Origin of the sequence: Providencia sp. PROV119 (genome assembly GCF_028482435.1) — a bacterium.
GTDB lineage: Bacteria > Pseudomonadota > Gammaproteobacteria > Enterobacterales > Enterobacteriaceae > Providencia > Providencia stuartii.
Genome location: NZ_JAMPQL010000012.1, coordinates 57,672 through 115,342, shown reverse-complemented (window position 1 = coordinate 115,342; position 57,671 = coordinate 57,672). Strand labels below are relative to the sequence as shown.

Genomic DNA, 57,671 nt, shown 5'->3' with positions numbered 1-57,671 from the left:
GCCGAACAATTAAGCTATTACCCACAAATAACTGCCCTTTTGGCGGCAGTAGCGCTGGTAATTGATGCGCAATCGCGGCTTCAGAAAAGTGATTGCGTAACTTTGTACTCACATGCCGTTGTGTCTGCTCAGCCAACGAGTAAAGATCTTCACACCAAGCCCCTCTTGGTTGAGCGGGATGAGCATCAAGCCACCCTTTAATTGAGCATGTTAATTTACGTCCGTAGTGATGAGCGGGGTCAAGGCGTTCTGGGATCGTATCAATGATCCAGTATTCTTGTGGATGGCACTGCGCTTGCCATTGAAGTAGGCGTTTTCCTGTTAAGCTCGAGCCGAATTGTACCACCAGTTCAGCTTCATTAAGTCGCGCTTTGGCCTGTGGATGAGCTAACCATAAATCTGCACAAGGATAAGGTTGCCCTGTTTGTGACAACACATCGCTAATTAACGGCCAGCCAAGTTCCTTCGCCCAGTTTGCAACACGCTCACCATCTTGACTATTCATACGACCCGCAATAACAACCCCTTTTTTCTGACGCCAAAAATACCAGTCAGAAATATGGGCAACGGTGTTGGTTAAAGGCTCGCTTAACCAAGGTAAATTAGAATGCCACCAATCACCAAGTTGTTGCTGCCATTCATAATCTCCTTCCGTTTCACCATACAGCGGCTCAGCAAATGGGCAGTTAATATGGAAAGCGCCGTGGTGTAGTTGATTCATCCCATTATCAATGGCACTGACTAACCATTTCGCCGAAATATCACGAGTTGGTCGGGGTAACATCAAACTTTGTGATGGGTGTGACGCAAAGATATGTGTTTGGCGAATAGCCTGATTCGCGCCACAATCGATAAGCTCCGGCGGTCTATCTGCCGTCAAAAAAATGACTTTTTCGCCAGTCAGTCCGGCTTCAATTAGGGCAGGATAGAGGTTAGCCACTGCGGTTCCTGAAGTGACGATCACGCCGACAGGCTCAAGGCTTGCTTTTGCTAAACCTAAAGCTAGATGCCCCAAGCCTCTTTCATCAAAATGAGTATGGCAGTGAAGCTTATTGTTATTCGCTGCTGCTAACGTCAAAGGTGTAGAGCGAGAACCAGGCGCAATACAAATATGTTTCATACCGTGGCGGGTGAGTGCTTCGATAATAATCTCAGCCCAACGCATATTAAAAACAGAATTCGACATAATGAGCTCAATAAGTTGTTTATTATCAGTAAGTGTAATGCGCTTGATATAAATTTCTTGATCTTAGAACAATTTTTAGTGAACTAATTGAAACCAAAAGAAAAATAACCATATTATATTTATGGTTTTTCAGGGGGTTCAAGTAGAGATTTAAGCCCCGCAGCTTTATTTTCAATTTCAATCCATTCTTGCTCCGGATCAGAATCACTGACAATCCCAGCCCCCGAGAACAATGACAACCGTTGATGTTCAATTTGAGCACAGCGTAAGGACACGGCGAACTCACTTTTATTTAAGCTAACGAAACCTCCCGTTCCAGCGTACCAGCGGCGCGAGAAAGGCTCATGTTCCGTTAAAAATTGACGAGCAACCGTTCTCGGCAACCCACATACCGCAGCAGTAGGTTGTAAACGCTGTAAACATTCACTGTCTGAAGGTGACACTAAAGTTGCGGCAATCGAACGATAGAGGTGTTGGATCTTGCGTAGGCGAATCACTTTCGCGGGGGAAACATCAATACCCGTTACAATACCTTGTAACTGCTGGCAAATATCGTCCACGACCACTAAGTTTTCGTGTTGGTTCTTACTGTCTTCCATCAACCATTTTGCTTTTTCAGCAGCAATCGCGTCATCAGGATGATTCGCGACTGTACCTGCAAGTGCCTCCGAATTGAGTTGTGTACCTTGTCGTAGATACAAACGCTCCGGTGTTGAGGACAGAAAACCTGTTTCTTGGCTTAATGCCATCATAAAATGGTAGCATTGAAAATTAACTCGTTGGCTTGCCGCTAAAAATTCCGCCACAGAAACGGGTTGTGACAACGTCAATTTCGTTTCACGCGCCATCACAACTTTTTCCATCTCCCCCGCTCTCATTTTCGTGATAGCTTTATTTAATAGGTGGCACCACTGCGCCTTTTCAGGGAAATGTTCATGACCGATAATTTGTGTATTTAAAGGTGGCAATGTTGCCGCTGGCTTGAGCTGCTTTAAAAATGCGATTGCGGCTAAACGGTCATCTTCACCTTTGATATTAAGATAGACTGATATTGATGAACGAACGCGAAAAATTTCTAAACGCGGTAAAAAGTAAAACGTTGCCTGTTGTTTATCGGCTAATGAAATTCCTTCACCAACCGCGTTCCAGCCATTTAAGCCCCATAAACGCATATCGGGATACTGGGCATGTAAAGACAAAAATTGTTCGGCCTCAGTGATTGCGTTAAATTCATATACGGTTCCCAGAGCGCTACACTCATCCGTTCCCGTGCGCTGATACCAATAGAACTGCGGATAACAGGATTGAGCCGATAGCCAAGCTAACCCAGGAAATGTAGAGTGACCATCCAATTGCCAATGTAGACGTATGAATTCTTGATTGCCCAATGCCAATGTTGACAGTTGATGAAGAATTTCAGTTATTAAATTATCTATTTTTTTATATACCACTTTAGATCCCTACTGCCACACTCAACAAAGACTATCGATAATTATATAGTGCAATATAATTTATTAATACATTGATTATTTCTGACAATAGGTGTTACGCCTCGTAAAATCAAATATGTATTAGTAATTTTTTATTACATCACCAATAAATCACTACGCATCTTATTGTATAGATTAAAAAATTTAACTTTAATTATTTACTTGACTTATATCAATCTTTATCTTCAAGATCACACAAAAACACCATTTTGTTTTTTTACTTGATGGTTATTTGTTAATCATATTTGTACAAAGTAAAATAATCATCATCGGGTAACAATACGGTAAGTATTCAAATACGTCACATCACACTAAAAAAACATTAATTATAATTACGATATTAAAAAATAAAAAAATGATATGACAAAAACAATGCTCGCAGAGTTAATATTTATTATTCACTCTCTTAACGCGTCAAAGAGTGACATAATATTTTTATCTTAGAACATTTAATATAACTTCCTGCACTTTTATGATTAGACATTTCAACATTTAATCATAATGAATTTATTATCGATTATATTAGGTCGTCAATTTATAATATATATTTTCATATTTTAGTATCTACTTTTAGGCGATCCTTAAAGTAATTTATTCTTAACTATACGGGGTAAATGCGAATCTAATGTTTTATCATGGGTGATAAATTGCTTAGAGATAATACTATTTTTAGCTCTATCATTTTTATCGCATCACTCATATTTGTGATTTTCTGTTGTCTACCTTTTATTTCAACCACAATACTTAATTGGAAATGAACCATTATGAGTGAAATAACTTATGACAAAATAATTGAAAAAGAGAATATAGGAGCAGCAACTCTTGCATTATTAACCAACCAAGACCCTCACTCTGCTCGCCCCGCCGGCATTTTTACTCACCAAGATTTAGTGAATATTCATCGATATACCCATTTTGCCCTTTCATTACCAACATCAACATTAGAAATCCATTCATGGCTAAAAATTAATGAATCAACTGATTTACCCATAAAAATTAGCGCACTGACTGAGGTTATTCAATTAATTCACACCCATGCCAGCGGTTGGGATGGTGTCGAACAAGAAGTTAAACAACAATCTATTAATTTATCACTGATTAGTCGAAATATTGTTCAGACTGGAAATCAAATCATTGAATACATTAATGATATGCCTATTATACAGCAAATAGCCAATAGCATTGACGACTTGTCAGCCGAGGCGCTAGATGGGCTTACTTACCAAAATGATGATCAGCAAATTGCCACAGAATTATTAAGCATACTGAATCTCATCCAAGATGATATTAAAATGCAAGCCAATAAAACTTCTAGGATTAAAAATACTATTTCTGACTTTCGAGCACATATTATTGGAGGTGCTTTATCTAATAATCAACATGTTGATTCTTTATTATTTAAAGTTAAGTCAATTTATTTGCAATTAGATTCTATTGATGATATTAATTCTGAATCACATCTTTTTGAGAAAGTCACTTTACTCAAAAAAGAGGTATTAACACTCGAAAAAGAATATGACCATTTTGTTAAGTTAAGCTTTACAGGCCTTGCTGGTGGTTTAATTGGATTACTGATTACAGGAGGGATATTCGGCAGCAAAGCTGAAAAAGTCCGCCATCGAAAAAACGCATTACTTAAAGAAATTGTTGAAATCAATAACAAACTCAATAAAGATCGCTTTATTAAAAAAGTTATTTTTGATATTCAAGTACATTTACAGAAGATTGAAGGCTATTTTAAAGATGCAAGATTAGCAGTTGACCATTTAGACTATATGTGGCTTGTTATTTTGACCGAAATTAAGCAGTCAATAGAAACTTTTGCGCGTATTGATAATGCTGCCAACCTTTTAAAGTTTATTGCTCGTTTCAAAAAAATTATCACCGCATGGGCGTCTGTGCAAACTTACTCAGAACAACTCATTGAACTATTTGATATTAAAATGACACATTACTCTCATGCTTAATAAAGGTAATACTATGCACCAAACCGTAAATTTCCCAGTTTTACCTGCTATTGAGTTTTATCAGGTAAGAATGCTCATTAATAAAATTAATAATTTTAATCATAACATTCTAAGTTACGATCCGAGCATTTTTAATCGAATAAAACGGATTGCTACTCAGGCAGAAAGTCTCAATGAGCAAATCAGAAACTCATTGCCAATAATGAAATTAAAAACTCGTTATATCATTGATAGTACGATTAGTGAGCGATTTTCAAGTCAGGATGTTGATGACTTAAAGGGAGGTCAACAGGATTTAGAGTTAACAGAATTTATCGATGACTTTACTGAGCTTAAAAATGAGCTAGAGAAGCTAACGGCACCTTTACGTACCACAAGCGATTATCTATTGGCATTACAATTAGAAGAAGCAAACCACCTTAAAAGTGAGAGCTATCGTAACCTACAAAATCGCCTTTTATTACTGGCTAACAATAATCAAAAGACATTGGATGAGTTTAACCAAGAGTTAATTGCTATTGTTAAAGCTGAAGAAGTTATCTTAAATTACAAGCTAGCGGATTTATTTGATCATGTTTTTCCTGATATATCGCTCATTGAATCATTAAATATCCCTCCTTCTAAAAAAGATCTGCTAAAAATTGCGATTGCCTGTGCCAAGCGCTTACTCACTATCCTTGACAATGGCTTAGATTTTATAAAATTGGTCAATGTTCGACTCTATTTGGTCGATCAAATCGCTGTTTTAAATGAGAAAGACCAGCAGTTTAAAAAGCGCATTGATAAGCTGACACACCTACTTATGCTCACTAAAGATATTTCAAAAATAGATGAGCAACGACAAGATGTGGCTGCCCATTTTCAGCAGTTACAATCTTATTTAACGCAATGGATTGACTATATGCAGACATGTTTAGACGAGCAGACGTTTAATATCCATAATGCTATCAAATCTTGTGAAGCCTTTATGGACTTTATTAATGAAGCCGAATATCAATATCAGCGCCAATTAGCTGATTAAAAAAAACGGCTACTGAAAAGTAGCCGTTTATTTTTACTGTGATGGCGGTGAAGATTAAAGCGGACTCACAGCCAATACCATATAGGAGAGATTGATAAGCGGTTGCGGCCATACCCCTAGCAGGATCACGATAATTGCACAGATAGCAGCAACAACTGTCCCGAAAGTAGCTTTTTCTGGCCCAGTATAACGATCTGCATGTTCTGCATCACGGCTATACAAGCTTGCCATAAAGCGTAGATAGTAGAATAGACCAATCGCACTACCTAAGACCACGGCACCAGTTAACCACCATAGCTCTGCCTTCACTGCGGAAATAATCACATAGAATTTACCAATAAACCCTAATGTAATTGGTATACCAGCCAGAGAAAGCATCATCACGGTAAGCACTGTCGCAAGTACAGGCTTATGCCAGAACAGCCCGCGAAATGCACTCAAGTCATCTTGGTCATCGCCACGATATGGGCTAGAAATAATGCTGATCACACCAAAGGCGCCCAAACTTGCAAACAGATAGCCGACTAAATAGATAGCGACAGTGACTTGGGAATCTGTTGGGGCGGCGCGTAATGCAACTAAGGCAACCAGCAGGTATCCCATGTGAGAAATGGACGAATAACCAAGTAGGCGTTTGGCACTTTTCTGAGTGATAGCCATCAGGTTACCAAACAGAATCGAAGCAATAGCGATGACGCTAACAACAATCGCCAATGTATTACTTTGAGCAGCTGGCGCTTCCATAAAGATACGCATTAATACTGCAAAGATACCAATTTTACTTCCCGTTGCTAAGAACGCGGATACCGGAGCTGGAGCACCTTGATAAACATCTGGAGTCCATAATTGGAATGGGAACAGTGATAATTTAAAACCGAAGCCTACAATCAACATCCCCAAGCCAATCAACACCAATGGCGCATGGATTTGGCTATCAGAAAGACTCTGGCCCACAGCCGCAAAGCTTAAGCTGCCTGATTCTGCATACAGTAAGGCGATACCAAAGAGCAAGAAAGAAGAGGCAGCGGCAGATAACAGCATGTATTTGATACCTGCTTCCAGCGAACGTTTACGTTCAAAGGTGTAAGCCACAAGACCGAACAAGGGTAAAGAGATCAATTCAATACCAATGAACATGGATGCCATGTGGTTAGCCATTGAAAGTAAGACGCCCCCTGTTACCGCAATCGCCAGTAACAGATGGAATTCTTCTTTATTATCATTAAAGCCTTCCAACCAATGGAAAGCAAAAATGCTGGTTGCCATACCCGCAATCAGGACCAATGCGCTGTAGAACATCGCATAGCCGTCAACACGAATAAGCGGAGTGACTTCTATTGGCAGCCCCTCTGCAATAAAGAACAGAGATAGCAGCGCAACGGCGAAGCCGAATACTGTCAGTGTGGCACTTGTTAGGTGATCGCGTCGCCACGCAATGGACAGCATCACAACCACCGCCGTCAATCCGACGATCAATAGCGGGAGTATTGCGATCAATTGTTGAAGTGTTATTGTCATGGCGAATTACGGCCTTAATGTTGTAAGTGAAGCAGTGTACAAGTTATGTAATGTTTCCATCGCACCCTCTGAAGTATCCAGAATTGGTTGTGGATAGAAGCCAATAATAACCAGTAAAACAGCCAGAGCCAGCAGCACACCAAATTCACGTGCTGTTAACCCTTTCATTTCGCTCTCGGATTTTGGTGTACCGTAGTAGGTTTGTTGCATCATCCACAATGAGTAGACAGATGCGAACACCACACCAAAGACCATGATGCAAGTCACCAGCGTAAATTGGCTGAATGTACCAAACAGGATCATGAATTCACCGATAAAGTTACCTGTGCCCGGCATACCTAAAGTTGCAGCGGCAAAGAACAGTGATAAACCCGGTAACCATTTAATACGTTTCCATAATCCACCCATCATGCGCATATCACGGGTTTGTGTACGCTCATACAACTGCCCGCTGATGATAATTAATGCTGCACCTGACAAGCCATTTGTGATCATTTGGATCACTGCACCTTGGTATGCAAGAACAGAGCTAGCGTAGATTGCCACCGTCACAAATCCCATGTGAGACAAGCTACTGTATGCAGCAAGACGCTTAATGTCTGTTTGTTTAAATGCAAGCCATGCACCGTAGAAAATGCTGATCACACCAAGTGTCATCGCAATAGGTGTAAACTCGATCGATGCTTCAGGGAACAGAGGTAGTGTAAAACGCAACAGGCCGTAAGCCGCTGTTTTCAACATGATACCTGAGATATCCACAGAGCCTGCTGTTGGCGATTGCTCTTGGGTATCCGCCATCCAACCGTGGAATGGCACTAATGGCATCTTAACCGCAAAGGCAATAAAGAAGCCTAACATTAGCATAAAGCCAACGGTGCTAGACATCTGAGTACCAAGCAACTCATTGTAGTTAAATGTCCACACAGAGGTGTCGCCGAAGTGGACTAATGCTAATCCAACAATCGACACCAACATAATCAAGCCACTCGCTTGTGTGTAGATAAAGAACTTAGTGGCAGCGTTAATATGCTGTCTGTTTTCTGCTCCTTTGTGCCCCCAGTTAGCAATCAGGAAGTACATTGGGATTAACATCATTTCCCAGAAGAAGAAGAACAAGAACAGGTCAACCGCCGTAAAAATCCCCATCACACCTGCAATAATCCACAGCAGGTTAAAGTGATAAGCACCTTGGTTGGCTTGGTTTTCACTCCACGAACTGAGGACTGAGAAAGCCCCCATGATCGCGGTTAGTACCACCATTAACAGTGATAAGCCATCAATCGCCAGATGGAAATTAATACCCAGCATTGGGATCCACGGCATTGAGTATTCCACTTGCCATTGTGGAACACCTTGTGGATTTACCAGAGAGTAATCTCCCTGTAGCCATAACAAGATTGATAATATTAATGTTATTCCCATTGAAGCCAGCGCAACCCAACGTGGTGCGCGGTGGCTAAACCGGTCAGCCTGCCAGCTTAGCAGGCCACCGATGAAGGGAATGAGTATTAGCCAGGGTAATAGCATGGCGCAATGTGTCCCTTAATTAAACCAAAAGCAGCAGAGCAAGAATCAGCACTGCACCCAGCCCCAATGAGGCAACATACCAACGGACCTGACCGTTCTCACTAATTGCCAACCCTTTGTTTGCCCAACGAGACAAGCAGGCAGGTAGGTTCATCAATGAGTTCACAGGATCGCTTTCCAGTAGCCATGCAACACCCTTGAAAGGTTTTACAAAGACAACGTCATACAGCCAGTCGAATCCCCACGCATGATACCACCATGTTGAGAAGAAACGGCCTGGTGCACTTTTCGCGATAACTGTGGCGATAGAGCGTCTGTACAGATAAATGAATGCCACAATCAACAGTCCGATAACAGCAAGGCTACCTGAAAGCATCTCCAACTGTAGCTTACCAGCTTCATGCTCCAGTGGATTAACAGGGAATACGCCTTCTAACGGCTGGTGAATCTGCGCACCAATAAATGTCGCTAAAATTGCCAAAATGCCCAATGGTATGGAGTGAGTAAATCCTTTGACCTTGTGCGCTTTAATTTTCGCTTCGCCATGGAAGGCGATGAAAATCATACGGAAAGTATACATTGCTGTCAGTAGTGCACCGATGAGGCCAGCCCATAAGAGAACCGTTTGGCCATCCACTTCTGCACCCCACAAAATAGCGTCTTTACTGTAGAAACCGGCCGTGAATAGAGGTAGTGCAGCCAGTGCACTTCCGCCGATTAACATCACCGTATAGACGTATGGAATTTGCTTACGCAATCCACCCATTTTGAAAATATTTTGTTCGTGATGACAAGCAATGATCACCGAACCTGCTGACAAGAACAACAGCGCTTTAAAGAAGGCGTGCGTCATCAGGTGGAAAATAGCTGCATCCCACGCCTGAACACCTAGAGCCAAGAACATATAACCAATTTGGCTCATGGTTGAGTAGGCCAATACACGTTTGATATCGGTTTGAACCAATGCTGCACAGCCAGCTAACAACAGGGTGACACCGCCCACAATGCCGACCAGATGTAAGATTTCTGGTGCCATCAAGAACAATGCATGGGTACGAGCAACAAGATAAACACCCGCGGTTACCATGGTTGCTGCGTGGATCAGAGCAGAGACCGGAGTTGGACCCGCCATCGCATCGGCTAGCCATGTCTGGAGTGGTAATTGAGCAGATTTACCTACCGCACCACCTAAGATCATTAAGGTTGCCCATGTGATTGCACTGCCACCTTCTGCCATTTTTTGTGGTGCCATTACAGCCATTTCGCTGAAGTTCAAAGTACCGAGTTCATTCCACAGAATAAACATACCGATAGCTAAGAACACGTCACCAACACGCGTAATGAAGAAGGCTTTCATTGCCGCTTTGCCGTTATCTGGATTGGTGTAGTAGAAACCGATCAACAGGTAACTGCACAGCCCTACCCCTTCCCAACCGAGATACATCAGCATCATGTTATCGGCGAGTACTAAAACCACCATGCTCGCGATGAACAAGTTAGTGTAAGTAAAGAAGCGTGAATACCCTTCCTCACCACGCATATACCAAGAAGCATAAACGTGGATCAGGAAGCCAACGCCCGTTACAACACCTAACATCGTCAGTGAGAGGCCATCAAGGCGAATCGAAAACGGGATATTGAAATCTCCCACTGACATCCAAGTCCAAAGCAGATCGGTGTACGGAGGATATGCACCATTTGCAAGTACAGGTTGTTCTAAAAACTCAATACCCGCATACAATGCAACAACCGCTGCAAGGCCGACGACTCCAGCCCCAATAATAGCTGAAACATTTTCTGACCAACGACCGCGGGAAAATGCTAATAGCACTGACCCCAGAAGCGGAAACAGAATTGTTAAATAGAGTAAATTCATCCGCGCATCTCACTGACTTTATCAATATTCAGGTTCTGACGATGACGATGGAGTTGCAGTAACAACGCCAATCCAATACTCGCCTCCGCTGCAGCCAGTGCAATTGCCAGAATGTACATTATCTGGCCGTCTGGTTGCCCCCAAAAACTCCCAGCGACCACAAAAGCGAGCGCTGTTGAGTTAATCATGATTTCCAGTCCGATCAGCATGAAAAGCAAGTTGCGGCGGATAACAAGGCAGCTTAGCCCCATCACAAACAAAATAGCCGCTAAAATCAGACCATGTTGAAGAGGTATCATTATTGTTCCTCCGCTTTCGCTTTCGCATTGCTAACAAGATCAGCACTGTTTTCAGTACGGTCACGACCTACGTGGAACGCAACTACTAAGCCTGCTAGCAGTAACAATGATGCCAATTCAACCGCTAGGATATAAGGTCCAAACAAGCTAATTGCCACCTCTTTCGCACTAATCACCGTGCCAGTAATACCGTCTTGGTATGACAGGCTGGTAATGCCGTAAACCAGAAGTGCCAGCAATACCGCAGATAACAGTGCCGGCCCAATCCAGTTTTTCGGTGCTAGCCATTCACGCTCTTGCTCTTGAACAGAGCGCCCAAGGTTAAGCATCATCACCACGAAAACGAACAGTACCATGATGGCACCCGCGTATACGATGATCTCCAAAGCCCCCGCAAAGTATGCGCCGAGCGAGAAGAACACCATAGACAGTGCCAGCAGAGAAACAACCAGATACAACAACGCATGTACCGGGTTAGTATTGGTTATCACCCTCAAAGTCGCTAAAACAGCAACCAGACCGGCGATATAAAATGTAAATTCCATGAATATCGCTCCTTATGGCAACAGGTCTTTGACGTTAATTGGTTTGGCTTCGTTATCCGCTTCACCTTTGTCTTTACCTGCAATCGCCATACCCGATTTACGGTAAAAGTTATAATCAGGATATTTACCCGGACCTGAAATTAATAAGTGATCTTTTTCATAAACAAGATCTTGACGACGCCATTCACCCATTTCAAAGTCAGGTGTTAATTGGATTGCCGTTGTTGGGCAAGCCTCTTCACACAACCCACAGAAAATGCAGCGTGAGAAGTTAATGCGGAAAAATTCAGGATACCAACGCCCATCCTCATGCTCCGCTTTTTGCAGTGAGATACAGCCCACTGGGCAAGCAACCGCACATAAGTTACAGGCAACACAACGCTCTTCACCGTCTGGGTCACGGGTTAATACGATACGACCACGGTAACGGGGCGGCAGGTAAACTGGCTCTTCGGGATACATTTGCGTTTCACGTTTTTGGAACGCATGCAAACCGACCAACCAAATACTGCGTACTTGAGTGCCGAAACCGACCAATAAATCTTTCAATGTCATGGTTCAATCACCCCTTACTGAGCGTTGTATAAAATAACTGCTGCGGTACCCAGCAGGTTAAGCAGAGTCAGCGGCAGGCAGATTTTCCAACCGAAAGACATCACTTGGTCATAACGTGGGCGTGGTAAAGATGCACGGATCAGGATAAACATCATCATGAAGAAGGCAGTCTTAATCGCAAACCACAGGAATGACGGCAAGAAAGGTCCATGCCAGCCACCAAAGAACAGCGTTACAATCAAGGCAGAGACTGTAACAATACCGATATACTCACCAACGAAGAACAGGCCGAATTTCATACCTGAATATTCAACGTGGTAACCATCCGCAATCTCTTGTTCAGCTTCTGGTTGGTCAAACGGGTGACGGTGACATACCGCAACACCTGCAATCGCAAACGTCACAAAGCCAAAGAATTGAGGAATGATGTTCCACATACCTTTCTGAGCGTCCACAATATCAATCAAATTGAAAGAGCCTGCTTGAGCCACAACCCCCATCAATGAAAGACCTAAGAACACTTCGTAGCTCACCGTTTGTGCAGAGGCACGCATCGCACCTAGCAGTGAGTATTTGTTGTTACTTGACCAACCAGCAAACAGCACGGCATAAACCGCAAGACCTGCCATCATCAGGAAAAATAAGATCCCGATATTCAGGTCAGCGACATACCATGTTGGGCTGACAGGTACGATAGCAAAAGCGAGGAACAGCGAACAAAACGCAATCACAGGTGCTAACGTAAAGATTTTTTTGTCTGCAAACTGTGGGATCCAGTCTTCTTTGAACAACATTTTGAACATGTCGGCCATTAACTGCCCCATGCCGAATGGTCCAACGCGGTTAGGGCCATAACGATTTTGGAATAAACCGAGAATACGGCGTTCACCCAAACTCATGTATGCCCCACAGATCACAACAACCAATAGGATGACAATCGATTTAAGGACGGAAACCAAAATTTCCATCACTTCTGGGGATATCCAATCCATCATGCCCCCCTCCGCAGATTATTGACTGATACACCCGCCATGGCTGGTGCAATACCTGGCATACCCAATGGCAGACCGATTTGACCACTCGACAGATTTTTACTCACACGCACCGTCAGATTAAAGGTTTGTCCTTCATAACTGAACTCCGCTTGAGTACCTGCTGCAAGGCCAATCGCCGCGGCATCTTTTTCATTCAACATGATATAAGGTTCAGGCATGCGCTGCTGGATCACCTCAGAGCGTTGTGACATCTCATCACTGCCGAACAAGTGATAGTAAGGCGCAACCACCCACTGAGCTTCAGTCGCCTGATAAGCCGCTGGGATCTCCGTGAAATAACCCAGTTTACCTTCTGTTGAATTAAACAAACGAATGCCCGGATCACCAAAACGCAGATGTCCACCCACTTCACTTTGGAATTTGTTCCAAGCTTGTGGTGAGTTCCAACCTGGTGCCCATGCAAATGGAATTTGCTGACGTGGTGCCGTTGGGCTGTTGTTCCCTTCCATAGAGAACGCAAACGCCGTGTCTTTATCTTGCGGTTGGCGCTGTTCATGAACCGATTGATTCGCTAGCATCGCCGTACGCCCACTATAACGGTGTGGCTCACGAGCAAGTTTCTGACCACGAATACGGAAAGATGCTTTTGGTGCCGCATCGACAATACCTTCAAACTGAGGTAACGCAGCCACACAATCCGCAATAACATGATCAAGCTGAGACCAATCTGCATCACGTGCTTGCGCTTCTGTTTGCAGTGAATGCAACCAGCGCCAGCTTTCGTTCATGACGATAGATTTATCGTAGAAAGATGGGTCAAAGACTTGGAAGAAGCGTTGAGCGCGACCTTCTTGGTTGATCAAGGTTCCATCTGCTTCCGCAAAACTTGCCGCAGGTAATACCAAGGTGGCTTTATCCATAATGGCAGTATGTTGATGATCCGCCACAATGAGGTGCTTCAGTTTCGCCAATGCACTATCGACAGCGTTAACACTGCTATGACGGTAAAGGTCATTTTCCATCACAATAGCGACATCGACTTCATTTGCATTAATGCGCTCAAATGCACTATCCAACGGCTGTGCTTTCATCATTGCGAGACCAAAACTATTCGCGTGGGAAGCAAGGTAAGATAGCCCCACTTGAGCACCTTTTGCTTTGAGTGCAAACGCAACGTTAGCAGCCGCTTGGATCATCGCATCGCTTGCTGAGTGGCTACCACTGATAATCAATGGTTTTTTCGCACTGGCCAGCGCTTGAGCAATGGTTTCAACTTTAGCTCGTAAATCAGCAGGTAAATCTGTTACAGCCGGTGCATCACCATTAATCATGTTCGCAATAGCGAAACCAAAACGCGCTTGGTCTGCAACAGGAGCACGGTAGTTAAATGCCGCGATATCATCTAAACGCGTATCGTCAACGTTAGTGATAAACAGAGGGTATTTCGCGTGTTGGCCGATATTCATGATCGCCGCTATTTGCCAGTCTGCCACTTTTTGGGCCGCTGCCATTTCACGAGCTTTACCTTTAACGGCTTGGCGAACCGAGAGTGCCATACGAGCACCCGTCTGAGTTAAATCTTCACCCAGAACCAGTACTGCATCGTAATCTTCCACTTCGCGTAAGCTTGGTGTATAGATCCCCCCGTTTTGCAGAATGTTGTGCATCAATTCAAGGCGACGCTGTTCATCTGCCGAAACACCTGAGTAGAAGTTTTCCGCGCCAACTAATGCACGGAGTGCATAGTTACTTTCGACACTGGCACGTGGAGAGCCGATACCAATCACTTTTTTCGCTTGATTGATGATCTGTGCACCACTTTGCATCGCTTCAATGGCTGAAATCACTTGTTTCACGCCATCTTTATTTAGCAGTGGCTGGCGAGGTCTATCTTTACGGTTAACATAACCATAGCCAAAGCGCCCACGGTCACACAGGAAATAGTGGTTTACTGAGCCGTTGTAGCGGTTTTCAATACGGCGTAATTCACCATAACGTTCACCTGGGCTAGTGTTACAACCGATGCTGCACTGTTGGCAGATCCCCGGTGCAAACTGCATATCCCATTTACGGTTATAGCGTTCTGAATGTGTTTTATCGGTAAATACCCCCGTTGGACACACTTCAACTAAGTTACCGGAGAATTCACTCTCCAGTGTGCCATCTTCAGTACGACCGAAGTAGACATAGTTGTGTGCGCCATACACGCCTAAATCCGTACCATCTGCGTAATCTTTGTAATAACGTACACAACGATAGCAGGCAATACAGCGGTTCATTTCATGGTTAATGAAAGGCCCCAGATCCTGATTGATGTGAGTACGCTTGGTAAAACGGTATTTACGCATATTATGACCGGTCATTACCGTCATATCTTGTAAATGACAGTTGCCCCCTTCCTCACAGACTGGACAGTCGTGTGGGTGGTTGGTCATTAGCCATTCCACAACACTTTCACGGAATTGTTTGGCCTCTTCATCATCGATAGAGATGTAAGTCCCTTCCGTTGCCGGTGTCATACAAGACATCACGAGACGACCACGAGTGTCATCCGCGTTTTGATATTGCTTAACCGCACACTGGCGGCAAGCGCCAACGCTTCCCAGCGCCGGATGCCAGCAAAAATAAGGAATATCTAGCCCCAGAGAAAGGCAGGCTTGTAACAGGTTTTCAGACCCGTTTACATCATATTCTTTGCCGTCTACATATATTGTAGCCATAGTCAGCATGCTTCCCAAAGGCCCGCTCAACAGCAGGCGTTAATCAAAAATACGTTCTTCGTGAAAATCGATTTTTGCGGTTGCTCATTCGCAAAAATATTACCAACGCTGTTTTAATAGGTTGGGCTGGATACCGGCTATCTGAGCAATATTGCGCAGATCTTTTTGCGAGATACCCGCTTCGAATTCTTCACGGAAATATTTGATGGCGCTCTGTAATGGCTCTACCGCACCCGGTGCGTGAGCGCAGAAAGTTTTACCCGGACCTAAGAAACGGCAAAGTTGCTCTAATGTTTCAATATCGCCCGGCTGCCCTTCCCCTTTTTCTAACGCCTGCAAAATTTTCACGCTCCATGGCAAACCATCACGGCAAGGCGTACACCAGCCACAGGATTCACGAGCAAAGAAAGTTTCAAGGTTACGAACCAGAGACACCATGTTGATTTCATTATCCACGGCCATCGCTAACGCAGTACCTAAACGGCTCCCTGCTTTACCGATAGATTCAAAATCCATTGGTAAATCAAGATGATCGCCAGTTAAAAAGTCAGTACCCGCGCCGCCGGGTTGCCATGCTTTTAATGTCAGTCCATCACGCATCCCACCAGCATAATCTTCCAACACTTCGCGTGCTGTTGTGCCAAATGGCAATTCCCATAAGCCTGGATTTTTCACTCTGCCTGAAAAGCCCATCAGCTTGGTGCCCGCATCTTTACTCTTGCCAGCACTGAGGTTGATATACCATTGCTCACCATGCTCTAAGATGGCAGGAACGTTACAGATAGTTTCAACGTTGTTTACGCAAGTAGGTTTACCCCATGCACCTGACGTTGCAGGGAATGGTGGTTTTGAACGTGGGTTCGCGCGACGCCCTTCAAGGGAGTTAATTAATGCCGTTTCTTCACCACAGATATAACGACCAGCACCGGTATGCACGAACAGTTCAAAGTCAAAGCCTGAACCTAAAATATTTTTACCGAGTAACCCAGCCGCTTTCGCTTCTTCGATGGCACGACGTAGGTGTTTGGCCGCCTCAACATATTCACCGCGTAGGAAGATATAACCACGATAAGCTTTTAGCGCATAAGCCCCGATGATCATGCCTTCAACTAAAAGGTGAGGCAGTTGCTCCATCAAAAGACGGTCTTTATAGGTGCCTGGCTCCATTTCATCCGCATTACATAAAAAGTAACGCAGTTTCATGTTTTCGTCTTTTGGCATCAGGCTCCATTTCAGACCAGTGGAGAAACCTGCACCGCCGCGGCCTTTTAGCCCAGCGTCTTTGACAAGGCTAACCACCTCGTCGGGTGCCATGCCTTTAAGTGCACGTTCAACACCTTTATATCCATTCTTACTACGATACTCATCCAGCCAAACAGGTTGTTTGTCATCACGCAAACGCCATGTCAACGGATGTGTTTCCGCAGTACGGATCACTTGTTTAAAGGAGTTTGTCATGGATACTGCTCCAGTAACTTTTTAATATCTTCAGGCTGTACGTAGCTGTGAGTGTCCTCATCAATCATCATAGTAGGACCCTTATCACAGTTACCCAAACAACAGGTTGGTAGCAGCGTAAAGCGGCCATCTGCCGTTGTTTGCCCTGGACGAATATTTAACTGATTGATAATTTCAGCTTCTAATCCTTGGTATCCCGTAATATGGCAAACCACACTATCGCAATAACGAATAATGTGGCGTCCTACAGGTTGACGGAAGATTTGGCTATAGAATGTCGCCACACCTTCTACATCACTCGCGGGGATACCTAGTACTTCGGCAATCGCGTAAATAGCACCGTCTTCAACCCAGCCACGGTTTTTTTGCACAATTTTTAGTGCTTCAATTGAGGCAGCACGCGGGTCTTCATAGTGGTGTTTTTCACCTTCGATTTCAGCACGCTCGGCTTCCGTTAAAACGAAACCGTGCTGTGTTTCTTGCGGTTCAAAAACATTTACGCCATCAAGACTGGTCTGCTTATTATGTTCATTATGCATGGTTAGCGATCCACATCCGACATTACAAAATCGATACTACCCAGATAGACAATCAAGTCGGAAACCAGACTACCTTTGATCACCGCTGGAATTTGCTGCAAATGCGCATAGCTCGGTGTACGAATACGAGTACGGTAGCTCATTGTGCTGCCATCACTCGTTAGGTAGTAACTGTTAATCCCTTTAGTTGCTTCGATCATCTGGAATGATTCATTCGCAGGCATAACTGGACCCCAAGACACTTGTAAGAAGTGGTTGATCAGGGTTTCAATATGCTGCAACGTCCGCTCTTTCGGTGGCGGCGTCGTCAATGGGTGATCGGCTTTGAAAGGCCCTTCTGGCATATTCTTCAAACATTGTTCAAGAATACGCATACTTTGGCGGATCTCTTCCACTTTGATCATCACACGGTCATAACAGTCACCGTTGTGAGCAATAGGAATATCAAACTCAAAGTTTTCGTAGCCTGAATACGGACGCCATTTACGCACGTCAAAATCAAGACCTGTCGCACGTAAACCAGCACCAGTAACCCCCCAAGCCAAGGCTTCTTCTTTTGTATAAGCAGCAACCCCGATTGAACGGCCTTTCAAAATGGTGTTTTTCAGTGCTGTCGTGACATAAGAGTCGAGGCGTTTTGGCAGCCAATCTAATAATTCACGTAGTAATTTATCCCAACCGCGTGGTAGGTCATGCGCAACACCACCGATACGGAACCAAGCTGGGTGCATACGGAAACCGGTAATGGCTTCAACGACGTTGTAAACTTTTTGGCGGTCTGTAAACGCAAAAAACACAGGGGTCATTGCGCCGGAGTCTTGAATATAGGTACTGATATAGAGTAAATGGCTGTTAATGCGGAACAGCTCAGATAGCATCACTCGGATCGTTTTCACGCGATCAGGAACTTCAATGCCCGCCAGCTTTTCAACGGCTAACACATAAGGCATTTCATTCACACAACCGCCAAGGTATTCAATACGGTCAGTATAAGGAATGTAGCTATGCCAAGACTGACGCTCACCCATTTTTTCAGCACCACGATGGTGGTAACCGATATCTGGTACGCAGTTTACGATTTCTTCACCATCTAGCTGCAACACAATACGGAAGGCACCGTGTGAAGAGGGATGGTTAGGTCCTAAGTTAAGGAACATGAAGTCTTCGTTTTCATTACCACGCGCCATGCCCCACTCTTCTGGTTTGAAAGTTAGTGCTTCCATTTCCAGATCTTGTTTTTGCTTAGTTAGCTCAAATGGGTCAAATTCTGTAGCGCGCGCTGGGTAGTCTTTACGTAATGGGTGACCTTCCCAGCTTGGTGACATTAGCAGGCGGCGTAAGTTTGGGTGACCTTGGAAGGTAATACCAAACATATCCCACACTTCTCGCTCGTACCAGTTAGCATTTGGGAACAGTGACACGATAGAAGGTACATTCAGGTCTTTCTCATTTAATGCGACCTTCAACATGATATCGCGGTTGCGATCAATCGAGATGAGGTGATAGAAAACACTAAAGTCTGCCTCTGGCAAACCTTGTCTATGTATTCTCTGACGCTCATCCACCCCATGCAAGTCAAATAACATGACATAAGGTTTTGGCAATTTTTTCAAAAAGTCTACGACTTCCAGTAACTGCTCACGTCTTACCCAAATAACTGGCATTCCAGTACGGGTAGCTTGAACAGAAAAGGCATCCGGGCCAAATTGGTTGCGCAGTTCCAGAAGCACAGGATCATTTAAATGTTCCTGTGTCTGCCATCCTGGCAGGGTACTCTCTTGCGCTATCTGATCTGTCATCATTCTTCACCATAACGCTTGATCAGGTTTATCATTTCGCAACACATTGCTCTGTTACGCTGTATGGCTTTAAGCCTTAAATTTCGTCTGGGGTTCGCAAGTTAGTCACTGCGATACGTTCACCGTGCTTTCTTTCTCTTTCTGATTGCATATTGGCACGATAAACCCCCTGATCACCAACAACCCACGATAGCGGACGACGCTCTTTACCGATGGATTCCTGTAACAGAAGCAGAGCTTGCATATAAGCTTCAGGACGTGGTGGGCAACCGGGAATATAAACATCCACAGGAATAAATTTATCTACACCTTGGACGACAGAATAAATGTCATACATACCGCCAGAGTTAGCACATGAACCCATGGAGATGACCCATTTTGGTTCAAGCATCTGGTCATAGAGACGTTGAATGACGGGAGCCATTTTCGTAAAGCAGGTTCCTGCAACGACCATAAAGTCGGCTTGACGAGGTGAAGCACGGAGAACCTCTGCCCCAAAGCGGGCTACGTCATGAACTGCTGTGAACGACGTCACCATTTCAACATAGCAACATGAGAGACCAAAGTTATATGGCCAAAGAGAATTTTTGCGTCCCCAGTTAACGACATCGTGTAAGGCATGAGAAAGTTTTCCCATGTAAACACTGTTTTTAACTTGCTGCTCAAGTGGATCGGTAACGATTTCTTGAGTTTGCAGGGGATAACGGTCGTTCTCACCGTTCGGATCTATGCGGGTGAGCGTATAATCCATTGTATAATGCCTCGCTTGTTACTGCGGATGACGATTGCTGATTTTAATAACTTCACTAGGACCTTTAACTGCGCGACGTGAACGGACAGGAGTCCAATCCAATGCACCAACGCGAACCAGATAAAACAGTCCAGCCAACAATACCAAAATGAAAATTGCTGCTTCGATAAAGCCTAACCAACCGACTTCACGGACGGCTACAGCCCATGCAAACAGGAACATGGCTTCCACATCGAAGACAACGAAGAACATGGCAACCAAGTAGAATTTCGCCGACATCCGAAGACGGGCACTCCCTACTGAATCAATACCTGATTCATAAGGTACGTGTTTTGTTCTGGCTTTGGCACGGCTGCCGAGGAAATGACCAGCGACCAACATAAACGAACAAAGGGCGATGGCGCCGACAAAGAATATCGCAAAGGCCCAGTTATGGGCTAACGCTAGGATAGATTCAGACATACTCGTTGCTTACTCATTACACATGGTGCGTGAATCTGCTCTTAACGGCAGTATTACACCATAATTGCCCAGTTAACCGAGAAGAAAGACCAAAAATCATCACCAAACATAAAAAAGCAGTCTGAAGACCGTGTTTGGTTTGTCCTCTCTCCGACTATTTATTTTGCTCAACTTAAGCAAAATAACCCGTACTTGCTACAATTCGTTGACCTACCAAAAACAAGATTGCAACAAAAAGTACTCAAAATCAGCTAAAACGTGTCAGTGTGTAAATACACACAATAAACGCAATGACTAGTCTAACTGATTATTCGCTTTTACTACACTATTATCTCAGGAAAAACCTGTCTTACCAGATGAAAACTTGCTCTTTTTATTTGATCTAGCGCACAGTTTTATTGAAAATTTGCTCATACTGTTTACAGAATATTCAAATTTAGTCTAAGTCACATTAACTGTTTTTTATTCACTAAATCAAGTAACTGTCTGACTAAGCAGTCCTATTTTATCAATTCAGCAAAATATGATTGTTAACAAGATAACAATTTTGTAACTAAAAAATGAAATTCATGTTCTGCCATCTACATCACAATTATTTCACGTAATATTATTTTAAACCATACTTATTAAGTGGTTACTTTGTCCTTTTTTGCCCCGTTTTGCTCAAAAAAAAACCGCGAAGTTATCGCGGTTTTTTCCATTGAGTTTGTACTAATCAATTAATAATCATCAAATAATTATTGATGCTTAAAATGACCCTTCACTTTCGTTAACAATGACATCGTCACTGGTAGGTGCAACAGCATAAGGGATCTTTTTGTTTTCAATTGCACTAAATACTGTTAACACTGAATCCTTTTGTTCATCAGCATTTTTATACAGCCAATATTGGATATCAGGCAAACGAGGCAGACCATCCGTTTCATTTAAAATGCGCAGATCCGCATTTTGCATTTCCATCGGTCGCGCTGTCACGCCGACTTCTGCATTTACAGCCGCTCTGACAGCAGGAAGTGATGCTGCTTCATACGCAATATGCCATGCAAGCCCCGCATTATCTAAAGCATCAGTACTCAGTTTGCGGTATGGGTTTGTTTCATCCATAACTACTAATGGAATCGGCTCATTAGCGCGCAACTGGAAATCAGGGGCACTGTGCCATAACACCGGTACTGTTCTTAATGCTGTTTTTGGATGATGGCTAATACGCGCCGTCGTCAAAGCTAAATCAATCTCATGATTATCTAGCATCGACTCAATAAATTGTGCGCGTTTGATCCTGACTTCAACAGCAAGACGCGGGAAAATAGACGCAATACGGTTGAGTAAAAATGGGAGTAAGATATCAACCGTATCATCGGATGCACCTATTCTCAATTCACCTTCAGCGTCGTTATACGTCAATGATGCTGTTGCGTCATCATTTGCACGCAAAATTTGTCTTGCGTAGCCGAGTAATTGTAAACCATGTGCGGTGAGTAATTTATTCCTCCCGTGGCGAGCAAATAACTCACGACCGACTAATTGTTCTAAGCGTTGCATTTGCTGACTGACAGCAGACTGGGTTCGACATACTGCAGCAGCAGCGGCAGCAAATGTATTTAGATCGGCAACTGCGACAAATGTCCTCAGTAGGTCCAGATCAAGGTTCATTATTGGACGATTGGAATTTATCATCTTTAATTCTCTTATATAATTTTATGTTACCTGGTGTTCCTGCTCTCCTCCTTGAGATCAGCTTGTTTAATTACTGAAATAACTTGCTTGATGTTTATCTAATCCTTAGACTCACATTTATTACACTTTATCCGAGTGGGACAATCTTAAAATGAACGTTCCACCGAACGACAAAGAAGCATGTTAACCAATCGATTTAATTTAAATCGTAAAAACAACCTTCTTATTTGCCGTCCTCTAAATACTAACATATTTAATGTAATTGCAATTATTTTAATGTAAATGCCTTTAAACATGTACTCACGCCCTAACTCAAACGTTTATTTTTCAGTTAGTTATAGTTTTATCATTCATTTTTATTCATTATTTTCTCACTAGAACAATCAATATTACTAACAAAAAGAGCTAATTTCTGTTGAAATTCCACGGAAATTTATGAATTTTTATTTCTATACATCCAATTTCGTCATCAATCTTACAATTTGATACAATCTTTTTGTTTCTAGCCATTATTTGCCCATAATTTCTATTTTTTCCTCCAAAACAGCCAGAATTGACAACAGATAACTTCAAATTAATTAATATTATTGGCATCTACATTCAACTTAAGTGGCATGTTTAGTTATCAACAGTCACATCACAGCATAAACCAACCTTTTTCACCAAAAATTATCTCCTATCTTCAAAAGCTTCCGTGGTAAGAGTAGAGTAGTAACAGATAAGCCGGAATCCCCCTACTTAAGTCTTCCCAAATAGGGTAATGAGAGAACGAATGAATAACATTAAAAAATCTAACAAGCTTGATAATGTCTGTTACGACATTCGCGGGCCTGTATTAAAAGAAGCAAAGCGCTTAGAAGAAGAAGGTAACAAAGTCCTCAAGCTAAATATCGGTAATCCGGCACCGTTTGGCTTCGAAGCCCCAGATGAAATTCTGGTCGATGTATTGCGTAATCTACCGAGCTCGCAAGGTTATTGTGATTCAAAAGGATTATATTCCGCACGTAAAGCCATTGTTCAGCACTATCAGGCTCGCAATATTCGTGAAATGACGGTTGAAGACGTTTATATTGGTAATGGTGTTTCTGAACTGATTGTGCAAGCAATGCAAGCGCTGCTCAATAATGGTGATGAGATGCTAGTACCTGCCCCTGATTACCCGTTGTGGACTGCGGCAGTTTCTTTATCCGGTGGTAATGCAGTTCATTATATGTGTGATGAACAGCAAGGTTGGATGCCTGATATTGATGATATTCGTAAAAAAGTTACGCCTCGCACTCGCGGAATTGTCATCATTAACCCAAATAACCCAACCGGCGCGGTTTACAGTAAAGAGTTATTGTTAGAAATCGTTGAGCTTGCACGCCAACACAACCTTATTATTTTTGCCGATGAGATTTACGATAAAATCCTGTATGACGGTGCCGTGCATCACTCAATTGCGGCATTAGCGCCAGATTTACTGACCGTCACTTTTAACGGATTGTCAAAAACCTATCGTGTGGCAGGTTTCCGCCAAGGTTGGATGGTATTAAACGGGCCGAAACAACAAGCTAAGAGCTATATTGAAGGTCTCGAAATGTTAGCATCAATGCGCCTGTGTGCTAACGTTCCTATGCAGCATGCTATCCAAACAGCGCTCGGCGGCTATCAAAGCATCAGCGAATTTATTCAACCCGGTGGTAGGTTATATGAGCAACGTGAACGTGCTTGGCAACTAATTAACCAAATCCCAGGGGTTTCTTGTGTAAAACCACAAGGCGCGCTGTATATGTTCCCTAAAATCGATATTAAGCGTTTCAATATCCATGATGACCAGAAAATGATCCTTGATTTATTACTACAAGAAAAAGTGCTTCTTGTACAAGGTACTGCATTTAACTGGCCAGAGCCGGATCACTTCCGCATCGTGACCCTGCCTTATGCAGATGATCTTGAAATGGCAATTAATAAATTTGGTCGTTTTATCGAAAATTATCGCCAATAATGCTTCATTAATCGTTAAGACAGAAACACTCCCTCAAAAAAGGGAGTGTTTTTTATGAATCGTCTGTTACGGCTTAACATTTATTACTTTTCCAATTTAAGCTAGAAAATAAAAAAGCCCTGCTGTCTTATTGAGACAATAGAGCTAAGCATTCAGCAAACACAATAGACGGCCTATCACCTCTTTATTGAACAACGTTTTGTTAATACTCTTAAAAAGATGATTCAGACTTATTTATTATCGTTTATCAATAATCATATAATAGAAATAAAATAAACTGCTGCTAAAAAGAATAGCAATAATATAATTGGAAAGTATTTCATATTATCCCCTACCATTATTTATTAAGAATGTTATTCCTGATTATAGATTTTTATCACCGCAGATCAAACAATAATTAAAAACAAATAAAGCAACAATAAAAGAGCATCATAAACAGACGTTCTATAAAAGTGTATTGGCCTAATGAAATTAAAGTTACTATCTTATTATGATAGCATTATCACGTCTCTTTTAAATTAGCTTTACTAGGCTCTTAGTAGTTTAGTTTTGCAACCACTTGAGTGAGAAAATGCAATATACATGGTTCTTGCATCACCATTAACACCAACAATAACTGTTGGGTCATCATCTTCAGTAATAGAACAGTAAAAATTATTTTTTGTAATAAATCTTTCTCCTCGCTCTGTTATTATTTCTAGTCGCCAATAATCTTCATAGCCAGAATACTCAAATGAACCTGCTTTTTTTATAATCTTCCCATGCTCAATATTATAAAGTGTCATATCTGTTGGCTTACCATGAGCGGCCGTATGATGTAATCTGACATATTTTAATTTTTCATGCCAAAAATTTTCAAATGTAATAAACCCCAAATTCCAAGGCATAAACCCTCCATATAGTTTCTCATGCTATCAATAGAAATAAATTTAATTAATGCTGTTTTACAGTAGATATAAAATAAATGAATGATTAGCGATATAAAACCGCTTAAATTATTAATTTACTTCTATTTTAATTTCCTTAACCTTTGACAAACCAATATCTATTTTAAATAGACTATAATATAATCATTTCTTTGCCCATTTAATGAGGTTTTATGAGCTACTTTTTTGCCCACCTTGCACGAATGAAACTCATCTATCGCTGGCCGCTAATGCGTAATGTCCGTACTGAGAATGTCTCAGAGCATAGCTTACAAGTTGCCATGGTCGCTCACGCGCTGGCGATTATCAAAAACCGCAAATTCGGTGGTCACGTTAACGCTGAACGCATTGCTTTATTAGCAATGTACCATGATGCCAGTGAAGTGATTACGGGTGACCTTCCCACCCCGATTAAGTATCACAATTCACAGATTGCGCATGAATATAAAAAGATAGAACAATTTGCCCAGCAAAAATTGCTAGATATGCTTCCAGAAGAGCTACAAGAGGATTTCAAGCCACTTCTCATTGAAGAGTTGCAATCGGATGAAGAGCACAGCATTGTTAAACAGGCTGACTCACTGTGCGCTTATTTAAAATGTTTAGAAGAGTTATCTGCCGGAAATAGTGAATTTAAATTAGCCAAAAAACGCCTTGAAAAAATCCTTGCTGAGCGACAAAGCCCCGAGATGGATTATTTTATCGAGATTTTTGTACCTGGTTTTAAACTATCTCTTGATGAAATTAGCCATTAATCTTCAAAACTGGAATGGTACTTTTCATTCCAGTTTAATCAATAACACTCACTCTCATTCTTTTAATATGTCGGGAAATCGGTATTCAGTCGTCTTGAATCACCATTAATACCTAATATAACTTTTCCATGATCACTCTCTATGAGAACAATAGAAATTGTTTTTTGTTTGCTATTTTTTTGCCACTTTTAATCATGTATTTTACAGGCCAATTATCATAAGCGTTAATCTGAAGTCGGCTTAAGCCGATCTCAAGTTATTTAAGCTATTAACGGTTACGTTTTTTAATGAATACAAAAAGAAGTAGAAGCCCTCTGATAAAGGGCTTCATTCTCATTAGAAAGGAAAAAGAATAGGTACTAATAATACGCTTATAATCATCACGATGATGGTAAATGGCACACCAATTTTGACAAAATCACCAAACTTATAGCCCCCAGGGCCTAGCACTAATGTGTTCACTGGTGACGAGACTGGCGTCATAAATGCCGCAGAAGCTGCAATCCCAACAATCATCGCAAACGGTAATGGTGAAACCTCCATCTGACGTGCCGCAGCAATCGCGATAGGCGCCATTAAAACGGCCGTAGCGGTATTAGAAATAAATAAACCTATTGTGGCACAAAGTATAAATAGACATAGCAGCATGACATGTGGCCCCAAATTACCCGCAACCTCCATGAGGGCATCAACCGCCAATGAGATCCCGCCCGTTTTTTGAAGCGCCAATGCAAACGGCATCATCCCAACAATTAAAATGATACTGGGCCAGTGAATAGACTTATAGGCGCTCTCCATATCAATGCAACGGAATTTCCCCATTAATAAACACGCAATCAACGCTGCAACAAAGTTAGGAATTTCATTTGTTACCATCATAGCGACCATCAATGCCAGACAAAACAGCGCATGAGGAGCTTGTGAGGCGGCTGGAGCGACTGCCTCTACTTCAGCAGCAAGGTTTAACACAATAAAATTGCGCGGTTTTGTCGACAAAATGCGGATCAGTTTCCAATCCCCAATGACCAAGAGAATATCACCGAGCCTCAATGGTTCATCAACTAATTTATCATCCATGGCCTTACCATCTCTGCGGATCCCCACAACATTCAGGCCATAACGAGTACGAAACTTAATATCGCGAAGACTTTTACCCAATAATTCAGAATCTGGGTTCATAGACACTTCCGCCATACCAACATCTCGAGATTGATCAGAAAAATAGTCACCGCGTAAAATCATCGGTTCCAGTTTCTGTTCAAAACAGAATTGGCGTAACTCATCATCACTGACAGAAATATCTACCAGCAATACATCTTGCTCTCTAAGTTCTGTTCCCCCTGTTGCACTGACCATAACACGGCGAAATTTCCGCCAGCGCTCAATGCCTACCACGTTAGCTTCATAGCGAGAGCGTAAATGCAATTCATCAAGGGAATGACCAATTAATGGCGAGCCTTTACGGATGGCAAGACGGCGCGCTCTACCGGTTAATTTATAGTCACGAATGAGGTCACGAAAAGTACGTTGATAACGTTCGGGGAGCTTATCGGGTTCACTACTTCCTAACCAGCGGCGGGCAACCCACATATAGGCGATACCCGCCAATAAAATCACAATACCAATTGGTGTAATGGAGAAGAATTGAAACCCTTTGATGCCTTCCCTGACCAATTCACTATTGACTACCATGTTCGGTGGTGTCGCAACTAATGTCATCATGCCACTAATTAAGCCCGCAAAGCCTAATGGCATCATCATGCGACCTGGAGAGATTTTCATGCGGGCGGCAACACTCAGTACAACAGGGATGAAAATAGCAACCACCCCTGTAGAACTCATAAAAGCGCCTAGCCCAGCAACCGTTAGCATTAAAAATACTAACATCTTGCTTTCACTACTACCTGCAACACGAACCAGCCAATCGCCCATTTGATAGGCGATCCCTGTTCGAACCAAGCCATCACCAATCACAAATAACGCCGCTATCAATAATACGTTAGGATCGGCGAAACCCGCAGTGGCTTGCTCTAAAGTTAAAGTATCACTTAGAACAAATGCAACGATAACCAATAACGCGACCACATCCATCCGAATTTTGTTTGTGGTAAACAGTACGATAGCTATCAGTAGCAGGGTTAACACCCACAGCAATTCTCCGTTCAAAGCATCCCCTTTCGACGAAAAAAACAGTGCTAATCAATTCCTTTAGTTAACCATGTTTAGCGGAGAATTTCTTTGATTAATTCGGTATTAAACATTTTTTGATACAGATAGTGTGAAAACACCATTTTTGTCTGGGCCAGATACCGAAATTTGCGTTAATGAACTGATTATTGCATGAATTTGTTCTCTTCTTGGCATACTCTCTGGGGCATGAACAGCGACCACTTGGCAGCCTGCATCAAGGGCTGAGTGAATGCCTGCTTGTGCATCTTCAAATGCAATACACGCTTGTGGATCTAAATTTAGGCATTTTGCCCCTAATAGGAAAGGTTCAGGATCAGGCTTACCTTTTGTCACTTTTTCAAATGTGACCCAATGTTTGGGTTCGGGTAATCCTGCTGCTTGTTGACGACCATGCGCTATCGGTACGGTTCCTGAGGTTACGATAGCCCAAGGCACCCCTAACTCCTCTAAACGGGTGAGCAGTGCTACGGCGCCTGATAACGCAATAACACCTTCAGTGTCGGAAGCTTCCATTTCTTCTAACCAGCGAAAACGAGCATTAATTTCGTCTTCACTGGCATCAGGCATAAAGTGGCGTAAACTGGTTAGCGCAGGTTTCCCATGGATAAAACGAATGATTTCTTCTGGCGCTACCCCTATCTCTTTACCAAATAAGCACCAGCAGCGCTCAACAACAGCTAATGAATCGACAAGTGTACCATCAAGATCAAATAGAAAACCTTTTGCTTTTAACTCCACTTTTACCCCTTACAAACGCATTATGCGTTAATAATTTGACTAATCTCTACCGCAGATAGGTGGTATTGGCGAGGACATGCACGCCAGATCCCCAGCATCCGCACATATTTATCCCACATTGGTGTTTGTGAGTTGAAACCATGAGTTCCGCTATCGAAATGCGTATAGCGACCTTCCGTATTAACCATAAAGCGAACATAACTCAAATAACGCGCCTCTGTTGCTGCATCAAAACCTAAAAATTGTACTCGACGCGCGTCAATGCCTTGTGGGTCACTCATATTGCCATATGAGACCTGTAAAGCATGATACATTTCCATAATATCAATGACGGTACGGCAAGTGCTTTCACTTAATTCACCAAAATCTCTATCAAGCTCACGCATTTGCAAACCAAAACCCCGCTCTACAATCGTTTGTAGACGGCGATAACGATCCGCATTTTCAGGATCGAGCATAGTCATCATTTTATATTGGTTAGATAAAATTAGGCGTTGTGCGTTGGTCATTTCCATCATGCTTCTCCTCGGAAAATTTTTAGCTCATCTTCGCATTCAAATTTCATGATGGACAGTGAAAACATCACTTTTATTGATCTAGACAGGCTTTTTGCGTTACTTGTTGTTAAATCGGACTTTTAATTTAAATATCGTCCATAAATGACTTATCTAATTGCTTAAATGCTCGTTGTAACAATTGTGCTAATGCCAAGTAATCAGGCTGCCCTTCTACAGGTGCCATCGCAATCCCTGCTTGTACAAATTTTTCTCGAATTTCGTAGAACCAACTCAACAAACTGGCGGGAAGTGGAGTCGATGCTCTTTTACCAAGCCACCACAAACCCTGCATCGGTAAACTGCAAGCAAATAGTGCTGTTGCAACCGCAGGACCGAGGTCTCCCCCTAGTGCGATTTGCCAAGTCAGTGTAAAGATAGCAATAGGCGGCATATAGCGAATACCAAACCGAGTCGCCTTGATCATGCGCAATTCAGGGAAGATTGGGGTTAACTTTTTCTCCATAGGAAACGTTTTTAGGTACAGGTTCCCCAACCTAAATCGTTTAAAAAAACCCGATGGTGAGTTTTGTAATGTACTCATACATTCCTTCCTATGACTCGCAAACCTATATAAAGAAATAACACATTTAATACTTACCTTACGCCATTTTAACAGCAATGCCTATGAATAAGCACAAATAGATAATTTTCAATTATTGCCGCACTAATCTGATCATTTTTGGCGAAATCAGCTATCCTGATTGATAGGTAAATTTGCATAAAATGCGTATTTTTTACGGTGCTTATGATTTTAATCAATCAAACCGGCCATTTCTAAAAAAAACATACAAAATATAAAATAATTTTAGTAGAATTGGCCGCATTTAGCATCGCTGTAGAAGTCTGTTAATTTATGCTTGGTTTCAATTGTTCTACAGCTTTGATATATATTGGGGTTTTTGCGTGTTATTTCAACGCCAGTCATTAAGTTCACTCATCATGCGCTTAATGCAATTAAAAACACGGCTTTTTTAACCCTTTATTAGGCACCGATACATGTAGTTTTGACATTATCATTGATATCAATCATGAAATATCAGGTGTCAAATGCGCTAGTCTCTAGCGATACCATACTTTTTACAAAGTCTTTTTATGCTTTTGCAACTTAAAGGCTTCACAACAACAATTAACGATAGGTATTTCCATGTCAAGTAAGCTGGTACTGGTACTAAACTGCGGTAGCTCCTCACTGAAATTCGCCATCATCGATCCAACCAATGGCGATGAATATTTATCTGGATTAGCTGAATGCTTTAATCTGCCTGAAGCTCGTATTAAGTGGAAAATGGACGGCGCTAAGCATGAAGCTGAATTAGGTGCAGGCGCGGCACACAGTGAAGCACTGAACTTCATTGTTAACACTATTCTTGCAGCAAAACCTGAGTTGTCTGCTCAAATTTCTTCTATTGGTCACCGTATTGTTCATGGTGGCGAGAAATTCACCTCATCTGTTTTGATCAATGACGACGTCGTTGAAGGCATTAAAGCAGCAGTGCCATTTGCACCTTTGCATAATCCAGCTCACTTGATTGGTATCGAGGAAGCGAGAAAGGCATTCCCTCATTTAGTACACAAAAACGTAGCGGTTTTCGACACTGCGTTCCATCAAACTATGCCTGAAGAAGCTTACCTATATGCACTACCATATGAATTATATGAAGAGCATGGTATCCGTCGTTATGGCGCTCACGGAACTAGCCACTACTATGTCTCCCGTGAAGCGGCGAAAAAATTGAATAAACCGGTTGAAGAGCTTAACGTTATTACCTGCCATTTAGGTAATGGTGGCTCGGTGACGGCGGTTGTTAACGGTCAATGTGTTGACACCTCTATGGGTCTGACACCATTAGAAGGCTTAGTCATGGGAACGCGTAGTGGTGATATCGACCCTGCGATCATTTTCCATCTACATGACTCACTGGGCATGAGCGTTGAGCAGATCAACAAGTTGCTAACAAAAGAGTCTGGCCTTCTCGGCTTAACCGGTGTGACTAGTGACTGCCGTTATGTTGAAGATAACTATGCAACCAAAGCCGACGCTAAACGCGCTATGGACGTTTTCTGCCATCGCTTAGCGAAATATGTCGGTGCATACTGTGCATTGATGGAAGGCCGTCTTGATGCCATTATCTTTACTGGCGGTATCGGCGAAAACTCTGCGCAAGTACGTGAGTTAACGCTGAAGAAACTGGCTCTACTTGGCTTCGAGTGCGACCATGAGCGCAACTTAGCTGCACGTTTCGGTAAAGAAGGCTTAATCACCACAGATAACAGCCGCCCAGCGCTGGTTATCCCAACTAACGAAGAGTTAGTGATTGCTCAAGATTCAGCACGCTTAACCGCTTAAGATTCTCTACCGCCAGCCTAACCCGCTGGCGGTACTACTTTATGATACTGTTTTATTAGAGTAACCGATTAAAGAGGTTCCCGTGTCTCGTACAATTATGTTAATTCCTACCGGCACTAGCGTTGGTTTGACCAGCGTCAGCTTAGGTGTCGTTCGTTCAATGGAACAAAAAGGTGTCCAGTTGAGCGTATTTAAACCTATCGCTCAGCCACGTATTTCCGGTAGTAAAGATCAAACCACTGAAGTTTTACGCTCTCATTCAAGTCTCACCACTATCGTCGAACCATTAAAAATGGAATATGTAGAGTCACTACTGACTTCTTCAAAAAAAGACGTGCTTATGGAAGAGATTGTTGCCCGTTATCATGAGCAAACTAAAAATGCTGAAGTGGTATTAATCGAAGGTTTAGTGCCAACGCGTAAGCACTCTTTTGCACAGTCTCTGAACTATGACATCGCAAAAACCTTAGGTGCAGAAATTGTGTTTGTCACCGCACCGGGTAACAGCAATATAACTCAAATGAAAGAGCGCCTTGAGTTAGTACGTAACGAATTCGGCGGCCAACGCAATAAAAATATTATCGGGGTTATCGTCAATAAAGTGAATGCCCCTGTTGATGAGCAAGGTCGTACTCGCCCTGACCTCTCTGAAATCTTTGATGATTCGACCAAAGCAACCATTGCGAATATCACAGCAAAAGATTTAGAGTGCCTAAGTCTACCGGTTCTAGCATCAATCCCTTGGAACTTTGACCTGATTGCAACGCGTGCCATCGACATGGCAAGACACTTGAATGCCGACGTTGTTAATGAAGGTGAAATCAATACTCGCCGCGTGAAATCAGTGACTTTTTGTGCTCGTAGTATTCCTCATATGCTTGAGCATTTCCGCCCGGGTTCACTCTTAGTGACTTCGGCAGACCGCCCAGATGTATTAGTTTCTGCGTCTCTTGCGGCAATGAATGGCGTTGAAATTGGTGCAATCCTGCTAACTGGCGGCTACCAAATCGACGAGCCTATTCGCCAACTCTGTGAACAAGCTTTTGAAACAGGTCTACCTGTATTTATGGTGAAAAGCAATACATGGCAAACTTCACTGAATCTACAAAGTTTCAGCTTAGAAGTGCCTGCGGATGACCATGAACGTATTGAAAAAATTCAAAACTACGTTGCTCGTCATATTAGCAGTGAATGGATTGAATCACTCGTGGCTGATTCTGAGCGTCCTAACCGCCTATCACCACCTGCTTTCCGTTATCAATTAACTGAACTAGCACGTAAAGCCGGTAAGCGTATTGTTTTACCAGAAGGTGATGAGCCACGTACGGTTAAGGCTGCCTCTATCTGTGCGGAGCGTGGTATTGCAACTTGCGTACTATTAGGTAATCCAGAAGATATTCGCCGTGTCGCTGCTGCGCAAGGTATTGAGCTTGGTACAGGCATCGAAATCGTTGATCCTGTGAAGGTACGCGAAGATTATGTTGCTCGCCTAGTTGAGCTACGCAAAAACAAAGGCATGACCGAAGTTGTTGCTCGTGAGCAACTTGAAGACAATGTTGTTTTGGGTACATTAATGCTCGAAAAAGGTGAAGTTGATGGTCTCGTATCCGGTGCCGTCCACACCACAGCAAATACTATCCGTCCACCTCTGCAATTGATCAAAACAGCGCCGGGTAGCTCATTAGTCTCTTCTGTCTTCTTTATGCTACTCCCTGAGCAAGTCTTCGTTTATGGTGACTGTGCGATCAACCCAGACCCAACCGCAGAGCAACTGTCAGAGATTGCTATCCAATCAGCAGATTCCGCGAAAGCCTTTGGTATCGAACCTCGTGTTGCAATGATTTCCTACTCTACTGGTAATTCAGGTGCAGGAAGTGACGTTGAAAAAGTGCGTGAAGCGACTCGTTTAGCACAAGAAAAACGTCCAGACTTAATGATTGATGGTCCATTGCAGTATGATGCGGCTGTGATGGCAGATGTCGCGAAATCAAAAGCACCAAACTCACCTGTTGCAGGTAAAGCTACCGTGTTTATTTTCCCTGACTTGAACACGGGTAACACGACTTATAAAGCGGTTCAGCGTTCAGCCGACCTCGTTTCTATTGGTCCAATGCTGCAAGGTATGCGTAAACCGGTTAACGACCTATCACGTGGTGCATTGGTCGATGATATTGTTTACACCGTTGCTCTGACAGCGATCCAAGCCGTACAAAATGAAAATGCCTAATATAAATTATTAGCATTTTATCTTAATTAAAAAGCCAACTGAACAAAAACGGTTGGCTTTGTTTTATCTAACAAAAATACGCGAGACGCTTTTCCTCATCTCCTCTTAACTGCTGAAAATTGCAAGATTAATTACCATTAATAGTAATAATAAAGGAACATTTAAAATATAATTAAGCGCGGAGATGAGCATGCTAGATGCTTTTAAATATTCAGTAAAATTTGAGCAAGTTGATATTATCAACCATTTTAAAAACACCTCAAAAAATAATTTTTCTAAAAAAATAATTGGGGTAGATAATATGAAAAGTTTACAAGATGGGATCTGTTATGGGCTAACTAACTCTTTTTTATATTATGCTCATGCAAACCAAGAAGAGATCTATGTCACTGAGACATATAACGCTTATAAAAACATAAAAAAATAAAGTTGGTTGATTTTTTAAAAGACACCTATCATTATAAAGCCTTTAAAAAACATAGTGAAGCCTTGTTAAATCAGAATTTCAATAAAGCTAGGAACATTCAAAATCATCATCACATGATTTATTTTTTAAGAGATATACTGAATAAATTCAATAAAATAAAAAAAGAATATAATGAAGATGACTGTGATTACATAAATAGGTTATTTCAAAAAAACACGTTATCAATTAAAGAGGATGAAAAACATTTATATCTAGAGCTACACGAGTTTATCAATAAAGTTTACCATGATGCACTTAATCCTCCTCTTAAATTAGAAAAAAACCGTTATAATAACTTAGTTAGTGATGTCTCTTCAAAATGTTTTCAGAATGAAAGCGAAATAGGCTCACTGCGCTTTCCACTATTTTTCTCTTTAGTGAAAGATTATTATTTAGAGCTTACAAAAGAAAGATTAACACAGCTTGAAATTATACAAAATATACATTATGACTCAATTACATCTATTGATTTCGATATCACCTTTACATCCAAAGAATTAAAAGCACACATTGAAGATTGCTTAATAAAGAAAAAGGATATTATTGGTAACCTGTGCAGTCAAACGCACTCAATGGGAATTGTCGTTAAATATAGAAATGGTAAACCTATTTTTGAATTTTTCGAACCGAATAAAGGACTATTTAAAACAACCGATAAAAGTCATTTTTTTAACTTCTTAGATGCTCTGTTTAATGATAAGTCATATAAGTTTGAAATGAGAGCCAAAACTGAAGAAAAAACTGTCAGTTTGTCTAGCTCACTGGCTGCAAATCAAACATTCAATTATATCCAAGCACCAAGAATAGATGAGCGCTTGGTAAACCAAGATGCAAAAGCATTAAGAATGAAAAGTAGCAAATTAAAACATCACAGAAAAACAATTTAACTTATGGGGTTATAAAACTAAAATATTAAAAACCATACCAGCAAATAACCGCTACACCACCTATTAGAAATAACTAACTGATTGATAGGGCAAAAACACTGCCCTATCAACAATAGCATCTAAATCGCTTTTTGCTTTCTACCCATCAATAACGATACGACCGTTGCAACAATAATATTTAACACAAATGCAGCGATACCGATATTCATAAATTCAAGCCCTTTGCCTAACCAAGGGAACAGTTGCGATAACGAAATGTGCTCAATATAAGTCACTGCAAGGAAAATGACCCCTGCGATAATACCAGCCATTGCCCCCGTCGCCGTCATAGGGTTATGTTTTCTAAAGCTCATCAATAACGCGGGAAAAAATTGTGCGACAATATTAACACCTAATAACATGATAGCCACTAATGTGTCGTTGCTGTGAAAAATAAAGTACAAACTCACTAACGCAACCAAAGGCACCATAAAACGCGCATAAATCCCTGATTGACGTTTCTCTTCACTCACATTTAATGCTTTTTGCACCACTCCCGCCAACATATTAGACGTCGTCAATAATAACATTGAACCAGGTACTAATGCCGTCAGCATACCCGCGGCACCAATAAGACCAACAATAAGCGGTGAAAATGTGGTTTTAGCGATCTCAAATAACGATAAATCCACCATTGAGCCATCAAGATGCGGTATTTGTAATATTGCAGCATAACCAACAAAGAACGCGAACAGCATAATCAAGCTGTATGCAGGAATGAGAATACTATTACGCTTTAATGACTTTTCATCTTTAGCTGTAAATACGGCGGCCATATAGTGCGGCCAGCAAAAATAAGCCACTACAGATAAAAAGATAGTTGAGATATACCACGGAATATTCAATCCCTGCTCAGAAAATGTCAGAAAGCCTGGGCTAGCCGTATCGATAGCACGGAACATATCGCCAAAACTACCGTAGTAATGCAAGGGAATATAAACACCGATAAAGACAACAACAATTAAGATCATCAAATCTTTTAATGCCGATGTCCATGCTGAACCATGAATACCTGAAATCATCACAAACAAGGTCACTGCAATGATGCCTATCCAAATCGCCATATCTGCGGGAATAGCACCATAAGAGGCTTGAGAAACAATAATACCAAGCCCTTTAAGCTGCAATACGAAAAGGGGTACCATCGCCACAATGGAAATTAGGCTAATCAATAGTGCTAAGCCTTGGCTTTGATATTTTGCCCCAAAAAAGTCAGAGATGGTTCTAATATCATTCTGCTTAGCAAATCGCCATACACGAGGATGCACCCAATATAGAAATATCCCCATAAAAGCGTTAACCGCCAATGTGTATAATATGGCAGGCCCTTTCCCATATGCCCAGCCACTCCCCCCTAAAAAAGTAAAGGTAGTATAAATTTCACCTGCACTGAGTAAAAAGACTAATAAAGCGCCATAACTACGTCCACCAACAGACCACCCTTCGTGATCCATGGTTTTACCTTTTTTCGACCTCAATGCAAGGTAGATACTCAATAGGAAAAACAGTGTAATGACAACTAAAGCGTAGCTCATTGTTTTTCCTTATTCTTTTTAGAGTCTAAAATATTAATTAGCAGCATAATTAAAGCGCTGATCACCACCCAAGCCACAATCCAAAACATTAAAAAAGGCAATCCCATAACAAAAGGCTCTACGCGATTGGCATAGTAAATACCCACAGTTAGAGCCAGTAGCGGGAAGATCACCAAAAAGTGATACCATTTCATACATTAATTCCTTCTTACTTAACCACCAGAAACCAAATGACGTGGCAAATGGCTGAGCATCTCAACTCCCTCTTCAGTGACTAGCAGCATGTCTTCAATCATAATGCTGCCAATGCCGATACCGTAATAAGGTGTTTCTAGGCTCATCACCATTCCCGGCTGAAACACATCAGTCGTCGCTGCACTCACAAAAGGGGCTTCTTCTAACCCGACAAATACGCCATCTCCATGCCCTAAGTGACCACGGTTATAGTGTGGTAAGCCAGAACAGCGAATTAATGCCATAGTTTCATTGAACACATCACTTAAACGTACCCCGGGAGCGACACGGTTGAGCATGTATTCATGGCCTTTATGTATGGTTTGATAAATCTCTTTAACTTTATCGTTAGCATTGCCAACGACAAAGGTTCTTGCAATATCAGCCCCATATCCCGCAACATCAACACCACAATCGAATTTAATAAGATCCCCTTCTTTCGCAGGCACATTTTCCGGTAGCATTTTTGGGGAGAAATCACTGCCGACTGAAATTAAATTGAAACGACTGTAGTTAGTTTCTGGAAACTCCATCACTTTAGCTTTAAAAGCTGCGGTTAATTCAGCGGAAGTACAACCCACTTTGATTAATTCGCTAGCAGCTTGAATACCCGCTTCTGTAATTTGAGCACTTTTTCTTAAGTGAGCGATTTCCCATTCACTCTTGATAACGCGCAATTCATTGAAGAGCGGAGCGGAATCCACTAGATTTAATTCTGGGATCACCTTGTCTAGCCACACTTTCCCCATATGGCTGATTTGACCCAATTCAATGGCGACAGGTTTACCATATACATCGGCTTCGGTCAGCGCATCTTTTAATAGCGTAAAGATAGTCTCAATCGGGCTATGAATAGGCCTTTGCTTAACAACTTTGCCATTATCAGGGTGATAAGGATCATCCACATCAACCCATATTGGGAATGTACGCACTTGTGCATTAGGCATTTCCAATTGCAAATTTGCAGCCTCAAATTCATTCATAATCACCAGCGATTTCACTGATGGGTCACGAAAAATTACCGCGATCGCCGAGCCTGTTTGCCTAAAGGTATACATGAAGAAACTAGCAAAACCGGTTAAGTGATAAAAATTATCTCCCACGGTAGCTACGAGGGCTTCAATCCCCTCTCGCTCCATAATCGCACGGGCTTTATTCGTGACATTTTGTAGGTGTTGTTGTTTTAAAGAAGATACATCTTTATGAATTGTCATTATTTATTCTCTCGGATGGTGCAACATGGTGACCAAGAATTAATTAGCAGGAAGGCATAATTCAGTGGGCATATAAATATATCAAATAGCCCACTTATTAATTATAACTAATAGTTATAATATAGTATCAGTAACACTATAGAATAGAAGACAGTATGAATTAAAGGGCTAAAGCATAGCCCTTATCAATTTAAGTCGTTAAGTTACGAATTATTTGCACACGAAATAGCTTTCTCAAACTCATTATTCCGTGTTAACCATAAAGAGAGCGCTTTTAAGGAGTCAGGGGTAAATTCATCACAACGAGCACTAATTTCGGCTGGCGTTAACCAATTCACCTCAACCACCTCAGACTCTTGCAATGCAAAAGGGCCATGGCTCACACAACTAAACAGACCGCCCCATATACGGCAGTTTTCGCCTTCATAATAAAATAAGCCATGTTCAGCAAACGGCACGCCTGCAATGCCTAATTCTTCTTCTGCTTCACGCTTAGCAGAATCTAAAATATTTTCACCTTGAGTCACCACTCCGCCAGCAGTCGCATCTAAGTAGCCCGGATAGAAATCTTTACTATCCGTTCGCCTTTGTACCAGTATTTTGCCCATTCCATCATGGACAACAATGTAAGTAGCACGATGGCGTAAGTTCTCTGCTCGCATCTGGCTACGTGTGGCCTGAGCGATAACCTCATTGTTCTCATCAACAATGTCAACCCATTCAACCACTTCGGTTTGTTCTTCCATCCTTAAAACCTTTTTTTAACCTGTTAACACAGTTTTTATGCCATAGAACTATTGCCGAAATCGGTCAAGCAAACAGTCTGTAACAAGGTATGCTTTTCACGTTCCCCTTGCAAGTGATAGCACACAAATTTGAGTATTGATTTCATGTTGCAGGAGCTTTAATAATAGGCTATTTACAGCAACAACAAGCGAATTTTTAGGAAATGCAATGCAGTCTCAGCAAATTTTCTGAGTAGCTGCTATAGTTAGCTCAGATAAGCTTTACACTGATTAGTCCAATTTTTCACAGGAGGCGATTATGCGGATACTTATTACCGGTGGTACCGGTTTAATTGGTACACCTCTCGTACAACGGCTTGTTGCTCGCTCTGATAAGGTAACAGTACTAAGCCGTTCCCCGCAGAAAGTCTACAGCCGCTTTTGTAAGGCTATCGAATGTTGGACTTCACTACAGGATAAGCAAGATCTCAATGATTTTGATGCTGTGATTAACCTTGCTGGGGAGCCTATCGCTGAAAAGCGCTGGAGTGATGAACAAAAAAAATTGTTGTGTGATAGCCGATGGAAAATCACTCAACGCTTAACTGAATTAATCGCTGCAAGTAAAACACCACCGCATACTTTTTTATCTGGCTCTGCGGTTGGTTATTATGGCGATCAAGGCCAAGCCGTTGTCACAGAATCAGAGCAGCCACACGATGAATTTACTCATCAACTCTGCCAACATTGGGAAGCCCTTGCTCAAAATGCGCAATCACCATCGACCCGCGTTTGTTTATTACGTACAGGCATTGTGATGTCATTAAACGGAGGTGCGCTCGCAAAAGTCCTTCCTATCTTTAAAATGGGGGCTGGTGGCCCAATTGGTCATGGCAAACAATTTATGCCATGGATACATATTAACGATATGGTCAATGCTATCTGTTTTTTGCTTGATAACCCAACTTTATCAGGCCCCTTTAATATGACAGCGCCTTATCCTGTCCATAATGACCAATTTGCCGCTATTTTAGGCGAGGTCATTAACCGCCCCGCTTTTGTTCGAACTCCCGCCTTTATGATTAAGGCCATTTTGGGTGAAGCAGCGACGTTAGTGCTTGGTGGGCAGCAAGCTATCCCAAAACGCTTGGAAGAGGCGGGTTTTCAATTTGAATATATTGAGTTAAAAATCGCCTTAGAAGATTTATTTAAAACACGTGATAGTTCAACGAGCTAGTTTGAGCAGGCTACTGACCATTCAATGCGTCATGGTCAGTAGATTAACTAAACGGCGACAATTTATAACTGGCAATCGAATAAAACTATTTCCCACCCTGCCAGCGGGTAAATAAATCTTGGTCTAATTCAATATCAAATTGATCGAGGATTCGGTTCACTGTTTGGTCAACAATATCTTGAATGGATTTAGGCTGATGATAAAAGGCTGGCATTGGCGGCATAATGACCGCTCCCATTTCAGCCGCTTGCACCAGTAACTTTAAATGCCCTAAATGCAGCGGTGTTTCACGTACCCCTAGAACGAGTTTTTTACCTTCTTTCAAGACCACATCGGCAGCACGAGTGACTAATGTATCGGTATAGCTGTGTACAATGCCAGAAAGTGTTTTCATGGTGCATGGCATAATCACCATACCCGTTGTACGAAAGGAGCCGGAAGAAATAGCCGCGGCGATATCGCGGCTATCATAATGATGATCAGCTAATTGCTGAACCTCTTTGACACTATAATGTGTTTCTAATGATAAGGTTTGACGGGCCGCTGCGCTCATCACTAAATGGGTTTCCACATTCTTAACAGGTTTTAGCACCTCTAATAACCTAACGCCATAGATTGCGCCACTTGCTCCTGTTAACCCAATGATTAGCTTCTTCATTCTGCTCCCCGCACGATTCGATATCACCAACAACCATAGTAGCAATTATCGCAATGAAAAGCCCTTAAATCTATCAACCACAATCCCAGTTATAGACCACTTTGCTAAAATCTTTATTTTTTAAATCTTCAGGATGAATAAAAAAGTTACCGACGCCAATATCGCCCCATAAAATGCCAGTTTCATAATCACTGTCGATTTGCAGTAACAATACATAGTCCTGAATTTCTTTACGATACTCTCTAGGGTCGGTTTGAGTAAAGAAAGGATAGCCGCCAATACGATGACCGTTCGACGCAAAGTGTTCATTGTAGGGTTCTAGCCATTCATCGTAAAAATCCTCGCCTTCAAACTGATCTTCGTAATCATACAGATCATCAACATCTAAAATTTTGCGGCCAAACTGAAAGTCGTTCGAGCTGATATATTGTGTCGCGGGTGTGAATTCGAGACTAAACTGCCCTTCTATTGGTGAGTAATACTCATCTTCATAAGCGGCTTCAATGGTGGAGAAGTCTTGTTGGAGTTTTGCATTATCTTCAATAACACTCTCCCAATAGATGACGCGAAAACCGTTTTGGGTTTGTAGATCATCAAAATCCGCACCATACAAATCATCACCGCCGATAAAAAACTGCAATAATCCAGTTGTTGGATAGTTTCCAAGTGGCGGCATTTGTGCGAAATTAATTTGTGCCAATAGTTTTAAAGGAATGCCATCACTATCGACAGGAAAATCTGAGCCTAAAGGCAAATAAGGCATGCCACCAATACGACTTTCCCACAAAATCGGCTGTTCAACAGGCGTGAGTTGCATCTCTATGGTTGGTTTAGCTGTAGCCGTGATTTTATCAACAAAAGGCTTTAAGTTATCGGGTAAGGCTGTTAGGTCAATCATGAGAACTCCAGATGCATGAGGATATTCACAACAAGATACTCAATTAAAAACAGCAATATATCAGATATAACTGGAAATTTTTATTTTAATAACGTGCTTTTAATTCCTAACTTAAATATTGATTTCACAACGATTAATTACCTATTTTATCTCAAATAAGAGCCTAATATCTTTATTGTCTTTTGGTATCTGGTAATCAAATAAAAATCGCTTATGGTGATTAAATAAGAGCAAGAAACCGATTTCAGGTTAGCAACTGTTTTCATCACTGACTAATTTAAAGATTAAAATATATGCAGTTTTTTTGAATGTTTTTATTGAAAAGTATTTGTAGAATCAATCGCGGTGAATAAAAAAATGCCAGTAATCATCTCGCTGGCATTCTTAATATGTATAAAGAAATGATTAACCTTCGTTATAAATTTCTAGGTTCTCAATTTCATTTTGATCTTTAATTTTTAATTCATCGTCTTTACGGAGATTTTCTAAATAATCTAAGTAAGTTTGGTCAATATCTTTTGTGACATAGATACCATCAAATACAGAGCACTCGAACTCATTAATTTCTGGATTCTCTTCACGAACGGCATCAACCAAGTCATTCAGATCTTGGAAAATTAATCCATCTGCCCCAATCAGTTTACGAATTTCATCGACTTCACGCCCATGGGCGATCAATTCATTCGCGTTCGGCATATCAATGCCATACACATTTGGGAAGCGCACTTCTGGTGCAGCGGAAGCAAAATAGACGTTTTTCGCGCCAGCTTCACGAGCGAGTTCGACAATCTGCTCTGAGGTCGTGCCACGCACGATAGAGTCATCCACTAACAATACGTTTTTATCACGAAACTCTGCACGATTTGCATTGAGCTTACGACGCACCGACTTACGACGCTCCTGCTGGCCTGGCATGATAAAGGTGCGCCCCACATAGCGATTTTTGACAAATCCTTGGCGATATGGTTTATCTAATATGTGGGCAATTTCTAGGGCGATATCGCAAGAGGTTTCTGGAATTGGAATAACCACATCAATTTGCAGATCTTCCCATTCACGGGCAATTTTAGCACCTAATTTCTGCCCCATACGTAGTCTCGCATTGTAAACCGAGATCTTATCAATAAAAGAGTCTGGACGAGCAAAATAGACGTATTCGAATAAACAAGGCGTTAATTGTGGGTTTTCTGCACATTGGCGAGTATACAACTGCCCCTGCTCTGTCACATAAACCGCTTCACCGGGTGCGACATCACGTAAGAATTCAAAGCCTAACGTATCCAACGCAACACTTTCTGAAGCGACCATGTACTCTTGTGCACCGTTTTCTAATATGCGGCGCCCCAAGACCAATGGCCGGATACCATAAGGGTCACGAAACGCCAACATACCGTGCCCAATAATCAATGCAACACATGCGTATGCGCCACGCAACCTTTTATGCATTGCCGCAACCGCCGTAAACACATTGTCTGGCTCTAACGGAAAGTGGTCAAAACGGTCTAATTCATAAGCCAAGATGTTCAACAAAATCTCAGAGTCGGAGGTTGTGTTGACATGGCGGCGGGCGGTTTCAAATAAACGGCGCGTTAATTCATGCGCATTTGTCAGATTACCATTATGAGCAAGGGTGATACCAAAAGGTGAATTCACATAGAAGGGCTGCGCTTCTGATGCACTCGAACTACCTGCGGTTGGGTAACGGACATGACCGATCCCCATATTACCTTGTAGTCGGAGCATGTGCCGCGTTTCAAAGACATCTTTGACGAGGCCATTCGCTTTACGTAAGCGAATATTATTTTTGCCATCAATGGTAGCAATCCCTGCTGCATCTTGCCCACGGTGCTGAAGCACCGTCAAAGCATCATAAATTGATTGGTTAACCGGCGTAACACCGGCGATACCGACAATACCGCACATTTAGTCTTTCCTCATCAGCCAGACGGAGAAATATTCTCCGGTAGGAAACTTGACGCATTTTGCAGGTAGTCAAAGAACCACCTGATTATATGACTGAACTGCGGAATAAGTTCCGAACGTTGCCAATCCTCACTTTGAGGTAGGGGCGTAAAAGTATCGAGAAAAAAGAGTAATGCCGATACAATCAATACCCCACGCAACGCTCCGAAGCAGATCCCCAGAACACGATCTGTACCCGATAAGCCAGTCTTTTGAACCAGAGAACTAATGACATAGTTCACAACAGCACCGACAATTAATGTCGCAATAAATAATGCTGCAATGGCGATACCATTTCGTACCAGTATATCCTCAAAGCGCGTAAAGTATTCCGCCAAGTAAGGATAAAATGTACTAGCAACAAAAAAAGCACAACCCCATGTGATTAGTGACAACGCCTCTCGAACAAACCCACGGATCAGGCTTACCAATGCCGAGAAGCCAATGATGGCAATAATTGCGTAATCTAACCAGACCATATCTTATTCCAAAATTCGCACCCACGGCAGTGGCTGGAGTGCATTCTAACAGAAAACGAAAACGTTTGCGTAACCAATTTACATACAATTTAAAAAAACCAGCGGCGAAAAGAAAAATTCATCTTCGCCGCTGTAATTGATTAAAAGCTCAGGCTTTTTGTGATATTCCTATTTTAATATCATGGCTTAAAAGCCCTAATCTCTCCCTGTAGCCCCGTGATTGAACGTAGCTCAGGTAGTGCGCCTTCTAACAATTGCCTTGAAGCTTCTGGTCCGACAAAAATTCGCGTCAGTTGCCCATTGACTGGCCGTGAAGGTACGGTATAAACCTGATACCCTGACAACCTCAATTTTGCGACAATTTCCTCAACTTTTGCTGCATTTTTCAACGCCCCAAGCTGTACCACAAAAGCTTTACCTTGTGGGGCCTGTACTTCTGGCTTAGGCTCAGGTTTTGGCTTCGGCTCTACTTTAACCTCAGGTTTTGGCGTTGGTTTAGGTTCAGGCTTTGGCTCCACCTGTTTAGGTGCCTCAGCAGGGATATTCGGCACCTCTTGAGGTTGAGAGGCAGAATTTGCAGCGGCTTGTTGCTCACGCTGTCGCTGTTGCTCCTCCTGCTTCTGCTCGGAAATCGCTTCTGACAGCATAGCCTCAGAAGCTTGGCCTGACGCCGGATTTTGTGCCAGCGGTGCAATAGCTTCGATATCCTGTTCATCACCAGGTTTAGGAATAATAGGAATGGCCGCAAATTCATTTTCATTATATTTCTTATCGCCATCAAGTAGCGCAGGCAATACAATGACCCCCGCCGCGATTAAAACAATGGCACCGACAAGACGATTCTGAAATTTACTCGCCACCGATTTTATCCTTTTGAATTTTCTAACAACATCATTACGTGAGCGACCGTATGGAATGAGCCACAAACAACAATGATGTCGTTATCTGTTGCATCAAGGCACGCTTTTTGCCACGCGTCATCGACTGAATCAAATACTTGTGGTGAATCAAGATATTGACTCAACTGCGAGGCAGGCGCCCCACGAAACTCAGTAAGAGGAGCCACATACCAATCCGTCACTTGCTCTGATAAACAGGTGAGTGTACCTTGAATATCTTTATCTCCAAGCATTCCCACCACGGCTCTGACACGACGCCCTTCCACAGCAGGCAGTTGTGCTAAGCGGTTTATCAAATATCCAGCAGCGTGCGGGTTATGCGCGACATCCAAAATCATTAATGGCTTTTCACCAATAATTTGGAAGCGCCCCGGTAACTGAGCCGATCGCAAGCCGTCATGAATTGCCTGATCAGTGATTTTAGTCGCAAGTTGGCTATCAATCTCTTTAAGGCAACATATCACCCCCAATGCGGTCGCTGCATTTGCTAACGGCACATTAGGTAGTGGTAAATTCAGCCATTGGCATTGACGACTCTGCCATGCCCAACAATCTTGCTGTTGTTCAAATGACCAATCTTTATCCCGACGAAACAGCAACGCACCGATATTTTCGGCATGTTGACCAATTGACTGAGGCATATCAGGTTCACCGACAACCGCATAGCGACCACCGCGGAATATACCGGCTTTCTCAAAACCGATATGTTCCCTATCTGACCCTAACCAATCGGTATGGTCGAGTGCAATACTGGTCACCGCCGCGACATCTGCATCGACGATATTCGTCGCATCCAAGCGACCACCTAAACCCACTTCAAGGATCACGACATCCAATGAGGCTTGCTTAAATAACGTTAATGCCGCCAGCGTGCCATATTCAAAATAGGTTAAAGAAATATCGCCTCGCTCTTGTTCAATCTCAGCAAAGGCACGGCAAAAGTCGGACTCGGCCAATTCCGAACCTTGGATACGAACACGTTCCGTATAACGAACAAGGTGTGGTGAGCTGTAAACACCTACTTTCAGACCGGCAGCCATCAAAATAGATTCAATCGTATGGCAGGTTGTACCTTTACCATTAGTACCACCGACGGTAATGACGCGAGGTGCGGGTTGTGTTAAACCCATTTTGCGGGCGACTAAGCCAACTCGCTCTAGCCCCATATCAATATTTTGGCTGTGCAAGTTTGTCTGATAAGAGAGCCAAGCCTCCAGCGGAGACTCGGCATTAGGGATTGTAAACTGATTATTCATCATCTTTTTTATGCTTAGCAGAGTCCTTTACTTGCTCAGGAGCATCGATGACAGCATCGTCACTGGCGATATCGATTTTCACATCCTCTTCTTCGACGACTAATGTATCTTCAGTGGTATTAAAACTTGGCTTGTTAGTCAACATTGCCAATACATCTGCCAAGGTATCACGCATTTCAGGGCGACGAACAATCATATCAATCGCCCCTTTTTCCAGTAAGAACTCACTACGCTGGAAGCCTTGAGGTAGCTTTTCACGCACAGTTTGCTCAATAACGCGAGGACCTGCAAAACCGATCAGCGCTTTTGGTTCAGCCACGTTGATATCACCTAGCATCGCCAAACTTGCAGAAACCCCCCCCATGGTTGGGTCAGTTAACACAGAAATGTAAGGTAACCCACGCTCTTGCATTTTGGCCAATGCCGCGCTGGTTTTTGCCATTTGCATCAGTGATAACAGCGCTTCTTGCATACGCGCACCGCCACTAGCAGAGAAACAAACCAATGGGCAGTTATCTTCTAGAGCTTGTTCAACCGCACGCACAAAACGTGCACCTACCACGGAAGCCATAGAGCCTCCCATGAAAGAGAACTCAAAAGCCGCCACGACAACTGGCATCCCTTTTAACGTTCCTTTCATTACGACGATAGCATCTTTTTCACCGGTCTCTTTTTGAGCCGCTGAGAGTCTATCTTTATATTTTTTGGAATCACGGAACTTCAGCGCATCTTTTGGCTCAAGCTCACTGCCTAATTCTGTTGTCGAGTTTTCATCGAGGAAAGCTTCAAGACGCTGGCGTGCATGAATACGCATGTGATGATCACATTTAGGGCATACTTGTAAGTTACGCTCTAATTCAGCCCCATAGAGGACTTGCCCACAGCTATCACATTTTGTCCAAACACCCTCTGGGATGTTGACTTTGTTTGATTGGGTCAAGTTACCTTTTTTTAATATTTTTTCAATCCAGCTCATTAATGGACCTTTTCGTCTGATTGATCTCTGACTTTCCTTAGCGAATTCAAGCAACAAAAATAATTGCCACATCAACTCACTCAGGTAAAACGCCAGTATGTAATTTTGTGCCATTAAACCACAATGGTACACCACTGTGGATAAAAACTTTTAAATCCGTTATGGATTATCACTTTTTTCAACCGCAACACGTTTTTCTTTCGCGGCGGCACGACGATGACGAATCACTTCGATCACCCCCGGAAGAATTGAAATAAAGATAATTGCCACTATCAATAATTTCAAATTCTGTTGTATAACGGGTAGATCACCAAACAGATAACCTGCATAAGTGAATGACAGTACCCATAATAACGCCCCTGTCACATTATAAAAGGCGAAATGACGATAAGACATTTTGCCCATTCCCGCAACAAATGGCGCAAATGTTCTAACAATCGGCACAAAACGAGCCAAAATAATTGCTTTACCACCATGCTTCTCATAGAAAGCATGGGTTTTTTCCAGATAAACACGACGGAATATTTTTGAATCCGGATTTTTAAACAGTTTATCGCCGAAAATACGCCCGATCGCATAATTAACAGCATCACCAAGAATAGCGGCTGTAATCATCAATGCGACCATTAAATGTACGTTTAAATCATTGCTATCTAACGCGGAAATAGCCCCTGCGACAAACAGCAGCGAATCTCCCGGCAAAAATGGGGTAACGACCAGCCCAGTTTCGCAAAACAAGATCAGAAATAAAATACCGTACACCCATACACCATACTCAGCAACTAACTCTGCTAGATGGACATCGATATGCAAAATAAAGTCGATAATAAAACTGATAAACTCCATACAAACCTCATTATCAATAGCATCCATGCTATACTCATGATACCTTCAATGACGGCACTGTTGACTCTGGACACCCACACAAGTCACCTAGCTGCTTCTGAAATTATTTAGAGTATATAAAATTAGATTCACATCAGTTCGTCCGCTAAGAACAACGGCCCCATCACATTCGACGGTAAAGCGAATTTTTCAGGATAATCAACGGATACTAAATACAAGCCATCAGCTTTGGCAGTTGCCGCAGCTTTCGTTCTGTCTTTTAGTTCGAGCAATTGTGCCATCCAATTAATATCCTGATTACCGCAGCCAATTTCTAGCAAACTTCCCACTATATTTCTGACCATATGGTGAACAAAAGCATTGGCTTTAATATCCACCACGACATAATTACCGTGACGTGTGACTTGCACATGCATCACATTACGCCAAGGTGTCCGCGACTGACACTGGACTGCTCTGAATGAGGTAAAATCATTTTCCCCCAACAGAGCTTGCGCCGCTTCATGCATCTTTTTTTCATCTAGTGGATAGTGAAAATGTGTCACTCCACTGGACAAAATCGCTGGCCGATAACGGTGATTAAAGATGACATAACGGTAACGGCGTGCTGTTGCACTAAACCTCGCATGAAACTCTTCATCGACAGGTTTACACCAACGTACCGCAATATCCTCTGGCAAATGGGTATTGACTCCCATTGTCCATGCGGCTTCTTTGCGGATCACAGGGGTATCAAAATGCACCACCTGCCCCGTTGCGTGAACCCCTGCATCCGTGCGACCTGCACAAAATACATTAATCGGATGATTCGCCACTTTTGACAAAGCGTCTTCAAGACAGCCTTGCACACTTTTCACTTCCTGTTGGCGCTGCCATCCATAATAACGACTCCCATTGTATTCGATGCCTAACGCAATGCGAGACAACTTTGTTGACTCTGACATCAGTAAAACAACTCCTGAGCCAGTTTTTCAGCCGTTTCCACTGCCATTAAAGCGCCACCGAAACGCACATTATCGGCCACCGACCAAAATTGCAAAATTTCAGGGATACCATAATCATTACGAATACAGCCAATACTTAAGCGATCATTACCCGATGCTTCAGTGACCTGAGTTGGATAATCACCTTCTTCTGAGACCTGAATATCATCAAAACGTTCCAGTTCATCTCGAGCTTCTTCTACTCCAACAGGACGCAATGTTTCGAGATACACCACTTGAGCATTGCCATAAAACACAGGCGATTGAATAAAACTCACCGCAACAGGTAGTCCATCGTCTTGTAAAACTTTTCTGACTTGTTCAACTAAACGGCGTTCTTGCTGTACGCTGCCTTCCATATCTGCCAGCATAGGCAACATATTAAACGCCAATTGTTTACTAAAACGCCCTTCTTCCGCAGGAATACCGTTTAATAAGCGAGCACTCTGCCCCGCTAACTCATCAACAGCCGCTTTGCCATAGGAGGAAACAGACAACATGTTCGTTAAGGTGATACGGCCGATACCCGCCGCTTCAATCAATGGCTTCGTCGCACTAAGTAACTGACTTACATAACTATCCGCTAGTGCAATAATATTGCGGTTACGGTAATCAGCAAGCACATGAGGGTTCACGCTGGGAACAACTAAAGGCACGTCAGGTTCAAGCGCAAATACACCACTCGTATCAATCACGATGCACCCTTCTTGGGCGGCACGCTCTGCATAATATAAACTGGCTTCTTCCCCAGCGGCGAAAAACGCGATTTGAGCTTGTGACCAATCAAAATCGGTAGCGTCTTGAACTTGATAACTTTTATTATTAAAACGCAGGCTTTCTCCAGCGCTTCGTTCACTCGCCAATAGATGCAATTCGCCAACAGGGAACTCGCGTTCTTGTAATAATGCTAAAATAGCTTCACCGACAGCCCCGGTAGCTCCCAATAACGCAATATTCCAACCTTCAGTCATTGCTGTTTCTCCAAAAATATAACCATTAAATGAAATCATCTACGCGTCTTAATAAAAGGTTGATGTTACATTCACCAACCTTTATCGAGACACGCTGTGATCACTTAATTAAATGTGCATTAAAACCCAGTGCAGCAAGTTGAGATACCGTTTGTTCATCATCACAGTGCACTTCAAGAGAGGACCACTCACGGCGTTCTTGGTAGTGTTTACGTAATTTGTCAAATTCACCAGGGATTGCCGCTACTTCACGTAGTGCGGCATCATCGCGACGCACATCATACACCAGATGAACTAACCTTTTGAGTTGACTTTGCGTTAATTTACCGAGAAAAGTGATGGCGCTGATCTCCGGTTTCGGTAATAACGATGATAGCGCGATACGGTCCGGTTGACCTAAAAATTGGCAGTACGCTTCATAAACTTGAGTCGTACCGCGCGCTTTCCCTTCTAAGGTATAACCTGCGATATGCGGTGTGCCAATATCTACCCATTCTAATAATTCAGTGTCTAAATTAGGCTCTGGCTCCCAAACATCTAACACAATGCTCATGTTTTTGCCTTGCTTTAACAAAGACAATAGTGCTTGATTATCAACAACCTCGCCACGGCTCGCATTAATTAAAATCGTACCATCACGTAAGTTAGATAAGCGTTCAGCATCCATTAAATGATAGGTTTTATCTGCGCCATCCATATTCAATGGGGTATGGAACGTTAGGATATCCGCATCAGCTAACAAGGTTTCCAGCGGTAAAAACGCCCCTTGTTCCCCCTTTGCTTTACGAGGCGGGTCACATAAAAGCGTTTTCACTCCCCAAGCGGATAATCGGTTAGCGAGGCGTCCACCCACATTCCCGACACCAACAATACCGACCGTTTTATCACGCAAATCGAAATGGTCACGTTCAGCAAGCATCAATAAGGCCGAAAAAACATACTCAACCACCGCAATGGCATTACACCCCGGAGCCGAAGAAAAGGCGATATTGGCTTCCTTCAACCATGCCGTATCTACATGATCAAAACCTGCCGTGGCAGTACCAACAAATTTGACAGGCGTTTCACTTAATAGTGCTCGGTTAACTTTTGTTATCGAACGTACCATTAACGCATCTGCATCCAGAAGCTCAACTTCAGGTACTGGACGCCCAGGTACGGCTTTAACCTCACCCAGTTTGCTAAACAACTGCTGAGCATACGGCATATTTTCATCAACCAAAATTTTCACTTTATTCGCCCCAATCATGTCATTGTATGCTCAATGATCAACATACAAACTACTGTATGGTTGTTTCATTTTATGAGTGCTTATTTTGCCACGTTCCACGCACATTGCCTATGTGCGATTACTGTGATTTCACTATTCTTTCGCACGGAAACGGTCGGGTGTTACCCCTGAGATCTGTTGGAACATCGCAATAAATGCAGACGCTGAGCTATAGCCAACATCCAGTGCGACTTCATGTACGCTTTTCCCTCGTTCCAGTGCAGAAACGGCGTGCAAATAGCGTAAACGCTGACGCCATTCGCTAAACGACATTCCCAGCTCTTGCTGGCAACGACGCGACAATGTACGCTCTGAGGTGTAACTCCGTTTTGCCCAATCCGCAAGTGTGGTGTTATCGGAAGGGTCTTTTTGCAAAGACGCTAGGATTGGCGATAAGAATTTATCTTTGGTGATAGGCAGATACGTTTTTTGGCAAGGTGACACTGCAAATTGGTCAATCAGTACACTGGCTAATCGTATGTCCTCCTCCGTTTGTGGCTCGACGACCCCCCTTTGATAAAGATCGGCCATAATTGTTTGAAAAATAGGACTGAGCTTAATCACACCAGCACGGGATGATAATTTATCGCTAAAACGTTGCGCGAAATCGATAATACGAAATTTCACACTCTGCTTATTAAAGCTTGCATGCTGTGTATTTGCGGGGATCCAAACACAAAATTCCGGTGGTGCAAGGTAGTGTTTGCCTTCGACTTCCATTTCCATAATGCCACACACCACATATAACAATTGACCAAATGGATGGGAATGCGATTTGTACTCGCTTTGAGTATCAATTTGTTCATGGCGCAATGCAATGAATGCAGGTTCGATAATATTGCATTCATTAATCAGCCATGTTGGTGATTTTTGATCTTGTTGCATAAATGTTGTCTGAAAACCGTTATCGAATGTCTGGATATCAGTATATATAAAAAATCTGACAACGGTATACTAACGCCACTCATTAGGGAGAAACTTTTAATGAAAAATTTATTATTTCCGCTAATAGCGGTTTTACTTTGGTCAATGAATGCGATAGTGAATAAAGCCGCGGCAACCGCTATCGATCCCGCCGCAATATCCTTTTACCGTTGGGCATTAGCTCTGCTTGTCATGACTCCATTTGTGCTACGCTCTGTCTTGCGTCACTGGTCGATAGTCAGAAAACATTGGTGGCAACTCGCCATTTTAGGGGCGCTGGGTATGATGCTTTACCAAAGCTTAGCCTATTATGCCGCTCATTCTGTCAGTGCAACCTTTATGGGAATTATGAACTCCTTAATCCCATTATTAACCGTTGTCATCAGTATTTTTGTCCTGCGAGTGATCCCAACCGTTGGTATTTTTATCGGTACTCTGTTATCGCTGGCGGGTTTAACTTGGTTAGTCAGCCAAGGTAACCCTGCAACGCTCTTTTCCCAAGGATTAGGCACCGGTGAACTGTTGATGTTGATTGCCTCTGCCGCTTATGCCTTATATGGCGTCTTAACTAAGCGTTGGGCTATTCAATTATCAAGTTGGGATTCACTGTATGTACAAGTTTTCTTTGGCGTTATTTTATTAATTCCCAATTTCTTATTGGCAGATGACGTGTCGCTTAACCGTCACAACATTGGTCTTGTGGCCTTCGCGGGTATTGCAGCCTCTATCCTCGCACCTGCATTGTGGATCCAAGGGGTTATGCGCCTAGGCGCCAATACGACCTCGATTTTTATGAATTTAGCGCCAGTATTTACAGCAATCATCGCTATCTTTGCGCTCGGTGAAGAGCTGCAAAGCTACCATTTAATTGGTGGTGGCGTGGTATTATTAGGTGTTATGTTAGCACAGCAATTACGTACCCCTCTGACTCATCTTTTTAAGAGCAAGAAAAAAATTGAGCAGAAAAAAGATTGCTTAAACGACTCCTAGCAGTAAAATTAAGCTTCAAGCAATGCAATGTCGTAATCCATATGCCCCACACTTGTGGGGCTATGTTTTTTATTATGACCTATTAATTAGAATAGTTTGAACTAAATATAAATAAGCAAAACATTCCGTTTTGGACAAGTTATTCGCTAAGCAATTAATATTATCAGGAAAAGGAAATTTTTTATTCCACTACCGTTAGATATCGTGCAAATCACGGCATGCTGGCTAAAACAACCTGACGCAATTTTTGCTTCAGGTTTTCCTGAAAAAGATCAGTTTATTCTTTAATACCCCAAGCGTTAACAACTGTAAACTAGCATTGGTAATATATAAGTAATCGCGTTTAAAATAATAGTACAACTTGATTTATGATGAATATGAAAAAGGATAACCATGCTCCCTAATATTAAGCCACTGATAACACCGACTGTGCTTTTAACTGCATTGATAAGCCTAAGTTTTATTCCATCAATAAGTCAGATATCACCACTATCACCTAGTTATGCATTTTCTCAATCCGATGCCCCCCAAAAGGATTTAATATCACTGACCGAAAGTGCCAATAATGACTTATCATCAACGGTTAATCTCCCTACTATTTTTTCAATGATTGTTGACGATCATTATGCAAAAAAAGCTTATTTACTGTATCAAATCTATAATGGTGACAAATATGGAAAAAGTTTAAAACCCGATCAATTGCAGGCTCAAAAATACCTTCAGCTAGCTGCCGAACTTGGGCATCAAGATGCATTAATCGAAATGATTGACCAATCAACCAACCTTTATAATGCACCAGGGAAGTATCTTGATAGTCAAGCCAAAAAATATATCAATATGCTGCTAGAAAAATATCCGAATTCTCCAAAAACACTGATCACTGTAGGAAACCTCTATGCAGACTATAGAAAGCATTTTTATAATCCTGAAAAATCATTTGAACTAATTCAAAAAGCTAGTGAAATCTCACCATCAGCAGAAATCAACTATGATCTCGCAAAAAAGTACGCTCTAGCGCTAGGTACAGAGCAAAATTTAAAAAAGGCGATCAGTCTTTTACAAGAAAATATTACGAATGATAAATTAGTACAAGATAGTCAATATGCATTAGTACGACTCTATTTTCAATTTGATGTATCCGATGAAATTGGAAAAGATTTCGTTATAGATATACTCAGAGAAAGTGTTGAAAGAAATAAGTCCGCCTTGTTTCCAGATTATAGCTTAGCGCATTACTATGCAGACTACCTTTTAGAACAAGATCCGATTAATAATAGAGAATATGCTTTTTCCTTATACAATAGAGCAAGTCATTATTTTACTGATGCGAATATACATCATGCATTAGCGCTAATAAAATATGAAAAACACGAAAAAGAACAAGCCGCCTACCTTATTTTATCAACTTTAAAAGCGGATCAAAAATATCATTATCTCACCACAATAGAGCGTCAAAACGCTTATAACTTGCTCTTTAAACACTTTCTTGACTATCCTGGAACAATTCAATTTCTTGTTGAACAGTCACTTAATAATGAGCAAGTAAAATCAGCTATTCAACCTCTATTAAAGCAAAACCCTGACGCAAAGTTTAAATATGCCATAGCGAATGTTAACCGTATGAGCATCAAGAATACAATTGATGACAAGGCGTTAGCATTACATTATCAAGACATAATTACAGCCGCAGAACTGGGTTCCATTGATGCAATGCTGTTTATTATTCATGGTAAAGTCGATGATGACCGTCTACCCGGAACTCTTTTTGATGATAATAGATTTGACCAACTCACGGGGATAACGAATGATGATCGTTGGATGTGGCACAATAAATGCGCTGACCAAGGAAGTAACCGCTGTTTAGCCGAACTTGGTTATCGCTACCAATATGGTAAATTTGGCGTCGAAAAAGACTATTCAAAAGCACTTAAATATTATAAGCGCATTCATATTACACCGGATAATTATGAATTTCTTAATTATGAATCCGATATGAAGCTTATTGAAAAAGAACAACAAAAATTCAATGAGCTACTCAATCAATACAACAATAATGATGCCGAAGCCGCCCACAGGCTAGCCGATGTCTATCGATTTGGTAAATATGGGCAAAAAGAAGACAATGTTAAGTGGCTTAAATATCTAGATCAAGCAGCAAACTTAGGTAGTGCTAAAGCATTACATGAATTATGGTCCTATTATGAGGATGAAGGTCAGCTTGAAAAAAACAGAGCTAAAATCATGGGCTATTATAGCAAGCAGATCGCCTCTGGGAATCAATCTGCTGCTCTCACCTTAGGCTTAAATTATTTATATGGGTTACACCTTGTTAATGCGAACCGAACGAAAGCGCGTGAATTATTGAAGAAATCAGGTAAAGATGGTGAGCGCTATCTCGCTGAAATGGATAAGTTTGATGAGAAATATACATTAAAAGATAAAGATGCCACCACTAATTATCAACTAGGCGTTGCACACACATATGGTCGGGGCGCCAGCATTGATCATTTAAAAGCGAGGCAATTTTTTAAAACCGCAGGAGAACAAGGCCATCAAGAATCTGCTTACACATATATTAGGTCATTGCAAAATGGTATTTATGATTATAAAAAAAATCGCTGGATCGCAGAACCTAATTGGTATGAAGCTATTTCGTGGCTAAAACAATACCCTCTCGCATGTTGTCAGGAAGATGAACTGCTTCGCTATAATACACTGGTATTACCGGCTTTAAATAATGATATTAATGCGACATTAAAACTTTCTCATTGGTATATTGAGCAACAACAACATACTGCTGCGGCCTATTGGTATAACAAATTACTTGATAAAAAAGATTTAAATATCATTATTCCTGCGCTTGATAAAATCATTACGAATGATGGCAAAAAGCGTGAATTGTACTCAGCGGGAACCTTGAAAAATGACTTATATTCTAAAGTACACTTTGCGTCTTTAGCTGTAAATAATAAAAAAGTCGCTGCAAACCCTGAACTCTACCAGTCTATGATTCAATTTCTACATGAGGGATTAGGCTCAAGCGATCCTATCATTTCAGATCTTGCATTTAACTCTTTACTTACTGCCTATAGAGATGGAACCGAACAGTATAGTTATATATTCCGTCGCCCGATAAATGAGAAAGCGTATGTAGAATTATTGGAGTCACAGTCTAAAAATCGTGATGATGTTCTCATGTTATTGTCAGAATATTACACAACCCAAAATCCCCAAAAGGCTCTAGATTATGCTCAAAAGGCTTATGAAAAAGGTGATATCAGAGCAGCTAAATATCTATATAATTTTTATTATGCTCACCTTGATGTCAATCATGAAAATCTTAAGCGTACTACTCAATATCTCAAAAAATATCTCAATATGAGGGAAAGTGCTGATGAGAAGATTATCAATGAGCTTACTCTTCCTACTGAACATATAATCGGCATTGCTGATATCTATTTCGAAGGCTTTTACGATATGCCGCGAGATCTAGATAAGGCAATTGAGATGTATCAATATTTATTAAAATATGAACCTGAAATTGCTTTAGAAAAACTTTATGAGTCACATATCCTAAACGGAAATACCAATGAAGCTTATTACTATGCATTAATTCTCAATAAAGATACGGATAATGTCACCATGTTTAATACGCTAACAGATGTACAACGTGAAGCGATCAAAACACGTGTACAAGATTATTTTGATAACAAAAATACGAATAAATAAGTTAATTACAGCAATGAGGGTGCTAATGTTGATTATATTAATACCCTCATCTGACTTATCACTGGCTAGTTTGAAACACCACCTTTGCCAACAAACCACCGAGTTCTCTTCCCTTCAATAATTGCAGGTCGGTACCATGATAAATTGCAATATCTTTCACTAACGCAAGCCCGAGACCTGATCCTTCCATAGCTAATGCATTATTTAAGCGTGTAAATGCTTCCATTGAGCGACTGATTTTTTTATCGGGGATACCGGGTCCTGAATCTTCAACTTCTAATATGGTATGCTGTTTGTTTTCACTTAATAATATCCGTACCGTTACAATACCGTTATCAGGGGTATATTTAATGGCATTATCGATTAAGTTCGCACACATTT

Annotated in this window: 49 protein-coding genes (2 of these 49 cut by a window edge); 11 read left to right on the top strand and 38 right to left on the bottom strand. The window is 42.0% G+C overall.

Going from position 1 to position 57,671, the window contains the following annotated elements:
* Together menD and PSF11_RS11800 are read right to left on the bottom strand one after the other, a co-directional pair.
* A protein-coding gene (menD, locus tag PSF11_RS11805) for a 2-succinyl-5-enolpyruvyl-6-hydroxy-3-cyclohexene-1-carboxylic-acid synthase (RefSeq protein WP_040133287.1) crosses the window boundary here: on the bottom strand, positions 1-1,186 show its 5' portion. The gene continues 488 nt to the left of window position 1, outside the view; the window shows 1,186 of its 1,674 coding nt (coding positions 1-1,186); its start codon is at positions 1,184-1,186; its stop codon lies beyond the left edge, outside the window.
* Between the two features lie 119 nt (positions 1,187-1,305).
* Positions 1,306-2,637, bottom strand: a complete 1,332-nt coding sequence (locus PSF11_RS11800; protein ID WP_004921096.1) for an isochorismate synthase — start codon at positions 2,635-2,637, stop codon at positions 1,306-1,308.
* Positions 2,638-3,440: 803 nt separating this feature from the next.
* Here PSF11_RS11800 and PSF11_RS11795 point away from each other — a divergent pair.
* Complete coding sequence (locus tag PSF11_RS11795; protein ID WP_060561119.1) at positions 3,441-4,643, top strand: alpha-xenorhabdolysin family binary toxin subunit A; 1,203 nt, start codon at positions 3,441-3,443, stop codon at positions 4,641-4,643.
* Positions 4,636-5,664 carry an alpha-xenorhabdolysin family binary toxin subunit B gene (locus PSF11_RS11790; RefSeq protein WP_004921101.1) on the top strand — a complete coding sequence of 343 codons (1,029 nt, stop codon included), beginning with the start codon at positions 4,636-4,638 and terminating at the stop codon, positions 5,662-5,664. The genes PSF11_RS11795 and PSF11_RS11790 overlap by 8 nt, the downstream gene beginning before the upstream one ends.
* A 54-nt stretch (positions 5,665-5,718) precedes the next feature.
* Here the strand turns inward: PSF11_RS11790 and nuoN are convergent, their stop codons facing one another.
* The 14 genes from nuoN to PSF11_RS11720 form a co-directional block, all read right to left on the bottom strand.
* Positions 5,719-7,182 carry an NADH-quinone oxidoreductase subunit NuoN gene (gene nuoN, locus PSF11_RS11785; protein ID WP_004921103.1) on the bottom strand — a complete coding sequence of 488 codons (1,464 nt, stop codon included), beginning with the start codon at positions 7,180-7,182 and terminating at the stop codon, positions 5,719-5,721.
* Between the two features lie 6 nt (positions 7,183-7,188).
* Entirely contained in the window at positions 7,189-8,709 is a 1,521-nt protein-coding gene (nuoM, locus tag PSF11_RS11780; protein ID WP_004921104.1) for an NADH-quinone oxidoreductase subunit M, read from the bottom strand.
* A 19-nt stretch (positions 8,710-8,728) separates the two neighbouring features.
* The gene (nuoL, locus tag PSF11_RS11775; RefSeq protein ID WP_004921108.1) at positions 8,729-10,585 is read right to left on the bottom strand and encodes an NADH-quinone oxidoreductase subunit L; all 1,857 of its coding nucleotides are present in this window, start codon (positions 10,583-10,585) and stop codon (positions 8,729-8,731) included.
* Entirely contained in the window at positions 10,582-10,884 is a 303-nt protein-coding gene (gene nuoK, locus PSF11_RS11770; protein WP_004921109.1) for an NADH-quinone oxidoreductase subunit NuoK, read from the bottom strand. The genes nuoL and nuoK overlap by 4 nt, the downstream gene beginning before the upstream one ends.
* Positions 10,884-11,429, bottom strand: coding sequence for an NADH-quinone oxidoreductase subunit J (gene nuoJ / locus PSF11_RS11765; protein ID WP_072502394.1), 546 nt, complete (start codon positions 11,427-11,429; stop codon positions 10,884-10,886). The genes nuoK and nuoJ overlap by 1 nt, the downstream gene beginning before the upstream one ends.
* 12 nt (positions 11,430-11,441) lie before the next feature.
* Positions 11,442-11,984: an NADH-quinone oxidoreductase subunit NuoI gene (nuoI, locus tag PSF11_RS11760; RefSeq protein ID WP_004921112.1), complete on the bottom strand. Its 543-nt coding sequence runs from the start codon at positions 11,982-11,984 to the stop codon at positions 11,442-11,444.
* A 14-nt stretch (positions 11,985-11,998) separates the two neighbouring features.
* Complete coding sequence (nuoH, locus tag PSF11_RS11755) at positions 11,999-12,976, bottom strand: NADH-quinone oxidoreductase subunit NuoH (RefSeq protein ID WP_014656260.1); 978 nt, start codon at positions 12,974-12,976, stop codon at positions 11,999-12,001.
* A complete protein-coding gene (nuoG, locus tag PSF11_RS11750) occupies positions 12,976-15,708 on the bottom strand; it encodes an NADH-quinone oxidoreductase subunit NuoG (protein ID WP_004921119.1) in 2,733 nt (910 codons plus the stop codon). Before nuoG ends, nuoH begins: the two co-directional genes overlap by 1 nt.
* 90 nt (positions 15,709-15,798) lie before the next feature.
* The gene (nuoF, locus tag PSF11_RS11745; RefSeq protein ID WP_004921121.1) at positions 15,799-17,157 is read right to left on the bottom strand and encodes an NADH-quinone oxidoreductase subunit NuoF; all 1,359 of its coding nucleotides are present in this window, start codon (positions 17,155-17,157) and stop codon (positions 15,799-15,801) included.
* Complete coding sequence (gene nuoE / locus PSF11_RS11740; RefSeq protein ID WP_004921124.1) at positions 17,154-17,696, bottom strand: NADH-quinone oxidoreductase subunit NuoE; 543 nt, start codon at positions 17,694-17,696, stop codon at positions 17,154-17,156. Before nuoE ends, nuoF begins: the two co-directional genes overlap by 4 nt.
* A 2-nt stretch (positions 17,697-17,698) precedes the next feature.
* Positions 17,699-19,498, bottom strand: a complete 1,800-nt coding sequence (gene nuoC / locus PSF11_RS11735; RefSeq protein WP_004921126.1) for an NADH-quinone oxidoreductase subunit C/D — start codon at positions 19,496-19,498, stop codon at positions 17,699-17,701.
* Positions 19,499-19,571: 73 nt separating this feature from the next.
* A complete protein-coding gene (locus PSF11_RS11730; RefSeq protein WP_004921127.1) occupies positions 19,572-20,246 on the bottom strand; it encodes a NuoB/complex I 20 kDa subunit family protein in 675 nt (224 codons plus the stop codon).
* 18 nt (positions 20,247-20,264) lie between these two features.
* Positions 20,265-20,708 (bottom strand): NADH-quinone oxidoreductase subunit A, encoded by a 444-nt coding sequence (locus PSF11_RS11725; RefSeq protein ID WP_014656263.1) that lies wholly within the window; start codon positions 20,706-20,708, stop codon positions 20,265-20,267.
* Between the two features lie 747 nt (positions 20,709-21,455).
* Positions 21,456-22,385, bottom strand: coding sequence for a LysR family transcriptional regulator (locus tag PSF11_RS11720; RefSeq protein WP_014656264.1), 930 nt, complete (start codon positions 22,383-22,385; stop codon positions 21,456-21,458).
* Between the two features lie 772 nt (positions 22,386-23,157).
* Between PSF11_RS11720 and PSF11_RS11715 the strand changes: the two genes are divergently transcribed.
* A complete protein-coding gene (locus tag PSF11_RS11715; RefSeq protein WP_014656265.1) occupies positions 23,158-24,372 on the top strand; it encodes a pyridoxal phosphate-dependent aminotransferase in 1,215 nt (404 codons plus the stop codon).
* Positions 24,373-24,899: 527 nt separating this feature from the next.
* Here PSF11_RS11715 and PSF11_RS11710 read toward each other — a convergent pair.
* Positions 24,900-25,259 carry a hypothetical protein gene (locus PSF11_RS11710; RefSeq protein ID WP_004921139.1) on the bottom strand — a complete coding sequence of 120 codons (360 nt, stop codon included), beginning with the start codon at positions 25,257-25,259 and terminating at the stop codon, positions 24,900-24,902.
* 212 nt (positions 25,260-25,471) lie between these two features.
* On the opposite strand from PSF11_RS11710, the gene yfbR reads away from it, so the two are divergent.
* Positions 25,472-26,053, top strand: coding sequence for a 5'-deoxynucleotidase (gene yfbR, locus PSF11_RS11705; RefSeq protein ID WP_014656266.1), 582 nt, complete (start codon positions 25,472-25,474; stop codon positions 26,051-26,053).
* 336 nt (positions 26,054-26,389) lie between these two features.
* On the opposite strand, the gene PSF11_RS11700 is transcribed toward yfbR, so the two are convergent.
* The 4 genes from PSF11_RS11700 to yfbV all read right to left on the bottom strand — a co-directional run bounded on the left by PSF11_RS11700 (position 26,390) and on the right by yfbV (position 30,079).
* Complete coding sequence (locus tag PSF11_RS11700; protein ID WP_272682825.1) at positions 26,390-28,219, bottom strand: SLC13 family permease; 1,830 nt, start codon at positions 28,217-28,219, stop codon at positions 26,390-26,392.
* 87 nt (positions 28,220-28,306) lie between these two features.
* Positions 28,307-28,981, bottom strand: coding sequence for a sugar phosphatase (locus tag PSF11_RS11695; RefSeq protein WP_053110459.1), 675 nt, complete (start codon positions 28,979-28,981; stop codon positions 28,307-28,309).
* A gap of 20 nt (positions 28,982-29,001) precedes the next feature.
* Complete coding sequence (locus PSF11_RS11690; RefSeq protein WP_014656269.1) at positions 29,002-29,496, bottom strand: YfbU family protein; 495 nt, start codon at positions 29,494-29,496, stop codon at positions 29,002-29,004.
* A 127-nt stretch (positions 29,497-29,623) separates the two neighbouring features.
* Positions 29,624-30,079: a terminus macrodomain insulation protein YfbV gene (gene yfbV / locus PSF11_RS11685; RefSeq protein WP_004921149.1), complete on the bottom strand. Its 456-nt coding sequence runs from the start codon at positions 30,077-30,079 to the stop codon at positions 29,624-29,626.
* Between the two features lie 603 nt (positions 30,080-30,682).
* On the opposite strand from yfbV, the gene ackA reads away from it, so the two are divergent.
* The 4 genes from ackA (at position 30,683) to PSF11_RS11665 (ending at position 35,465) form a co-directional block, all read left to right on the top strand.
* Positions 30,683-31,885, top strand: a complete 1,203-nt coding sequence (ackA, locus tag PSF11_RS11680) for an acetate kinase (RefSeq protein ID WP_004921151.1) — start codon at positions 30,683-30,685, stop codon at positions 31,883-31,885.
* Between the two features lie 82 nt (positions 31,886-31,967).
* Positions 31,968-34,112, top strand: a complete 2,145-nt coding sequence (gene pta / locus PSF11_RS11675; protein WP_014656270.1) for a phosphate acetyltransferase — start codon at positions 31,968-31,970, stop codon at positions 34,110-34,112.
* A 190-nt stretch (positions 34,113-34,302) separates the two neighbouring features.
* Positions 34,303-34,539: a hypothetical protein gene (locus PSF11_RS11670; RefSeq protein WP_014656271.1), complete on the top strand. Its 237-nt coding sequence runs from the start codon at positions 34,303-34,305 to the stop codon at positions 34,537-34,539.
* Positions 34,540-34,541: 2 nt separating this feature from the next.
* On the top strand, positions 34,542-35,465 hold the full coding sequence (locus PSF11_RS11665; RefSeq protein WP_145928223.1) for a YopT-type cysteine protease domain-containing protein: 924 nt from the start codon (positions 34,542-34,544) through the stop codon (positions 35,463-35,465).
* A gap of 119 nt (positions 35,466-35,584) precedes the next feature.
* Here the strand turns inward: PSF11_RS11665 and PSF11_RS11660 are convergent, their stop codons facing one another.
* The 4 genes from PSF11_RS11660 to yfcD all read right to left on the bottom strand — a co-directional run bounded on the left by PSF11_RS11660 (position 35,585) and on the right by yfcD (position 39,233).
* Positions 35,585-37,039, bottom strand: a complete 1,455-nt coding sequence (locus tag PSF11_RS11660; protein WP_014656274.1) for a sodium:solute symporter family protein — start codon at positions 37,037-37,039, stop codon at positions 35,585-35,587.
* Positions 37,036-37,233: a DUF3311 domain-containing protein gene (locus tag PSF11_RS11655; protein WP_004921159.1), complete on the bottom strand. Its 198-nt coding sequence runs from the start codon at positions 37,231-37,233 to the stop codon at positions 37,036-37,038. Before PSF11_RS11655 ends, PSF11_RS11660 begins: the two co-directional genes overlap by 4 nt.
* Before the next feature lie 18 nt (positions 37,234-37,251).
* Entirely contained in the window at positions 37,252-38,487 is a 1,236-nt protein-coding gene (locus PSF11_RS11650) for a M24 family metallopeptidase (protein ID WP_014656275.1), read from the bottom strand.
* 203 nt (positions 38,488-38,690) lie between these two features.
* Positions 38,691-39,233: an NUDIX hydrolase YfcD gene (gene yfcD, locus PSF11_RS11645; RefSeq protein WP_004921163.1), complete on the bottom strand. Its 543-nt coding sequence runs from the start codon at positions 39,231-39,233 to the stop codon at positions 38,691-38,693.
* A gap of 298 nt (positions 39,234-39,531) precedes the next feature.
* Between yfcD and PSF11_RS11640 the strand changes: the two genes are divergently transcribed.
* Positions 39,532-40,449, top strand: a complete 918-nt coding sequence (locus PSF11_RS11640) for a TIGR01777 family oxidoreductase (RefSeq protein ID WP_004921167.1) — start codon at positions 39,532-39,534, stop codon at positions 40,447-40,449.
* 85 nt (positions 40,450-40,534) lie between these two features.
* On the opposite strand, the gene PSF11_RS11635 is transcribed toward PSF11_RS11640, so the two are convergent.
* From PSF11_RS11635 to PSF11_RS11580, 12 genes are all read right to left on the bottom strand, one after another.
* On the bottom strand, positions 40,535-41,107 hold the full coding sequence (locus PSF11_RS11635; protein WP_004921169.1) for a UbiX family flavin prenyltransferase: 573 nt from the start codon (positions 41,105-41,107) through the stop codon (positions 40,535-40,537).
* Positions 41,108-41,180: 73 nt separating this feature from the next.
* On the bottom strand, positions 41,181-42,005 hold the full coding sequence (locus tag PSF11_RS11630; RefSeq protein WP_072502396.1) for a YwqG family protein: 825 nt from the start codon (positions 42,003-42,005) through the stop codon (positions 41,181-41,183).
* Between the two features lie 405 nt (positions 42,006-42,410).
* On the bottom strand, positions 42,411-43,928 hold the full coding sequence (gene purF / locus PSF11_RS11625) for an amidophosphoribosyltransferase (protein ID WP_036940930.1): 1,518 nt from the start codon (positions 43,926-43,928) through the stop codon (positions 42,411-42,413).
* Between the two features lie 14 nt (positions 43,929-43,942).
* Positions 43,943-44,446 carry a colicin V production protein gene (gene cvpA, locus PSF11_RS11620; RefSeq protein ID WP_004921179.1) on the bottom strand — a complete coding sequence of 168 codons (504 nt, stop codon included), beginning with the start codon at positions 44,444-44,446 and terminating at the stop codon, positions 43,943-43,945.
* Between the two features lie 179 nt (positions 44,447-44,625).
* The gene (dedD, locus tag PSF11_RS11615) at positions 44,626-45,306 is read right to left on the bottom strand and encodes a cell division protein DedD (RefSeq protein WP_004921181.1); all 681 of its coding nucleotides are present in this window, start codon (positions 45,304-45,306) and stop codon (positions 44,626-44,628) included.
* Between the two features lie 5 nt (positions 45,307-45,311).
* Positions 45,312-46,601 (bottom strand): bifunctional tetrahydrofolate synthase/dihydrofolate synthase, encoded by a 1,290-nt coding sequence (gene folC / locus PSF11_RS11610; RefSeq protein WP_183124486.1) that lies wholly within the window; start codon positions 46,599-46,601, stop codon positions 45,312-45,314.
* On the bottom strand, positions 46,594-47,577 hold the full coding sequence (gene accD / locus PSF11_RS11605; protein ID WP_036943936.1) for an acetyl-CoA carboxylase, carboxyltransferase subunit beta: 984 nt from the start codon (positions 47,575-47,577) through the stop codon (positions 46,594-46,596). Before accD ends, folC begins: the two co-directional genes overlap by 8 nt.
* Positions 47,578-47,736: 159 nt before the next feature.
* Entirely contained in the window at positions 47,737-48,423 is a 687-nt protein-coding gene (locus PSF11_RS11600; RefSeq protein ID WP_036943938.1) for a DedA family protein, read from the bottom strand.
* A 128-nt stretch (positions 48,424-48,551) separates the two neighbouring features.
* A complete protein-coding gene (gene truA, locus PSF11_RS11595) occupies positions 48,552-49,367 on the bottom strand; it encodes a tRNA pseudouridine(38-40) synthase TruA (RefSeq protein ID WP_004921188.1) in 816 nt (271 codons plus the stop codon).
* A complete protein-coding gene (locus PSF11_RS11590) occupies positions 49,367-50,377 on the bottom strand; it encodes an aspartate-semialdehyde dehydrogenase (RefSeq protein WP_014656277.1) in 1,011 nt (336 codons plus the stop codon). Before PSF11_RS11590 ends, truA begins: the two co-directional genes overlap by 1 nt.
* A 100-nt stretch (positions 50,378-50,477) precedes the next feature.
* Positions 50,478-51,608: a 4-phosphoerythronate dehydrogenase PdxB gene (pdxB, locus tag PSF11_RS11585; protein WP_072502998.1), complete on the bottom strand. Its 1,131-nt coding sequence runs from the start codon at positions 51,606-51,608 to the stop codon at positions 50,478-50,480.
* 132 nt (positions 51,609-51,740) lie between these two features.
* On the bottom strand, positions 51,741-52,532 hold the full coding sequence (locus PSF11_RS11580) for an AraC family transcriptional regulator (protein ID WP_004921194.1): 792 nt from the start codon (positions 52,530-52,532) through the stop codon (positions 51,741-51,743).
* A gap of 99 nt (positions 52,533-52,631) precedes the next feature.
* Here PSF11_RS11580 and PSF11_RS11575 point away from each other — a divergent pair, with 99 nt between their 5' ends.
* On the top strand, positions 52,632-53,561 hold the full coding sequence (locus tag PSF11_RS11575) for a DMT family transporter (protein ID WP_014656279.1): 930 nt from the start codon (positions 52,632-52,634) through the stop codon (positions 53,559-53,561).
* Between the two features lie 393 nt (positions 53,562-53,954).
* Positions 53,955-57,290, top strand: coding sequence for an SEL1-like repeat protein (locus PSF11_RS11570; protein WP_072502397.1), 3,336 nt, complete (start codon positions 53,955-53,957; stop codon positions 57,288-57,290).
* A 58-nt stretch (positions 57,291-57,348) separates the two neighbouring features.
* On the opposite strand, the gene PSF11_RS11565 is transcribed toward PSF11_RS11570, so the two are convergent.
* A protein-coding gene (locus PSF11_RS11565; protein WP_014656281.1) for a sensor histidine kinase crosses the window boundary here: on the bottom strand, positions 57,349-57,671 show its final stretch. Its footprint extends 1,096 nt past the window's final position; the window shows 323 of its 1,419 coding nt (coding positions 1,097-1,419); its start codon lies off the right edge, out of view; it ends in the stop codon at positions 57,349-57,351.

Bases quoted from the DNA above. Each gene is read 5' to 3' on its own strand.
- PSF11_RS11795 (WP_060561119.1), top strand. From the start codon at position 3,441: ATGAGTGAAATAACTTATGACAAAATAATTGAAAAAGAGAATATAGGA.
- PSF11_RS11790 (WP_004921101.1), top strand. From the start codon at position 4,636: ATGCTTAATAAAGGTAATACTATGCACCAAACCGTAAATTTCCCAGTT.
- nuoN (WP_004921103.1), bottom strand. From the start codon at position 7,182: ATGACAATAACACTTCAACAATTGATCGCAATACTCCCGCTATTGATC.
- nuoM (WP_004921104.1), bottom strand. From the start codon at position 8,709: ATGCTATTACCCTGGCTAATACTCATTCCCTTCATCGGTGGCCTGCTA.
- nuoL (WP_004921108.1), bottom strand. From the start codon at position 10,585: ATGAATTTACTCTATTTAACAATTCTGTTTCCGCTTCTGGGGTCAGTG.
- nuoK (WP_004921109.1), bottom strand. From the start codon at position 10,884: ATGATACCTCTTCAACATGGTCTGATTTTAGCGGCTATTTTGTTTGTG.
- nuoJ (WP_072502394.1), bottom strand. From the start codon at position 11,429: ATGGAATTTACATTTTATATCGCCGGTCTGGTTGCTGTTTTAGCGACT.
- nuoI (WP_004921112.1), bottom strand. From the start codon at position 11,984: ATGACATTGAAAGATTTATTGGTCGGTTTCGGCACTCAAGTACGCAGT.
- nuoH (WP_014656260.1), bottom strand. From the start codon at position 12,976: ATGGATTGGATATCCCCAGAAGTGATGGAAATTTTGGTTTCCGTCCTT.
- nuoG (WP_004921119.1), bottom strand. From the start codon at position 15,708: ATGCTGACTATGGCTACAATATATGTAGACGGCAAAGAATATGATGTA.
- nuoF (WP_004921121.1), bottom strand. From the start codon at position 17,157: ATGACAAACTCCTTTAAACAAGTGATCCGTACTGCGGAAACACATCCG.
- nuoE (WP_004921124.1), bottom strand. From the start codon at position 17,696: ATGCATAATGAACATAATAAGCAGACCAGTCTTGATGGCGTAAATGTT.
- nuoC (WP_004921126.1), bottom strand. From the start codon at position 19,498: ATGATGACAGATCAGATAGCGCAAGAGAGTACCCTGCCAGGATGGCAG.
- PSF11_RS11730 (WP_004921127.1), bottom strand. From the start codon at position 20,246: ATGGATTATACGCTCACCCGCATAGATCCGAACGGTGAGAACGACCGT.
- PSF11_RS11725 (WP_014656263.1), bottom strand. From the start codon at position 20,708: ATGTCTGAATCTATCCTAGCGTTAGCCCATAACTGGGCCTTTGCGATA.
- PSF11_RS11720 (WP_014656264.1), bottom strand. From the start codon at position 22,385: ATGATAAATTCCAATCGTCCAATAATGAACCTTGATCTGGACCTACTG.
- PSF11_RS11715 (WP_014656265.1), top strand. From the start codon at position 23,158: ATGAATAACATTAAAAAATCTAACAAGCTTGATAATGTCTGTTACGAC.
- PSF11_RS11710 (WP_004921139.1), bottom strand. From the start codon at position 25,259: ATGCCTTGGAATTTGGGGTTTATTACATTTGAAAATTTTTGGCATGAA.
- yfbR (WP_014656266.1), top strand. From the start codon at position 25,472: ATGAGCTACTTTTTTGCCCACCTTGCACGAATGAAACTCATCTATCGC.
- PSF11_RS11690 (WP_014656269.1), bottom strand. From the start codon at position 29,496: ATGGAAATGACCAACGCACAACGCCTAATTTTATCTAACCAATATAAA.
- yfbV (WP_004921149.1), bottom strand. From the start codon at position 30,079: ATGAGTACATTACAAAACTCACCATCGGGTTTTTTTAAACGATTTAGG.
- ackA (WP_004921151.1), top strand. From the start codon at position 30,683: ATGTCAAGTAAGCTGGTACTGGTACTAAACTGCGGTAGCTCCTCACTG.
- PSF11_RS11670 (WP_014656271.1), top strand. From the start codon at position 34,303: ATGCTAGATGCTTTTAAATATTCAGTAAAATTTGAGCAAGTTGATATT.
- PSF11_RS11660 (WP_014656274.1), bottom strand. From the start codon at position 37,039: ATGAGCTACGCTTTAGTTGTCATTACACTGTTTTTCCTATTGAGTATC.
- PSF11_RS11655 (WP_004921159.1), bottom strand. From the start codon at position 37,233: ATGAAATGGTATCACTTTTTGGTGATCTTCCCGCTACTGGCTCTAACT.
- PSF11_RS11650 (WP_014656275.1), bottom strand. From the start codon at position 38,487: ATGACAATTCATAAAGATGTATCTTCTTTAAAACAACAACACCTACAA.
- yfcD (WP_004921163.1), bottom strand. From the start codon at position 39,233: ATGGAAGAACAAACCGAAGTGGTTGAATGGGTTGACATTGTTGATGAG.
- PSF11_RS11640 (WP_004921167.1), top strand. From the start codon at position 39,532: ATGCGGATACTTATTACCGGTGGTACCGGTTTAATTGGTACACCTCTC.
- PSF11_RS11635 (WP_004921169.1), bottom strand. From the start codon at position 41,107: ATGAAGAAGCTAATCATTGGGTTAACAGGAGCAAGTGGCGCAATCTAT.
- PSF11_RS11630 (WP_072502396.1), bottom strand. From the start codon at position 42,005: ATGATTGACCTAACAGCCTTACCCGATAACTTAAAGCCTTTTGTTGAT.
- purF (WP_036940930.1), bottom strand. From the start codon at position 43,928: ATGTGCGGTATTGTCGGTATCGCCGGTGTTACGCCGGTTAACCAATCA.
- cvpA (WP_004921179.1), bottom strand. From the start codon at position 44,446: ATGGTCTGGTTAGATTACGCAATTATTGCCATCATTGGCTTCTCGGCA.
- folC (WP_183124486.1), bottom strand. From the start codon at position 46,601: ATGAATAATCAGTTTACAATCCCTAATGCCGAGTCTCCGCTGGAGGCT.
- accD (WP_036943936.1), bottom strand. From the start codon at position 47,577: ATGAGCTGGATTGAAAAAATATTAAAAAAAGGTAACTTGACCCAATCA.
- PSF11_RS11600 (WP_036943938.1), bottom strand. From the start codon at position 48,423: ATGGAGTTTATCAGTTTTATTATCGACTTTATTTTGCATATCGATGTC.
- truA (WP_004921188.1), bottom strand. From the start codon at position 49,367: ATGTCAGAGTCAACAAAGTTGTCTCGCATTGCGTTAGGCATCGAATAC.
- PSF11_RS11590 (WP_014656277.1), bottom strand. From the start codon at position 50,377: ATGACTGAAGGTTGGAATATTGCGTTATTGGGAGCTACCGGGGCTGTC.
- PSF11_RS11580 (WP_004921194.1), bottom strand. From the start codon at position 52,532: ATGCAACAAGATCAAAAATCACCAACATGGCTGATTAATGAATGCAAT.
- PSF11_RS11575 (WP_014656279.1), top strand. From the start codon at position 52,632: ATGAAAAATTTATTATTTCCGCTAATAGCGGTTTTACTTTGGTCAATG.
- PSF11_RS11570 (WP_072502397.1), top strand. From the start codon at position 53,955: ATGCTCCCTAATATTAAGCCACTGATAACACCGACTGTGCTTTTAACT.